This is a genomic window from Polaromonas sp. P1_F2 (assembly GCF_056405735.1).
In genome coordinates this window covers 113670-168523 of record NZ_JBFUBN010000012.1, presented here as the reverse complement: position 1 = coordinate 168523, position 54854 = coordinate 113670, and the positions used below count along the sequence as shown (strand labels likewise).

Annotated in this window: 54 protein-coding genes and 1 pseudogene (2 of these 55 cut by a window edge); 20 read left to right on the top strand and 35 right to left on the bottom strand. The window is 65.5% G+C overall.

The window, feature by feature from the left end; translation table 11 throughout:
- Together AC1D0O_RS21065 and AC1D0O_RS21060 are read left to right on the top strand one after the other, a co-directional pair.
- Positions 1-180: the 3' portion of an aspartate aminotransferase family protein gene (locus AC1D0O_RS21065; protein WP_477655441.1), read on the top strand. The gene continues 1164 nt to the left of window position 1, outside the view; the window shows 180 of its 1344 coding nt (coding positions 1165-1344); its start codon lies off the left edge, out of view; it ends in the stop codon at positions 178-180.
- 32 nt (positions 181-212) lie between these two features.
- Complete coding sequence (locus tag AC1D0O_RS21060; protein ID WP_477655440.1) at positions 213-713, top strand: Lrp/AsnC family transcriptional regulator; 501 nt, start codon at positions 213-215, stop codon at positions 711-713.
- 12 nt (positions 714-725) lie between these two features.
- Here AC1D0O_RS21060 and AC1D0O_RS21055 read toward each other — a convergent pair whose 3' ends face one another.
- The 7 genes from AC1D0O_RS21055 to AC1D0O_RS21025 all read right to left on the bottom strand — a co-directional run bounded on the left by AC1D0O_RS21055 (position 726) and on the right by AC1D0O_RS21025 (position 7231).
- Positions 726-1844: an MFS transporter gene (locus AC1D0O_RS21055; protein ID WP_477655439.1), complete on the bottom strand. Its 1119-nt coding sequence runs from the start codon at positions 1842-1844 to the stop codon at positions 726-728.
- 44 nt (positions 1845-1888) lie between these two features.
- Positions 1889-3166 (bottom strand): NAD(P)/FAD-dependent oxidoreductase, encoded by a 1278-nt coding sequence (locus AC1D0O_RS21050; RefSeq protein ID WP_477655438.1) that lies wholly within the window; start codon positions 3164-3166, stop codon positions 1889-1891.
- Between the two features lie 34 nt (positions 3167-3200).
- Positions 3201-4085, bottom strand: a complete 885-nt coding sequence (locus tag AC1D0O_RS21045; protein WP_477655437.1) for a GNAT family N-acetyltransferase — start codon at positions 4083-4085, stop codon at positions 3201-3203.
- Between the two features lie 20 nt (positions 4086-4105).
- Positions 4106-4462 carry a cupin domain-containing protein gene (locus tag AC1D0O_RS21040; protein WP_457306422.1) on the bottom strand — a complete coding sequence of 119 codons (357 nt, stop codon included), beginning with the start codon at positions 4460-4462 and terminating at the stop codon, positions 4106-4108.
- A gap of 14 nt (positions 4463-4476) precedes the next feature.
- Entirely contained in the window at positions 4477-6078 is a 1602-nt protein-coding gene (locus AC1D0O_RS21035) for an ABC transporter substrate-binding protein (protein WP_477655436.1), read from the bottom strand.
- Positions 6079-6132: 54 nt separating this feature from the next.
- Positions 6133-6492 carry a cupin domain-containing protein gene (locus AC1D0O_RS21030; RefSeq protein ID WP_477655435.1) on the bottom strand — a complete coding sequence of 120 codons (360 nt, stop codon included), beginning with the start codon at positions 6490-6492 and terminating at the stop codon, positions 6133-6135.
- Positions 6493-6562: 70 nt separating this feature from the next.
- Positions 6563-7231, bottom strand: coding sequence for a haloacid dehalogenase type II (locus tag AC1D0O_RS21025; protein WP_477655434.1), 669 nt, complete (start codon positions 7229-7231; stop codon positions 6563-6565).
- Between the two features lie 333 nt (positions 7232-7564).
- On the opposite strand from AC1D0O_RS21025, the gene AC1D0O_RS21020 reads away from it, so the two are divergent.
- The 6 genes from AC1D0O_RS21020 to AC1D0O_RS20995 all read left to right on the top strand — a co-directional run bounded on the left by AC1D0O_RS21020 (position 7565) and on the right by AC1D0O_RS20995 (position 13128).
- Complete coding sequence (locus AC1D0O_RS21020; protein ID WP_477655433.1) at positions 7565-8464, top strand: GNAT family N-acetyltransferase; 900 nt, start codon at positions 7565-7567, stop codon at positions 8462-8464.
- A gap of 2 nt (positions 8465-8466) precedes the next feature.
- Positions 8467-9393: a 2-hydroxyacid dehydrogenase gene (locus tag AC1D0O_RS21015; RefSeq protein ID WP_477655432.1), complete on the top strand. Its 927-nt coding sequence runs from the start codon at positions 8467-8469 to the stop codon at positions 9391-9393.
- Between the two features lie 135 nt (positions 9394-9528).
- Complete coding sequence (locus AC1D0O_RS21010; protein WP_477655431.1) at positions 9529-10926, top strand: aminotransferase class III-fold pyridoxal phosphate-dependent enzyme; 1398 nt, start codon at positions 9529-9531, stop codon at positions 10924-10926.
- Between the two features lie 43 nt (positions 10927-10969).
- Positions 10970-11473, top strand: coding sequence for an Lrp/AsnC family transcriptional regulator (locus tag AC1D0O_RS21005; protein ID WP_477655430.1), 504 nt, complete (start codon positions 10970-10972; stop codon positions 11471-11473).
- Positions 11474-11584: 111 nt separating this feature from the next.
- Entirely contained in the window at positions 11585-11956 is a 372-nt protein-coding gene (locus AC1D0O_RS21000; protein WP_477655429.1) for a helix-turn-helix domain-containing protein, read from the top strand.
- The gene (locus tag AC1D0O_RS20995) at positions 11950-13128 is read left to right on the top strand and encodes a M20 aminoacylase family protein (protein ID WP_477655428.1); all 1179 of its coding nucleotides are present in this window, start codon (positions 11950-11952) and stop codon (positions 13126-13128) included. The genes AC1D0O_RS21000 and AC1D0O_RS20995 overlap by 7 nt, the downstream gene beginning before the upstream one ends.
- Positions 13129-13135: 7 nt before the next feature.
- Here AC1D0O_RS20995 and AC1D0O_RS20990 read toward each other — a convergent pair whose 3' ends face one another.
- The 5 genes from AC1D0O_RS20990 to AC1D0O_RS20970 are packed head-to-tail and all read right to left on the bottom strand — an operon-like array spanning position 13136 to position 18452.
- Entirely contained in the window at positions 13136-14491 is a 1356-nt protein-coding gene (locus tag AC1D0O_RS20990; RefSeq protein WP_477655427.1) for a class-II fumarase/aspartase family protein, read from the bottom strand.
- A gap of 34 nt (positions 14492-14525) precedes the next feature.
- Entirely contained in the window at positions 14526-15377 is an 852-nt protein-coding gene (locus tag AC1D0O_RS20985; protein WP_477655426.1) for an HpcH/HpaI aldolase/citrate lyase family protein, read from the bottom strand.
- Entirely contained in the window at positions 15374-16555 is a 1182-nt protein-coding gene (locus tag AC1D0O_RS20980) for a CaiB/BaiF CoA transferase family protein (protein ID WP_477655425.1), read from the bottom strand. Before AC1D0O_RS20980 ends, AC1D0O_RS20985 begins: the two co-directional genes overlap by 4 nt.
- A 9-nt stretch (positions 16556-16564) precedes the next feature.
- A complete protein-coding gene (locus tag AC1D0O_RS20975) occupies positions 16565-17422 on the bottom strand; it encodes an HTD2 family dehydratase (RefSeq protein ID WP_477655424.1) in 858 nt (285 codons plus the stop codon).
- 34 nt (positions 17423-17456) lie between these two features.
- Entirely contained in the window at positions 17457-18452 is a 996-nt protein-coding gene (locus tag AC1D0O_RS20970) for a Bug family tripartite tricarboxylate transporter substrate binding protein (RefSeq protein WP_477655423.1), read from the bottom strand.
- An 85-nt stretch (positions 18453-18537) separates the two neighbouring features.
- Here AC1D0O_RS20970 and AC1D0O_RS20965 point away from each other — a divergent pair, with 85 nt between their 5' ends.
- Positions 18538-19440, top strand: coding sequence for a LysR substrate-binding domain-containing protein (locus AC1D0O_RS20965; RefSeq protein ID WP_477655422.1), 903 nt, complete (start codon positions 18538-18540; stop codon positions 19438-19440).
- A 97-nt stretch (positions 19441-19537) separates the two neighbouring features.
- Here the strand turns inward: AC1D0O_RS20965 and AC1D0O_RS20960 are convergent, their stop codons facing one another.
- From AC1D0O_RS20960 to AC1D0O_RS20900, 13 genes and pseudogenes are all read right to left on the bottom strand, one after another.
- A complete protein-coding gene (locus tag AC1D0O_RS20960; protein ID WP_477655421.1) occupies positions 19538-20689 on the bottom strand; it encodes an ABC transporter substrate-binding protein in 1152 nt (383 codons plus the stop codon).
- 183 nt (positions 20690-20872) lie between these two features.
- Positions 20873-21586 (bottom strand): ABC transporter ATP-binding protein, encoded by a 714-nt coding sequence (locus AC1D0O_RS20955; protein ID WP_477655420.1) that lies wholly within the window; start codon positions 21584-21586, stop codon positions 20873-20875.
- A gap of 19 nt (positions 21587-21605) precedes the next feature.
- The gene (locus tag AC1D0O_RS20950) at positions 21606-21743 is read right to left on the bottom strand and encodes an ABC transporter ATP-binding protein C-terminal domain-containing protein (protein WP_477655466.1); all 138 of its coding nucleotides are present in this window, start codon (positions 21741-21743) and stop codon (positions 21606-21608) included.
- Between the two features lie 99 nt (positions 21744-21842).
- Positions 21843-22289, bottom strand: a pseudogene (locus AC1D0O_RS20945) (ATP-binding cassette domain-containing protein); the annotation flags it as partial.
- Positions 22290-22357: 68 nt separating this feature from the next.
- Entirely contained in the window at positions 22358-23371 is a 1014-nt protein-coding gene (locus AC1D0O_RS20940) for a branched-chain amino acid ABC transporter permease (RefSeq protein ID WP_477655419.1), read from the bottom strand.
- Between the two features lie 4 nt (positions 23372-23375).
- The gene (locus AC1D0O_RS20935; protein WP_477655418.1) at positions 23376-24293 is read right to left on the bottom strand and encodes a branched-chain amino acid ABC transporter permease; all 918 of its coding nucleotides are present in this window, start codon (positions 24291-24293) and stop codon (positions 23376-23378) included.
- Positions 24294-24297: 4 nt separating this feature from the next.
- On the bottom strand, positions 24298-25494 hold the full coding sequence (locus tag AC1D0O_RS20930) for an ABC transporter substrate-binding protein (protein WP_477655417.1): 1197 nt from the start codon (positions 25492-25494) through the stop codon (positions 24298-24300).
- A gap of 79 nt (positions 25495-25573) precedes the next feature.
- Positions 25574-25894, bottom strand: coding sequence for a non-heme iron oxygenase ferredoxin subunit (locus AC1D0O_RS20925; RefSeq protein WP_477655416.1), 321 nt, complete (start codon positions 25892-25894; stop codon positions 25574-25576).
- A gap of 3 nt (positions 25895-25897) precedes the next feature.
- Complete coding sequence (locus AC1D0O_RS20920; RefSeq protein ID WP_477655415.1) at positions 25898-26386, bottom strand: aromatic-ring-hydroxylating dioxygenase subunit beta; 489 nt, start codon at positions 26384-26386, stop codon at positions 25898-25900.
- Positions 26383-27660 carry an aromatic ring-hydroxylating dioxygenase subunit alpha gene (locus tag AC1D0O_RS20915; protein WP_477655414.1) on the bottom strand — a complete coding sequence of 426 codons (1278 nt, stop codon included), beginning with the start codon at positions 27658-27660 and terminating at the stop codon, positions 26383-26385. Before AC1D0O_RS20915 ends, AC1D0O_RS20920 begins: the two co-directional genes overlap by 4 nt.
- Positions 27661-27699: 39 nt before the next feature.
- Positions 27700-28395: a fumarylacetoacetate hydrolase family protein gene (locus AC1D0O_RS20910; protein WP_477655413.1), complete on the bottom strand. Its 696-nt coding sequence runs from the start codon at positions 28393-28395 to the stop codon at positions 27700-27702.
- 41 nt (positions 28396-28436) lie between these two features.
- Complete coding sequence (gtdA, locus tag AC1D0O_RS20905) at positions 28437-29486, bottom strand: gentisate 1,2-dioxygenase (protein ID WP_477655412.1); 1050 nt, start codon at positions 29484-29486, stop codon at positions 28437-28439.
- A 28-nt stretch (positions 29487-29514) separates the two neighbouring features.
- Positions 29515-30498 (bottom strand): 2Fe-2S iron-sulfur cluster-binding protein, encoded by a 984-nt coding sequence (locus AC1D0O_RS20900; RefSeq protein ID WP_477655411.1) that lies wholly within the window; start codon positions 30496-30498, stop codon positions 29515-29517.
- 146 nt (positions 30499-30644) lie between these two features.
- Here AC1D0O_RS20900 and AC1D0O_RS20895 point away from each other — a divergent pair, with 146 nt between their 5' ends.
- Together AC1D0O_RS20895 and AC1D0O_RS20890 are read left to right on the top strand one after the other, a co-directional pair.
- A complete protein-coding gene (locus AC1D0O_RS20895) occupies positions 30645-31553 on the top strand; it encodes a LysR family transcriptional regulator (protein ID WP_477655410.1) in 909 nt (302 codons plus the stop codon).
- Between the two features lie 113 nt (positions 31554-31666).
- The gene (locus tag AC1D0O_RS20890; RefSeq protein WP_477655409.1) at positions 31667-32155 is read left to right on the top strand and encodes a hypothetical protein; all 489 of its coding nucleotides are present in this window, start codon (positions 31667-31669) and stop codon (positions 32153-32155) included.
- Between the two features lie 87 nt (positions 32156-32242).
- Here the strand turns inward: AC1D0O_RS20890 and AC1D0O_RS20885 are convergent, their stop codons facing one another.
- The 10 genes from AC1D0O_RS20885 to fdhA all read right to left on the bottom strand — a co-directional run bounded on the left by AC1D0O_RS20885 (position 32243) and on the right by fdhA (position 43719).
- The gene (locus tag AC1D0O_RS20885) at positions 32243-33121 is read right to left on the bottom strand and encodes a formyltetrahydrofolate deformylase (RefSeq protein ID WP_477655408.1); all 879 of its coding nucleotides are present in this window, start codon (positions 33119-33121) and stop codon (positions 32243-32245) included.
- Positions 33102-33560 carry a hypothetical protein gene (locus AC1D0O_RS20880; RefSeq protein WP_477655407.1) on the bottom strand — a complete coding sequence of 153 codons (459 nt, stop codon included), beginning with the start codon at positions 33558-33560 and terminating at the stop codon, positions 33102-33104. Before AC1D0O_RS20880 ends, AC1D0O_RS20885 begins: the two co-directional genes overlap by 20 nt.
- On the bottom strand, positions 33557-34159 hold the full coding sequence (locus tag AC1D0O_RS20875) for a sarcosine oxidase subunit gamma (RefSeq protein ID WP_477655406.1): 603 nt from the start codon (positions 34157-34159) through the stop codon (positions 33557-33559). Before AC1D0O_RS20875 ends, AC1D0O_RS20880 begins: the two co-directional genes overlap by 4 nt.
- Complete coding sequence (locus tag AC1D0O_RS20870; protein WP_477655405.1) at positions 34152-37142, bottom strand: sarcosine oxidase subunit alpha family protein; 2991 nt, start codon at positions 37140-37142, stop codon at positions 34152-34154. The genes AC1D0O_RS20875 and AC1D0O_RS20870 overlap by 8 nt, the downstream gene beginning before the upstream one ends.
- A complete protein-coding gene (locus AC1D0O_RS20865; protein ID WP_477655404.1) occupies positions 37139-37447 on the bottom strand; it encodes a sarcosine oxidase subunit delta in 309 nt (102 codons plus the stop codon). Before AC1D0O_RS20865 ends, AC1D0O_RS20870 begins: the two co-directional genes overlap by 4 nt.
- 12 nt (positions 37448-37459) lie before the next feature.
- Positions 37460-38704 carry a sarcosine oxidase subunit beta family protein gene (locus AC1D0O_RS20860; RefSeq protein ID WP_477655403.1) on the bottom strand — a complete coding sequence of 415 codons (1245 nt, stop codon included), beginning with the start codon at positions 38702-38704 and terminating at the stop codon, positions 37460-37462.
- 148 nt (positions 38705-38852) lie between these two features.
- Positions 38853-40229, bottom strand: coding sequence for an L-serine ammonia-lyase (locus AC1D0O_RS20855; RefSeq protein ID WP_477655402.1), 1377 nt, complete (start codon positions 40227-40229; stop codon positions 38853-38855).
- A gap of 16 nt (positions 40230-40245) precedes the next feature.
- Positions 40246-41505, bottom strand: a complete 1260-nt coding sequence (glyA, locus tag AC1D0O_RS20850; protein WP_477655401.1) for a serine hydroxymethyltransferase — start codon at positions 41503-41505, stop codon at positions 40246-40248.
- A gap of 149 nt (positions 41506-41654) precedes the next feature.
- Positions 41655-42431, bottom strand: coding sequence for a substrate-binding periplasmic protein (locus AC1D0O_RS20845; protein WP_477655400.1), 777 nt, complete (start codon positions 42429-42431; stop codon positions 41655-41657).
- Between the two features lie 88 nt (positions 42432-42519).
- Positions 42520-43719, bottom strand: coding sequence for a formaldehyde dehydrogenase, glutathione-independent (fdhA, locus tag AC1D0O_RS20840; protein ID WP_477655399.1), 1200 nt, complete (start codon positions 43717-43719; stop codon positions 42520-42522).
- A 486-nt stretch (positions 43720-44205) separates the two neighbouring features.
- Here fdhA and AC1D0O_RS20835 point away from each other — a divergent pair, with 486 nt between their 5' ends.
- The 9 genes from AC1D0O_RS20835 to AC1D0O_RS20795 form a co-directional block, all read left to right on the top strand.
- Entirely contained in the window at positions 44206-45177 is a 972-nt protein-coding gene (locus AC1D0O_RS20835; protein ID WP_477655398.1) for a dipeptidase, read from the top strand.
- An 88-nt stretch (positions 45178-45265) separates the two neighbouring features.
- Positions 45266-46135 carry a glycine betaine ABC transporter substrate-binding protein gene (locus tag AC1D0O_RS20830; protein ID WP_477655397.1) on the top strand — a complete coding sequence of 290 codons (870 nt, stop codon included), beginning with the start codon at positions 45266-45268 and terminating at the stop codon, positions 46133-46135.
- A gap of 37 nt (positions 46136-46172) precedes the next feature.
- Positions 46173-46706, top strand: a complete 534-nt coding sequence (locus AC1D0O_RS20825; protein WP_477655396.1) for a DUF5943 domain-containing protein — start codon at positions 46173-46175, stop codon at positions 46704-46706.
- A gap of 28 nt (positions 46707-46734) precedes the next feature.
- Positions 46735-48795 carry an oxidoreductase gene (locus tag AC1D0O_RS20820; RefSeq protein WP_477655395.1) on the top strand — a complete coding sequence of 687 codons (2061 nt, stop codon included), beginning with the start codon at positions 46735-46737 and terminating at the stop codon, positions 48793-48795.
- A gap of 1 nt (position 48796) precedes the next feature.
- Complete coding sequence (locus AC1D0O_RS20815) at positions 48797-50689, top strand: (Fe-S)-binding protein (RefSeq protein WP_477655394.1); 1893 nt, start codon at positions 48797-48799, stop codon at positions 50687-50689.
- Positions 50686-51807, top strand: a complete 1122-nt coding sequence (locus tag AC1D0O_RS20810) for an FAD-binding protein (RefSeq protein WP_477655393.1) — start codon at positions 50686-50688, stop codon at positions 51805-51807. Before AC1D0O_RS20815 ends, AC1D0O_RS20810 begins: the two co-directional genes overlap by 4 nt.
- Positions 51804-52568, top strand: a complete 765-nt coding sequence (locus tag AC1D0O_RS20805; protein WP_477655392.1) for an electron transfer flavoprotein subunit beta/FixA family protein — start codon at positions 51804-51806, stop codon at positions 52566-52568. The genes AC1D0O_RS20810 and AC1D0O_RS20805 overlap by 4 nt, the downstream gene beginning before the upstream one ends.
- 10 nt (positions 52569-52578) lie before the next feature.
- A complete protein-coding gene (locus tag AC1D0O_RS20800; protein ID WP_477655391.1) occupies positions 52579-53835 on the top strand; it encodes an aromatic ring-hydroxylating oxygenase subunit alpha in 1257 nt (418 codons plus the stop codon).
- Between the two features lie 31 nt (positions 53836-53866).
- Positions 53867-54854, top strand: partial view of an FAD-binding oxidoreductase gene (locus AC1D0O_RS20795; RefSeq protein WP_477655390.1) — the 5' portion only. Its footprint extends 143 nt past the window's final position; the window shows 988 of its 1131 coding nt (coding positions 1-988); it begins with the start codon at positions 53867-53869; the stop codon falls past the right edge of the window.

Here is a 54854-nt window from a genome sequence, read left to right as displayed (position 1 = left end):
GATCGCGAACTGACGAGCCAGGTGGTCAACCGGATGCGCGACAAGGGCGTGCTGATCAGCGCCTGCGCGATGGGGCACAACGTGCTCAAGATCCGTCCGCCTCTGGTGCTGTCGGCGGACCAGGCCGGCCTCGTCATCCGGGCGCTCGACGAATCCCTGGCCGAAGCGCGGGCGGCCTAGCTTCGATCAACATCCGGCGCTACCATCCGTCCATGACACCCGCCATGTCCCTGGACCGCTTCGACCTCAAGATCCTCGCGCACCTCGAGCGCGAGGGGCGCTGCTCGAACGTCGAGCTGGCCGACGCCGTCGGCCTGAGCCAGAGCCCGTGCCTGGTACGGACGAAGCGGCTGCAGGAGATCGGCGTGATTCGAGGTTATGGTGCCGACATCGCGCTGGAGAAGCTGGGCAACTGCGTGGTGGTTTTTTCGGAGGTGACGATCAGCAGCCACCGGCCTCCCGACTTCCGCAAGTTCGAACAGGCCGTGGACCGGCACGGCGAAATCGTGGAGTGGTACAACGTCAGCGGCGGTTACGACTACCTGCTGAAAATCGTGGCGCCTAACGTCGCCCATTTCCAGGCGCTGATGGAGAGCCTGCTAAAGGAAGACATAGGCATCGGGAAGTTTTCGAGCCGGATTGTCCTTCGCCAGTCATCGGGCAAACGCACCCATCCGCTCCATCTCATCGCGGCGCAGCTGGACCGGGGCTGAAAGCCGCGATCCTCAACGCGGCGGCCTGAGCCCGAACGCCAGCCTCACGCCCGCAGCCGCCATCAAACCCGCGGCCCAGAAGACACCCGCCGCGCCGATCAGCGAGCCCGCCGCGCCGGACAGCATGGGTATGCTCACGCTGGACGCGTTGATCACGATCACGCGCATGGCCACCGCTTCGCCGTAGCGATGCTGGGGCGCCAGCTGGTGCAGCAGGCTCATGACCATGGGCTGTACGCTACCCAGGGTGAAGCCCAGCAGCACGGAACACACGCCCATGGCCAGCGGCGCGTGCATCAGCGGATAGAGGCCGAACAGGAGGGCGGTGGCGGCCATCGCGCCGACGAGGATCGCCCATTCGCGCAGCTGTGCCGCCACCAGCGGCGTCAGCAGCCGGACGGCGGCGGCGGCAATGCCGAAGGCGCCCAGGATGCTGCCGATCACCGAAGCGGAGAAGCCGCGCTCGTGGCCGAGCACCGGCACCAGGAAGGTGTGCACGTCCCAGCACGATGACAGCAGACAGGTGACGATGAGGAGCCGGCGCAACCCCGGGTCGCGCCACAAGTCCCAGGCACCGCCTTTGCGGTAGGCCACGTCGGGCGGCATGGACACACGATCCGCCGCGCCGCGAACCGACAGCCAGCCCAGCAGCGGCAGCACGGCAATCGCCACGAAGGCTGCGCGAAACCCGGCGCTGTCGATCATGACGCCGGCCAGCACCGGGCCCAGGACATTGGACAAGGCCAGGCCAATTGCCAGCCATGAAAACGCCTTCCGGAGTGCGGCCGGGTCGGTCGCAATGCGCGCGGTGTGGCGCTGGACCGCGATGATGGCGACACCCCCCGCGCCGCCCGTGAGCACGGCGCTGGCGCACAGCACGGGGAACACCGGCCACGCGGCCGCCATCGCGCAACCGGCCACGGCCGCCAACACCGATCCCATGATCGGCCTCTTGAGCCCATGGCGTTCGCAGTAGCGGCCCGCGGGCAGCGCGAGGAAGACCTGGGCCAGCGCGAACAGCGCGATCAGGAACCCCACCGCCGTCTCGCCGTGGCCCAGGCGCAGCGCCTGCAGCGGCGCGGCCATACGTGTGCCGGTCACGCAGGCATTGAGGAAGAGCTGGGCCAGCACCAGCCGGGCCAGTTCACCGCCCGGGCCGGGGTGCGGGATGAACTTCAGGACAGCTTGTCCTTGAGGCGGTAGTAGGCGCCGACCAGCGGCAGGAACCAGGGAGGGCCGAAGTGGCCCGGGATGGCCGGCCAAGTGAAGTCTTTCCAGGGATTCAGGTCGGTGCGCCCGTCCATGACTTCCGCCATGATGCTTCCCATCAGTGTCGACATCTGGGTGCCGTGGCCGCTGTAACCCATGGAATAGTAGATTCCGTTGCGCTCGCCGGCGCGCGGCAGCCGGTCACGCGTCATGTCGACCATGCCGCCCCAGCAATAGTCGATGCGCGCATCGCGGAGTTCGGGAAACACCTCGTGCAATGCGGTGCGCAGGATGGCGCCGCTTTTTTCGTCCGACGCCGGGTCGGAGACGGCGAAGCGCGCGCGCCCGCCGAAGAGCAGCCGGTTGTCGGGTGTGGTGCGGAAATAGTTGACCAGGTTCTTCGTATCGACCGCCATCCTGCGTTTTGGCAGCAGCCGGTCCAGCGTCTCTATCGGCAGGGGTTCGGTGACGATCAGGAAGGCGCCGACCGGCACGATCCTGCGCCGTATCCAGCCCAACGGCCCAGTCTGTGAGGTGCCGCTCGCCAGGAATACCTGCTTGGCCTGGAGCCGGCCCGTCGGCGTTTCGACGATGTGGCCGCCGCCAGGCGCCGGCCGCAAGCCCGTCATCGGCGAGCGCTCGTGGATTTCGGCGCCGCGCCGCGCCGCCGCTTCCGCCAGGCCGCGCACGAAGCGCCCCACATGCATGCCGGCGCCCTTGCGGTAAATCAATCCGCCGTAATAGCGGTCCGAACCGACCTCGTTTGCCAGGTCCGCGCGGCTGACCATTTCCGTGTCGGGATCGACAGTGGCGGCCAGCAATTCCTGGCTGCGCAGCAGCTTCTCGTAGTGCTCGGGCTTGGCCGCCAGCTTGATCTTGCCGACGCGCGCGAAGCTGCAATCGATGTTCTCTTCGGCGACCAGGCGCTCGACCATGTCGACCCCGGCATCGAAAGCCCGGTAGAGCCGGTTCGCGACGTCCTTGCCGAGCTTGGCCGACATCATGCCGTAGTCCTGGGCGAAGCCGTTGTTGCACATGCCGCCGTTGCGGCCGGATGCCGCGTTGCCTATCGTGTCCGCTTCCAGCAGCACGACGCGAGCGCCCTTCTTGGCCAGCGCCAGGGCGGCCGAAGCACCGGTCAGGCCGCCACCGATCACCGCCACGTCGCAGCTGCCCTGCACCGGACCCGGGGTGGCGCTCTTGAAGGCTTGCGATGTGTCCAGCCAATAGGATGTCAATTTCATAGGGCCTCTTGAATCATTGTTGCCATTGTTGTGTTTAGTTGAAGGACTGGTTGGCGAGCGCGAACATGCGCGCCGGGCCGGGGGATGCAAGCGGTGTTCCGAGGACCATGGTCGTGGCCTTGTCGACCTGGCGCAGGCCGATGCGCGCTAGCCACGGCCCGAGCTGCAAGGCGGCGGAAGTATCGACCCGCACGAAGACGCTTCCGAGGCGCGAGAGCGCGGCCTCGATCAGGGCCTGCGCATCGCCCAGGTTTTCAGCGACCACGGGGCCAATGACATGGCCGCGGCCGAAGCGGCGGCAAATGGCATAGCCGCGCGGCGCGCCGTCGCGCAAAAGCACATCGGCATCGCCAAGCTCGATGAGCCGCCGCAGCGTCGCCGGCCTGGCCCAACCCGTCGCTTGCTGGTCGAGGTGCGCGACCGCTTCAAAATCCGATGCGGCCATCGCCCTGACGAGGCCGGGCGGCGGCGCCTCATGGCGCTCCGTGGGAATGCCCTGGTATTGCTCGATGACGCCGACGGGCACAAAGCCGCGGCGCTGGTAAAGCGCCTGGCCTTCGACCGTCGAGTTCAAGGTGATGGTGCGCGGGTGCGCCGCCGCCAGCAGCGCGTCCATCAGCCGGGCACCGTAACCACGGCCTTGGGCGGCCTTCGCGACGATGATCATCCCGGCGGAGGCATGGGTCTCGCCGTACGGCCACCAGGCCGCAGTGCCTATCACTTCGCCGGCTTCGTCCTGCAGCACGAAGCCCCGGCCCAGCTGGAGCGCGACCTCCCAGTCCTCGAGCCGGTAGGGCCAGGCCATCTCCTGCGACAGCTTGAGGGCGCCCTCCAGGTGGGCGTCGGCGAATGGAACAAGGTGCACACCGTCGTTCACTTGATGGCGGGCTTGGGGTGGTTGAGTCAAGGCGCTTGTCATGATGGCTCCGGTGCTATGGCTCAGGCCGTGACCCAGACCTTGCGCACGGTTTCAAGCGTGCGCCAGGTTCCGGTGTAGCCGGGCTTCATGATGAAACAATCGCCGGCCCGGTAGGTCACCGGGGCCTGTCCGTCCTCGGTGATCTCCGCCACCCCGGACAGGATCAGGCAGAACTCCCAGGTGTCGCCCTTGATGGAGCGATTGACCCCCGGGGTCGACTCGAACACGCCGGCGCGGACCTTGCCGTCCTTGGCGCTGTCGACGTCCCAGCTGCGGCACACGATGTCGCCTTCGATGACACGGTCGGCGGGCGGCCGGTATTCACGCGGCTCGCCCAGCTGGTCGAGCTTGAAGGTGACGAGGAGGTTGTTGGGCATGGCAAGCAGATCCTTCATGCGTCGAGCCAGACGTTTTCAGCGAAGTTATAGCCCATCAATCCGCCCAGCGGGATGGGTGACAGGCCCTTGAGTTTTTTCGTATGACCGTCGATGCTGGACATGAAGAAGGGGATGCCTATGCCTGAGTCTTCGTGGATCATGACCTGCATGTCGGCGTACATTTTGGCGCGCTTGGCCGTGTCGGGCTGCACCCGCGCGGCCAGCAGCAGCTGGTCGAATTTCGGGTTCTTCCAGCCTGCCTCGTTCCATGGCGCGTCAGACTTGAAGAACTGCGTGAACAGCAGGTCGGCCGACGGCCGGGGGTTGATGTTGCCGAAGCCCACCGGGTGCTTCATCCAGTGCTGCGACCAGTAGCCGTCCGCCGGCATGCGGCGCACGTCGAGGTTCAGGCCGATCTGGCGTGCGGCGTGCTGCATCACCAGCGCCATCTCCACCGAATAGGTCGCCGCAGGAGACACCACCACCGGGATGGCCGCGCTGCCAAGGTTGGCCTTCTGCACATGCCACTTTGCCTTCTCCGGGTCGTAGGGCCGCTGCTTGAGCCCCTTGAAGAAAAAGCGGTCGCTGGGGTGTATGGGCTGGTCGTTGGCGACCTCGCCGTAGCCCATCACGACGGACTTGACCATCTGCTCGCGGTTCACCAGGTGCTTCATCGCCAGCACGAAGTCCGGGTTGGCGCCGGGTGTGCTGTCACGGCGCATGACCAGGTCGGTGTAGAGGCCGGCCTTGGTCTCGAAGATCGCGTGCCTGGGGCTGCCCTGGATACGGTCCACCGAGCGCGGGTTGATGGCCATGGTCAGGTCGATCTCGCCGGTCAGCAGCGCGTTGACACGTGCCGCCTCGTCGCTGATGCCCACATACTCGATCTCGTCCAGGTAAGGGCGGCCGGGCTTCCAGTAGTTGTCGTTCCGCACGGCCAGCGAGCGCACGCCCGGCTTGAACTCCTTGAGCTTATAGGGGCCTGTGCCAATGCCCGCCATGTGCGCGTTCACGTCGGTGACGCCGTCGCGCAGGATATGGAAGTGCCAGGTACCCAGGATGGCCGGCAGGTCGGCGTTGGGTGCCACGAGGCGGATGGTCACTTCATGCGGGCCGGTGGCCTTCACCTCCTCGATCTGCTCGGCCAGCACCTTGGCCTTGGAACCGGTCGACGGGTCCTTGTGGCGCATGATGGAAAACACCACGTCGGCGGAGGTGAAGGGTTTGCCGTCGTGAAAGGTCACGCCCTGGCGCAGCTTGAAGACCCAGGTTTTGGCGTCCCTGGTGCTGAATTCCTCGGCCAGCGCGGGCTGCGGCGTCAGGCTGCCGTCAAGCGAGGTCAGCCCGTTGTAGAACATGCAGCTGCGGATGTAGTCGGTGTGGTTGGAGCACTTGGCCGGGTCCAGCGTGTCGCTGAGCGCGGCGGTCGCCCCGGCGACCTTGATGCGCCCGCCCTTGCGCGGGGCCGCCGCCTGCGCCGCAAACGCCGTCGAGGCCAGGCCGCCCGCCAGCATGGCCAGCACGTCGCGCCGGCTCGCGCCGTGCTGCAATTCGCCCATGATGCTGCGGCTTTCTTCGGGCCCGATCAGGCTGCTTGTCTGTTCTTGTTTTGTCATTGTGTTTATGTCTCCTCGGTGGAAAAAATCAGGCGAGCCTGGGCTTCACGGGACTCACGCGTTGCCGTAGATGATCCAGATCTTGCGGGTGGTCTCGATGCAGCGCCACTTGCCGACGTAGTCCGGCTTCATGACGAAGTTGTCGCCGGCCTGGATGCGGATGGGCTCCTTGCCGTCCTCGATCAGCTCCGACACGCCGGAGAGGATGTGGCAGTACTCCCAGACGCCGCCCTTGATCGAGCGGATGGTGCCGGGCGTGATTTCCCACACGCCGGTGCGCAGCTTGCCGTCGGCCGTCTGCTCCACGTCCCAGTTCGTGAAACGTGGATCGCCCTCGAGCAGGCGCTCGGGCAAGGGGCCGCTCTCGCGGCCGGGACCGAGGTTGTCGAGTTTGAAGAAAGTGAGGTTGCTCATGGGTAGCGGGTCCTGTTGCAATTGAACGAAGGCGGAAAGGCGGAAAGCGGGAAGGCGGGCGCGTGCCGGATTACAGGCCGACCAGCGCCGGCAGTCCGTTGATGTCACGGATCTCCACGTGGCTGTAGAACTCGCTGGGCTTGGGCTCGTGGCCGCGGTTGACGAACACCTTGTTCTTGATGCCCATGTCGTGGGCCGACATCAGGTCGTAGCGCGGGCTGGAGGACACGTGCAGGATGTCGTCCGGCGAACAGCCCAGCTGGTCGAACATGTACTCGAAGGCCTGCAGGCGCGGCTTGTAGGCGCCGGCGTCCTGCGCGGTGTACACCTTGTGGAAGGGCGCTTCGAGCTTGCGGACATTGGCGTCGATCTGCTCGTTCATGGCGTTGGACAGGATCACCAGCGGGATCTTGTTGCCCACGCGGGTAAGCGAGAACGGCACGTCGGTGTGCGGGCCCCAGGTGGGTACGGCGTCGTAGAACTTCTGCCCGTCCTCATCGCGGTAAGCGACCCCGTGGCGCTTGCAGGTGCGCGCCCACGCGGACTTGAGCACCTGGTCGTAAGGCTTCCAGTCGCCCATGGCCTCGTCCAGCCGCAGGGCGCTGAAGTCCTTGAGGAACTGCTGCATGCGCTCGGGCGGCAGTTGCTCTCCGACGATGCTGTGCGCCACCTCGTGCATGCGGAAGTAGATGAGCGTGCCGTAGCAATCGAAGGAGATGTACTTGGGTCGGAAAATCATGGTTTGCCTCGTGGGTGGTAGGGTGGAAAAAGGGTTCAGGCGACGGAGGGGAAACGGCCGGCAGGCACGGGGAGCGGGTGGCAGTCGACGGACATCGGTAAGCTTTATGTTGTACGCGGTGGTTCAATAGGAGCAATCCTAGGCAGCATTCGCCGCAGTTGTTGCGGTTCTGCGCGGCGCGAACGCAGCATTCATTCGCAGTACCGCGGGCTCCAGGCGCTTTGTGCCGTTCTTCCAGCGGCCGTGGCCGCCGCCAAGATCGTACAAGCCGCCGGCCCTTGCGCCGAGCATCATCTTCCCCAAACCGCCCTTGACGTTTTGAAGGAAAGCCCCATGCCCGACCACGTTTCCATTCCCCAGGCCGCACTTGAGGCGGTGGGCCGCCCGCTGCCCGACGGCGTGACGCTTCGCCGGCTGCAAGCGGACGATTTGGAAGCGGCGCAGGCGCTGTCGCGCGAGTTCCAGTGGCCGCATCGCCTGGAGGACTGGCAGTTCGGCCTCGCGCACGGCCAGGGCGTCGCCGCGGTGCGCGACGGCGCACTGGTCGGCACGGCGATGCATTGGGCCTGGGGGAAACAATACGCGTCGGTGGGCCTGGTGCTGGTATCCCCCCACATGCAGGGGCAGCGCGTGGGCCAGCACCTCATGCACGCGGTGATGGCGGGGCTGGAAGACCGCACCGTGATGCTGAACGCCACACCTGAAGGCCGCGGCTTGTACGAACGGATGGGCTTCGCCATCACGGGCGAGATCCGGCAGCACCAGAGCCTGGCGGCCCCGGCCCAGCTGGTGGCGCTGCCCCAGGGCCAGCGGCTGCGGCCGCTGGGACGCAACGACGCAAAAACGCTGGTCGCCCTTGATGCGCGATCGGCCGGCATGCCGCGCGAAGCCATGCTGCGCCAGCTGCTGGCCGAAGGCGAAACGGTGGTGCTGGCAAGCGGCGGCGAAGCCGTGGGATTCTCCGTCGTGCGGCGCTTCGGGCGCGGCCATGCCATCGGTCCGGTCGTGGCGCCGGACCTCACCAGCGCACAGGCGCTCGTCGGCCACTGGTGCAGCCGCTTTGCCGGCAAGTTCCTGCGCATCGATGTCGACGCCACCGGCGGGCTGCCCGAATGGCTGGAAGCGCAGGGCCTGCTGCGCGTGAGCACGGTCACGACCATGGTGCGCGGCGGGCCGCTGGAGCGGGGCCCGGCCGTGGGCGGCTGGGCGCTCGTTAATCAAGCGATGGGCTGACGATGGCGTTTTTGTACAAGGGCCCCGCGCAACGCGGGGCCGTGTGGGCCGAGCAATTCGCGCGCAGGATGCCGCAGATGCCGTTTCTGACCTGGCCCGAGATCGGGGATCCGGCGCAAGTGCGTTTCCTCGCGGCCTGGGAGCCTCCGCCGCGCATCACCGAAGCCCTTCCCAATCTGGAGCTGCTGTTCTCGGTGGGGGCCGGTGTGGACCAGTTCGACTTCTCGGCATTGCCACCCGGGCTCACCGTGGTCCGGATGGTGGAGCCGGGCCTGACGGCTTGCATGTGCGAATACGTCAGCTGGGCCGTGCTGTCGCTGCACCGGGAGATGCCGCAGTACCTGCATCAGCAAAGCCTGGGCCAATGGAAGGAGCGCCCGGTGCGGCCGGCCTCCACGCGGCGTGTGGGCGTGATGGGCATGGGCATGCTGGGGCGCGCGGCGCTCGCGCAGCTGCGGCTGCTGGGCTTTGACTGCGCGGGCTGGAACCGCTCGCGCCGCGACGAGCCGGGCGTGCGCTGCTACAGCGGCGAGGCGGAACTGGACGAATTCCTGGCGCGCACCGACATCCTGGCCTGCATGCTGCCGCTCACGCCCGAAACGCGCGGCATTCTCGGCCGGCGCGTGTTCGACGCGCTGCCGGAAGGCGCCGGCCTGGTCAACGCCGCGCGCGGCGGCCACCTGGTGGAAGCCGACCTGCTCGCCGCGCTGGAAAGCGGGCGGCTCTCGGCCGCGGTCCTGGATGTCTGCGAGCCGGAGCCGCCCGCGCAGGGCCACCCGTTCTGGAAGCATCCGCGTATCTGGCTCACGCCCCATATTGCCAGCGCGACCCAGGCAGAAACCGCGGGTGAAGCGCTGCTGGACAACCTGCGGCGATACGCGTTCGGCCTGCCGCTTGAGGGCGTGGTGGACCGCTTGCGCGGGTACTAGGAGTCTGGGCCCCGTCCACGGGCCCCGGGTCCGCAGAATCTTCTACCGTAGGCGCGCGAACAACAGCATGGTCGTGCGCGCGCAAGGGGGACAAGCCGCAGCACCCGCTGCGCACTCGCGCCTAAGCTTGTGCCCATGATGTCCACCAAAACCCTCTCCCTTGATTCACTTGTGGCGCTCGACCGCGCGCACCTGATCCATCCCGTGGCCAACTGGCGCGGCCATGAGCAACGCGGCGCCACGGTGCTGCGCTCCGGCAAGGGCGCCTGGCTGCGCGACGCCGACGGCCGCGAGCTGCTCGATGCCTTCGCCGGCCTGTGGTGCGTCAACATCGGCTACGGCCACGAAAGCGTCGTGGAAGCCGCCGCGCGCCAGATGCGCGAGCTGCCCTACGCGACGGGTTATTTCAGCTACGCCAGCGAACCGGCCATCCGCCTGGCCGCCAAGCTCGTGGAGATCGCGCCGCCCGGGCTGGAGCACGTCTACCTGACGCTGGGCGGCTCCGAGGCGATCGATGCGGCCGTGCGCCTCATCGTGCAGTATTACAACGCCACGGGCCGGCCGAGCAAGAAGCACTTCATCGCGCTGGAACGCGGCTACCACGGCTCTTCCTCCACCGGCGCCGGCCTGACGGCCCTGCCCGCCTTCCATCGCGGGTTCGACCTGCCGCGCCCCGAGCAGCACTACATCCCCTCGCCTTATCCCTACCGCAGCCCCGTGGGCGATGACCCGCAAGCGCTGATCGCGGCTTCGGTGGCCTCGCTGCGCGAGAAGGTCAACACGCTGGGCGCGGAGAACGTCGCCGCCTTTTTCTGCGAACCGATCCAGGGCTCGGGCGGCGTGATCGTGCCGCCGGCGGGCTGGCTTAAGGCCATGCACCAGGCCTGCCGCGAGCTGGACATCCTGTTCGTGGCTGACGAGGTGATCACCGGCTTCGGCCGCACCGGCCCGATGTTCGCCTGCGATGCCGAGGGCGTGTCGCCGGACCTGATGACCGTCGCCAAGGGGCTGACCTCCGGCTATGCGCCCATGGGCGCGCTGCTGATGTCCGAGCGCGTATACGCCGGCATCGCCGACGGCACGCCGGCCGGCGCGCTGGTAGGCCACGGCGCCACCTATTCCGCGCACCCGGTGAGCGCCGCCGTGGCGCTGGAAGTGATACGGCTTTACGAAGAGGGCGGCATTCTCGCCAACGGCCAGCGCGTCGCACCGCACTTCGAGGCCGGATTGCGGTCCATGCTGCGCCATCCGCTGGTGGGCGACGCACGCTCACGCGGGCTGCTGGGCGCGCTGGAGCTGGTGAGCGACAAATACACCAAGGCCGGTTTCGACCCCGCGCTGCAGCTGCCCGACCGCATCGCCAAAGCGGCTTATGAGAACGGCCTCATCTTCCGCGCTTTCGGCGACGGCATCCTGGGCTTCGCGCCGGCCCTGTGCTTCACGCCCTCGGAGTTCGAGCAGATGTTCGAGCGGCTGAACCGCACGCTGGACACCGTGCTGGATCAGCCCGAAGTGCGGCGCGCCCTGGCTTGACCTGATTGACTTGGGCGTGGAACTTGCTTAAATGGAGTTAACGATGAACACCTCCACCGGCAACCCCAAGCTTGACCGCCTCGACCTGCGAATCCTGTGCCACCTGCAGAAGAACGGGCGCGCCTCCAACGTGGAGATCGCCGACGCCGTCGGCCTGTCACCCAGCCCCTGCCTGGTGCGCGTGAAGCGGCTGGAGCAAGCCGGCTATATCGCCGGCTACGGCGCGCAGATACGGCTGGAGAAGCTGGGCGACACGCTGCTGGTGTTCACCGAGGTCACGCTGCAGGACCACAAACGCGAAGACTTCGTCAAGTTCGAGATGAGCATCCGGCCGATCGACGAGATCGTGGAATGCCACCTGGTCAGCGGCGGCTACGATTACCTGCTGAAGTTCGTCACACGCGGTGTGAACCACTACCAGGAGATCGTCGAAGGCCTGCTGGAGGCCAACATCGGCATCGAAAAGTACTTCAGCTACATCGTGATCAAGACGCCTTTCGTCAAGAACTTCTACCCGATAGAGCAGCTGATCCAGCCGCACGTTTAAGCGGGCCGCGGGCCGCAGCTTTTGCTGCAGCCCGGCCCGATTCGACATTTGCTGCTGCACCGGCGTCCGTTTCCGGTGCCATCTCCGGTGGGGCCGGCCTACGCTTGGAGCATGAACCCTCCTTCCCGCATCCCCGCGCCTGCCCGCTCGGCCGCAGCGATCCAGCGTGTGCAGCGGCACATCCACGAGAACCTCAACCAGGCGCTGTCACTGTCGGAGCTGGCCGATCTTGCCGGGCTCAGCATCTGGCGCTTCGCCACCGTGTTTCGCCAGCAGGTGGGCGTTTCCCCGCATCGCTACATCTGCCGGCTCCGCCTGGCACGCGCACAGGCCCTGATCCGGCAGGGGATGCCGGTCGCCAGCGCGGCCAGCGAGGCGGGCTTCTACGACCAAAGCCATCTCTCGCGGCACTTCAAGACCGTGTTCGGCATGACACCCGGGCAGTACCTGACGACCGCCGGCCAGCCGCGAACGGCATGCTGAGCCCCACCATGACGCAGGAAATCGCGGACCTGGTGCCCGACCTGGTCGCGCTGCGCCGCGACCTGCACGCGCACCCGGAGCTTGCCTTCAAGGAACACCGCACGGCCGGCATCGTCGCAGAGGCCCTGCGCGACCTGGGGCTGGAGGTGCATGAGGGCATAGGTGGCACTGGCGTTGTCGGCGTGCTGCGCGCCGGCAGCGGACAGTGCAGCGTGGGACTGCGCGCCGACATGGACGCGCTGCCCATTCTTGAGCAAGGCGAACGGCCTTACGTCAGCCGGTTCCCCGGCGTCCACCACGGCTGCGGGCACGACGGGCACACCGCCATGCTGCTGGGCGCGGCACGCCAGCTGGCGCGCACCCGCCGCTTCGACGGCACCGTCAACTTCATCTTCCAGCCGGCGGAGGAAGGCCGGGGCGGCGCGCGCGCGATGGTCCAGGAAGGGCTCTTCGAGCGCTTCCCCTGCGACGCGGTCTACGCCCTGCACAACTGGCCGGAGCTGCCCGCCGGCACGGCCCAGACGCGGCCGGGCGCCATCATGGCGGCCGCGGATCGCTTCGACATCGTGGTGCGGGGCCGGGGCGGCCACGCGGCCCAGCCGCACCGCACGCCCGACGCGGTGCTTGCCGCAAGCGAGCTGGTCACCCAGCTGCACACCATCACCTCGCGCCGCATCCCGCCCACCGAGAATGCGGTGCTTTCGGTCACGCGCATCAGCGGCGGCCAGTCGCACAACGTGCTGCCCTCCGCGGTCGAACTGACGGGCACGGTGCGCAGCTTCGATGCCGGTGTCCAGGACACCATCGAAACCGCCATCCGGCAGATCGCGCAAGGCGTGGCACAGGCCACGGGCACCTCGATCGAAGTGGAGTACGTGCGCTACTACCCGGCCACCGTGAACACGCCGCAACAAGCATCGCTGGCCCTGCGCGCCGCCGAGACCGCCGGCCTGCAAGCCTCGGTGGCGCCCTCCGCGGCGTTCACGTCCGAGGATTTTGCGTTCATGCTGAAGGCCAGGCCCGGCGCCTACCTCTGGCTGGGCCAGGGCGCCGGCCCGGGACGCGAAGCCACCCCGTCATTGCACCATCCCAGCTACGACTTCAATGACGAGGTATTGCCCTTGGGCGTGAGCTGGTTTGTTCAGGTGGCGAGTCTTGCGCTGGCGGGCTGACCCGCTGCTAGGCCGTTGACTTGATTGACCCCAGCACCCGGTCGACCATCACGCCCGCCTGGCCCAGGTTGTTCATCGGGTCGCAGAACGAGGCCAGCTGTTCGCGTGTCACGTGCTTCTTGATCTGCGGATGCTCCGCCAGCAGGTCGATCAGCGGGCGCTTTTGCTGGAGCGCTTCGCGGCAGATGTCATAGACCAGGTCGTGCGCATATTCGCGCCCGATGTAGGGGCCCAGGCCCATCATCACGGCCTCCGACATCACGAGGCCGTGGGTCATGTCGATGTTGCGGCGCATCTGCGCAGCATCGACTTCAAGGCCCGCGAGGATGAACTTGGTCTGCTTGAGCGCGCCCGAGATCAGGCAGAAAATCTCGGGCATCGCCACCCATTCGATTTCCCACGGGCCGGTGGAGCGCTCATGGTCGGCGACCATCGCGTCCATCAGCGATGCGGCCAGCTGGCGCACCACGGAGATGTTGGCGTGGATGTAGAGGCAGGAGATCGGGTTGCGCTTTTGCGGCATGGTCGACGAGGAGCCGCGGCCGGGCGCGAAAGGCTCGAACACTTCCGCGACTTCGGTCTGCATCAGCAGCTTCACGTCCATCGCGATCTTGCCGAGTGAGCCGCCAACAATGCCCAAGAAGGCGCCGACTTCGGCGAAGTTGTCGCGCACGGTGTGCCACGAAATCAGCGGCTGCCCGAGTCCGAGTTCCTTCATGAGGCCGGCCTGGGTTTCCATCGCACCTTTTTCGAGCGAGGACAGCGTGCCCGACGCGCCGCCGAACTCGCCGACCAGCACACGCGGCTTGAGCTGCGTGAGGCGCTCGCGGTGGCGCTCGATGCCGGCGAGGATGCTGGCCATCTTGTAGCCGAAGGTGATGGGCGTCGCCTGCTGCAGGTTGCTGCGGCCGATGATGGGCGTGTCGCGGTGGGCGCGCGCCAGTTTGGCGAGCGAAGCCGAGATGTCGGCGAGATCGGCCTCGACCAGCGCGAGGCCCTCGCGTATCTGCAGCACGGCAGCCGTGTCGGTGATGTCCTGCGTGGTGGCGCCCCAGTGGCAGTATTCGCCCAGGCCGTCCTTGCAATGCGCGTTGATCTGGTTGACCACGGCGATGATCGGGTAGCCGATCTGTTCGGTCTTGGCCTTGAGCTTGGCCCAGTCGATCTGGCTGGGCTCGCAGTTCTTCACGATCTCCTCGGCCGCCTCTTTGGGAATGATGCCGAGGGCGCCTTGGACCTTGGCGAGCGCGCGCTCGATGTCCAGGTATTTGGCGGTGCGGTTCTCGTCCGACCAGACATGCCGCATGGCGGCATCGCTGAACATGTCGCCGAAAATTTTTGAGTCGATGATGGTTGCGGACATAGCTTCTCCGTTGGGTTATGTTGGGTTAGTTGGGTTATGTATCTTGTGAAAAATCAGGGATGCGTTCGGCCAGGGCCAGGATGCGCTCGGCTTTGAGGACCACCGGGCGATCAACCATCTTCCCGTCGAGCTGGATGGCGCCGCCGCCGGCCGCGCGCGAGGCGTTCAGGATGCGTTGTGCCCAGGCTTGCTCTTCGGCGCCGGGCCGCAGCGCGCGATGCACCGCGGCAACTTGCGCGGGATGTATGCACATCTTGGCGCCGAAACCGAGGCGGCGTGCCTGCGCCATGTCGGCGGCAACACGGTCCGCGTCGATGTCGGGCGTGACGCCGGCCACGGGCGAAGGCAAACCCGCAGCGCGTGAAGCAACGGCAAGCTGGATCGCGGCGTGCTGCAGCGCCGGGCTGTCGGCGGGAATGTCGAGGTCGGCCATGTAGTCGAGCGAGCCGAAGGCCAGGCGCGCGATGCCCGGTGCGGTGGCAAGATCGAAGGCGGCCAGCAGGCCACGCGCTGTTTCGACCAGAGGCAACACGGTGGCGCCCGCAACGAGCGGAGCGAGAACGTCGGCAAGCTGCCGCCGGCTTTCGCACTTCGGAAGCATGACGCAGGCGGCCCGCACCTGCCGCAGGAGCTGCAGGTCGTCCGCGTACCAGGCCGTGCTCGCATCGTTGATGCGGATCAACACCTTACCGCGAATCTCTTCGTTGGCGGAGGACATCCACGCAGCGATGGCTTCGCGCGCGGCAGCCTTGCCGGAGGGCGAGACCGCGTCTTCCAGGTCGATGATGACGCGGTCGGCACCCGAGGCCAAGGCCTTGGCGAATCGCTCGGGCTGGTGGCCCGGCACGAACAGGTAGCTCAGCGGCACGGCGGTCGGCATGCTCATACGGCGCCTTCCGCGCGCAGCTGGGCGATCTGTTCGGTGCCATAGCCGAAGTGGTTCAGGATCGTGTCGGTGTGTTGGCCCAGTGCGGGCACGGCGTCCATGCGCGGGGCGCCGTGCTGCCAGGAACCGGGCGGCAGCATGGCGGGCACGGCGCCGGCCGGGGTATTGATTTCACGCCAGCGTGCGCGGGCTTCGAGCTGCGGATGCTTCCACAGCTCGCTCATGGTGTTGACCTGGGCGTTGGCGATGCCGGCGGCTTCCAGCCGCTCGACCACTTGCGCGGCGCTCAGGGTGCTGAAGGTTTCGACGATGAGTGACGAGAGTTCGCCCCGGGCGGCGCTGCGCTGTGCGTTGCCAGCAAAGCGCGGGTCGCTGGCAAGCGCGGGCTGCAGCAGCACCTTTTCGCAAAACACCTTCCATTCGCGTTCGTTCTGCAGGCCCATCATCACGGTCTTGCCGTCGCCGGCCAGGAACGGGCCGTAGGGGTAAATCGTCGCGTGGCTGGCGCCCGTGCGCTGGGGCGGCGCCGCGCCTTCGAAGGCGTAATAAAGCGGGTAGCTCATCCACTCCGACAGCGACTCAAGCATCGAGATGTCGATGCGCTGGCCTTCGCCGGTCTGCTGGCGGTGCATGAGCGCGCCCAGGATGTTGGTGTACGCATACATGCCGGCGGCGATGTCGGCGATCGACGGGCCGGCCTTGGACGGTGTGTCGGCCGTGCCGGTCACCGAGACGAAACCGGCCTCGCTCTGGATCAGCAGGTCATAGGCCTTTTTGTCGCGGTAAGGGCCGTCGTCGCCGTATCCCGAGATGTCGCACACGATGATGCCGGGCTTGCGTTTGGACAAGGCTTCGTACGACAGGCCGAGCCGCGCGGCGGCGCCCGGCGCGAGGTTTTGCACCACGACGTCTGCCTCTTCGAGGATCAGGCGCATGAGGATTTTCTGCGCCTCCTCGTGCTTGACGTCCAGCGTCAGGCTTTCCTTGGAGCGGTTGGTCCAGACGAAATGCGACGCCAGGCCCCGCACACGGCTGTCGTAGGCCCGCGCGAAATCGCCCACACCGGGGCGCTCGACCTTGATGACACGCGCGCCCATGTCGGCCAGTTGCCGTGTGGCGAAGGGCGCCGCGATGGCGTGTTCGAGCGTGACGACGGTGATGCCTTTGAGTGGTTGCATGGCGTTTCCTCAGCCGAGCGTGGCGGTGGCGTCCATCGTGAGCCAGCCTTCGTGGTCGCGCCCCCACAGGCGCACGCTCTTGCCGTCGGCCGAAGGCTGCCCGTGGATCGAGAACGGGTTGACGTCGAACGTAGGCCGGACCGCCTTGAACTCGAATTTGCGCACCGTGGCGTCGGGCATACGCCGGCGCAACAGGTCCATGAGCAGCGTGGCGATCAGCGGGCCGTGCACGATGAGTCCCGGGTAGCCCTCGACCTCGGTGACGTACTTGCGGTCGTAGTGAATGCGGTGCCCGTTGAAGGTGAGGGCCGAGTAGCGGAACAGCAGCACGTCGTCGGCGACGATGCGGCGCACCCAGGCGAATTCGGTGGGTGCGGCCTGCGGCGGCGGGGCCACGTCGTCGGGCGTCGGTGCCGCGCGGTAGACGATGTTGTGGTGCTCCGTCAACGCCACATCCGCGGAGCCGTTGCGGCGGATCTCGTGGCGGACCTTCACGAAAACCAGGTTTCCGCTGCGGCCCGATTTCTCGGTGATTCCGGCAATCGTGGACGTGCGCTGCAGCGCGTCTCCGACCCGCAAGGGCTCATGGAACTCGAAATCGCTGCCGGCCCACATGCGGCGCGGCAGCGATACGGGCGGCAGGAAGCCGCCACGTTTGGCGTGGCCGTCGGGCCCGATGTCCGATTGCGGGTGCAGAGGCAGAAAATACAGCCAATGCCACAGGTAAGGCAGCGGGGTGCCGGCTGCGGGCCGCTGTGGCCCGGCGGAAGCGGGCCAGTCCAGCGTGGCGGCCAGTGCCGCACAGGGCGTCGCGGTGACGAGGTCTTCCACCGTTTCGCTGCAGCCTGTCCAGTTTTGCAGATTCATGCGCATGCACTCCTTTCAGCAGATCTAGCGCCGCTCAATCAAGCTTGATTTTTGCAGCCGCCACAACGCCCTTCCAGCGCGTGACTTCCTTTTGCACCAGGGTTTTGAGCTGCGCGGGCGTGCTGGTTTCGACCTCGGCCCCCTGGTCTTCAATGAATTTCTGCACGGATTTTTCGGCCAGCACGCGGTTGATCTCCTGGTTCAGCCGGTCCACCACCGCCTTGGGGGTTTTGGCGGGAGCGAACATGGCATACCACTGAGACATGCTGACGTTGGGAATGCCCTGTTCGGCCAGCGTCGGGACGTCGGGCAAGATGGGCGATCGCTTGTCGCCGGCGATGCCCAGTGGCTTGAGCTTGCCGCCCTTGATTTGCGGGTAGGCGGTGAACAAGCTGGGAAACATGTACTGCGTGATGCCGGAGATGGTGCTCATCACGGCGGGCGCCGAGCCTTTGTGGGGAATGCCGATCACGTCCAGCCCGGCGGAGAGTTTGAACAGCTCGCCGGCGATATGCGGCGCGGTGCCGTTCCCCGCCGTCGCGAAACTGAAGCTGTCGGGTTTGGCCTTGATGAGCTGCACCAGTTCCTTGGCGGTCTTGGCCGGCACTTCCGGGTTGACGACCAGCACCGTCGGAGAAGCCGCCACCATGCCGATGGGCTCGAAATCGGTGACCGGGTTGTAGCGCAGTTTTTGCAGGGCCGGGTTGATGCCGTGGGTGGCGATATAGCCGAACATCAAGGTGTAGCCGTCCGGCGCGGCGCGGGCCACGAACTCGCTGGCAATTGCGCCGTTCGCGCCGGCCCGGTTGTCCACAATGACCGGCTTGCCGAGCCGGCTGCTGAGTCCCTGGGCCAGGACACGCGCCATTGCGTCGTTCGCGCCGCCGGCGGAGGTCGGCACCACGATGGTGATCGCTTTTTCAGGCCAGTTCTGGGACGTCGCCGGACTGGTCGCCGCCATGGAAGAACCGGCCGCCAGCGGCAGCAAGCTCAGCATCAGCAAAGTCCGGACGGGGTGTTTGGGCAGCATGGATGTCTCCTGTGGATGTTCTGGTTACCGGATCATCAGCGCGTGCAGGGAATCCGTGAAGTGCAACTTTTGCTAATATTGGTGCATGGCACGCATCAATTTCGATTTGCAGCAACTCGAAGCCTTCGTGTCGGTGGCCGAGCGCGGGAGCTTTCGCGCGGCAGCCGACCACATCCACCTTTCGCCACCCGCCTTAAGCCGGCGCATCGACAAGCTCGAGACCATCCTGGGCGCGCGGCTGTTCAACCGCACCACGCGTGAAGTCGAACTGACAGCCCTCGGCCAGGTTTTTCTGGATCGCGCGCGCGCAGCGATGGACGACCTCGAGTCCGCCATGCTCGGCATCACCGATATCGCCGGCAGCCGCACCGGCCGGGTCACGGTGGCCTGCGTGCCTTCCGCGGCCATCCATTTCCTGCCCTCGGTGGTGAGCTCATTCTCGGAGCGCTACCCGCTGATCCGCGTCCGTGTGATCGACGAAGCCGCCGGCGCGGTGATGGCCAGCGTGGTGTCGGGCGAGTCGGACTTCGGCATCAGCTTCATGGGCAACCAGGTGCCCGGCGTGGACTTCGAGCCTATCCACACCGACCCCTTCGTGGTGGCAATGCCGCGCCGCCATGCGCTCGCCGGGCGCAAGACGCTGTCATGGAAGAACCTGGAAACCGAGCGCCTGATCACGGTCGCGCGCACCAGCGGGAACCGGCAACTGCTGGACGATGCGCTGGCCAAGGCCGGCATCAACCCTTCCTACCGCCTCGAGGTGAGCCACATCGCGACGCTGCTCGGCATGGTCGAGGCGGGGCTCGGGCTTGCCGCCGTACCGCGCCTGGCCTTGCCGAAACGGCATCCGTCGATGGTCGGCGTGGCGCTGGTCGCGCCTGCAGTGTCGCGCGTATTAGGCCTCACCACCTTGCGTGGCACGACGCTTCGCGCGCCGGCGAAGATGTTCTACGACTACCTGCACACAGCGCTGAAAGAGCGTCGCTAAGTGGGGGTGCCAAAGGCCGGCATTGGTGCAAGCCGGGCACCAATTCGCGGCGGTATTTGCCTTCCGTCGCTTTGAACGGCGATCGCAATCTGCGAACCTACTTTTGAAGGTTGCCGCCGGAATTGATGATGGAGAGATCCACACCACCCCAGCCGGTCCGCTGGTTGGCGGTGTAGTTGACAAAGACACCTCCAAGGTTGTATTCGCCCAGACTGGACAGGGCTTGCAGCACGCCGGCGCGGGTCGGCGTCTTGCCCGCACGCCGGACGGCTTCCGCTGCGATCTTGGCGCCCATATAGCCTTCGAGGCTTGAGAAAGACAGGGCCTCGCCCGGCGCGTACTTCTTCATGTCAGCTTGATATTCGGTGATAACCGGCTTGGAAGGAACGAAGGGGAAAGGCACCGCCTGGCTCAACACGATGCCGCGCGCCTTGTCCTTGCCGGTGGCATTGACCAGGCCGTCGTGCAGCAGCACCGACAGGCCGTAGATCTGCACCGACCCCCCGGGGACCTCGCGGACAGCCTTGACGAATTCAAATGCGGGCTTTCCCGCGGCCAGCAAAATAATGCCCTTGGGTCGGGTCTCTGAGATGGCGGCGACGGCTGCGCGAACACTTGCATCCAGCTTTTCGGGCGCGGCGTCAAGCACCTGCTGCGTCACGATTTTGACGCCTTGTGGGCCGCTGAGCTGCGTCGTCAACTGCGCCAGGGGTGGGCCGAAGGCGACACTCATATTGACGATGGCCAGCGAGTCCTTGCCCCAGGTCTTGGCTTCCTTGAGCAGGCTGGCAACTTCATCCGCATAGCCGCTTCGCAGGGGAAACACATTGCTGGCGGAAATCACATTTTTGTCGCCCTGCAGCGGCGCAATCAGCGCGATGCCGTTCTTGCCCGCCAAGTCCTGTTTGGCGATTTCGGCGAGTCCGGCGCTGTTGAGAAAGCCCAACAGGCCCACCACCGCCGGATCGCCGATGAGTTGCTGGGTCAACTCAAGCATCTTTGGGGCCTGCAGGCCGTCATCCAGCGTGACCAGCTTGAGCTTGTTGCCCTGCAGGGTGTTGCTCGCATTGACTTTGTCGAAGTAGGCCTGGATACCCGCCGCCATGCCTTTGGCGTTCGCGGCCGATGTCGGATTGGTCTGTGAAGCGACCTGCCCGAAGACGAGGTCGACGGCGTGGCTGGACATCGGCAAGGCCAGGATCACAAGCGCAGCCACGGTGGTCTTGAGACCCGTGAAATTGAGAGCCATGTTGTCTCCTTTATTACTTCAGCCAGTACATCACCAAAGCAAAGTAATTCAAAGGGGTTAAACCCCGAGATGTCGTACTACCGTGAACCATTACGCAGGTATTTACTCTGGCCGAACACAACCCAGGTCCTCGCCCAATAAGTTCGAGCGCCGAACTTGCGGCAAGGGCCTTCACAGGTCGATTCAGACCCCCAGGTACTGGTGAACGATTTCAGGCTGCCCGCGCAATTCATCTGAGCTGCCTTGCCAGACCACGCAGCCTTTTTCAATCACAAAGTGCCTATCGGCCAGGCCCATCAGCGCTTTCACGTTTTTATCGATGACGATCTGCGACAGGCCCTCCTTCTTCAGCTCAGCAAGGGCGCGCCAGATTTCGTTTCGAATCACGGGGGCCAGGCCCTCTGTCGCTTCGTCGAGCACCAGCAGCCGCGGGTTGGTCATCAGCGCACGGCCGATGGCGAGCATCTGCTGCTCACCGCCCGACAGTTGCGATCCCAAATTGCCGCGGCGCTCTTTCAAGCGCGGGAAAAAGGCGTAAACACGGCCCAGGTCCCAGGTCTTTCCATGGCTCTTGTTGTCGTCGCGGGCTGTCGCCACCAGGTTTTCCTCGACCGTCAGATTCGGAAACACCTGCCGGCCTTCGGGCACCAGCGCCAGGCCCTGGCGCGCGATGCGGTGCGAAGGTAAATGGTCTACGCGGGCACCGGCAACCGACACGCTGCCGGAGGCTATGGGCAGCATGCCGAACAAACATTTGACCGTGGTGGAGCGGCCCATGCCGTTACGCCCCAGCAGGGTGACCACCTCACCCGGGCCAACGTCAAAGGAGATGTCAAACAGCACCTGTGCGTGGCCGTAAGAAGCCTGCAGGCCTTGGACCGATAAAAATGGCGTCATGGCTTTTTCCTTGTCCGCTTCATGCTTCAGCTTCTTCACCGAGGTACACCGCCCGCACTTCCGGGTGCTTGCGGATTTCCTCGGGTGTACCGGTGAACAAAATCCTGCCGTAGACCAGCACGCTGATGCGGTCTGCCAGCGCGAACACCGCATCCATGTCATGTTCGACCAGCAGGATGGTGTACAGCCGTTTAAGGCTTTTCAGCAGCGAGATGACGGCGGCGGATTCCTGGACACTCATGCCGGCCATGGGTTCGTCCAGCAGAAGGAATTTCGGCCCGGCGGCCAGGCTCATGGCCAGCTCCAGCTGCCTGCGTTCGCCGTACCCCAGGTCGGCCGCCGCAACATGAAGGCGATGCGTGAGGCCGGTGGCTTCAAGCGCTTCTTCGGCGAACTTGTATGCTTTCTTGTCCGCCAGCATCGGTGTCCAGAACTTGAAGGCATGCTGGCGTGAGCCAAGCGCCGCGAACGTGGCGTTCTCCAGCACGCTGAAGTCCTCGAAGATCGAGGTGATCTGGTAGGAGCGCAACAAACCACGCTTCGCGCGTTCATGGATGGGCAACGCGGACACATCCGCGCCCTTGAACCAGACGCGGCCGCTGTTCGGTGCGAGCTCGCCTGACAGCTGGTTGATCAGCGTGGTCTTGCCGGCGCCGTTGGGCCCGATGATGGCGTGCAGTTCGCCTTCGCGAATATCCAGAGACACCGCGTCGGTGACCAGCACCGCGCCGTAGCGTTTGGTGAGTGATTCAGTGCGAAGTATGCCGGCCATTACAGGGTTCCTTGCGCGGAAACTGTCGCCGCAACAACCGATGGAGTGGCTTTTGGGGCCGGCTTTTCGCGGGCATCAAAGCGCTGCAGCAGCCCGATGATGCCGCGGTTTCCCAGGAGCGTGACGATGACGATGAAGGGCCCGAAGATGACCATCCAGTGCTCGGTAAATCCTTTCAGGATTTCTTCCAGGCCAAGAAAAACCAGCGCCCCCATCAAGGGGCCGAACACTGTCCCCAGGCCGCCGATCACCACGATGACGATCAGCTCACCCGAGACCGCCCAGGCCAGCGTGCTGGGCGAGGCGAAGGCATTGAGGTTGGCCAGCAGCAGGCCGGCCACACCGCACAACATGCCCGACATCACATAGGCCAGCAGCTGGTAGCGCAGCACCGGGATGCCGGCGGCGTTGACGCGGCGTGTGTTCTGCCTGGCGCCGCGGATCACCATGCCGAAGGGCGCGACGCGCAGCCTGGCCAGCCACCAGATCGACAGGACCAGGACGACGAAGGCCACGACGTAGACGCTGGTCGCGGACGACAGGTCGAGCGGGCCGAAACGGCTGGGCTGGGCGATGGACATGCCGTCATCGCCGCCATAGTTCTTCAAGCTCACGAACAGGAAGTAGCCCATCTGCGCGAAGGCCAGCGTGATCATGATGAAGGCAATGCCGGTGGTGCGCAGGCTGATGGCGCCTGTGACCAGCGCGACCAGGCCGCACATGCCCAGGCACAGCGCCAGGTGCATCCAGCCGTTGCCGACGCCATGGAAAGAGGCCAGGCCGACGGCATACCCTCCCAGCCCGAGAAACAGCGAATGGCCGAAGCTCACCAGCCCGCCGTAACCCAGCGCCATGTTCAGCGCGCAGGCGGCAATCGCGTAGATGATGATGCGCGCGAAGAAGGCGACATAGAACGGCTGGCCGGTGGCCTGCGCGACGAAGGGCACGGTCGCCAGCAACAGCAAGACCAGCAAGGGAACCCAGGCGCTGGGGCGTGAAAGAAGTGGGGTCATGGTTTCACCTGTTGGCGGGAAAGAGACCTTGCGGGCGCCAGGCCAGAACCACCGCCATCAGCAGGTAGACCAGCATGGAGGCCAGTGCCGGGCCGGCCGCGTCGGCGAGCGAGCGCTCGGTGACCTGCCGCAGCAGGAAGGGTAAAAATGCGCGGCCCAGGGTGTCGACGATGCCGACGATCAGCGCGGCATAAAAGGCGCCCGTGACCGAGCCGATGCCGCCAATCACGATGACGACCAGTGTCGTGATGAGCACCGACTCGCCCATGCCGGACTGCACCGACAGGATGGGCCCGGCCATCGCGCCGGCAAGGCCCGCGAGCATGGCGCCGACCGCAAACAGCATGGCGTTGAGCAGGCGGATATTGACGCCGAGCGCGGCGACCATCGCGGGGTTCACCGCGCCGGCCCGGATCAGCATCCCCACGCGGGTCTTGTTGATCAGCAACCAGGAACCCACCGCAACCACCAGCCCGACGACGATGATGGCGAACCGGTAGGCCGGGTAGCTGAAGCCGGCGATAGGGATGGCGCCGCTCAGAAACTCCGGCACTTGCAAAAACACCGGCTGCGGGCCCCAGATGATGCGCACCAGCTCATTGAAGAACAGGACCAGGCCGAAGGTGGCCAGCACATGGTCAAGATGGTCGCGCCGGTAGAGGCGCGCGACCGCGACGAACTCCAGCGCCAGGCCCAACAGCAGCGAACCCAGCATGGCCGCCAGCAAAGCCAGCCCGAAGGAGCCGGTGTACTGGAAGGCCGTGGCCGCGAAGTACGCGCCCATCATGTACAGCGAGCCGTGTGCCAGGTTGACGAAGCTCATGATGCCGAAGACCAGCGTCAGGCCTGCCGCCAGCAAAAACAGCAGGACGCCGTACTGCAGGCCGTTGAGCAGCTGCGCAAAAACGATCGTGCCGTTCATGGCGTCACTTCAGCGCGCACTGCGCGTGGTAGGCATCGCTCTGCTTGGGCAAGGGGGTTGCGATGAGCTTTCCGACGACGTTGCCGCCGCTCTTGACGGTTTCAAACGCGTAGTAGTTCTGCACCGGCAGGTTGTTGTTGTTGAACGCGAATGGGCCGCGCACCGACTTGAACTCGCTGCCGGCCGCCTTGACAGCCGCGGCGAGCGCCTTGGCATCGCCGGCCTTGGCCTTGCCCAGGGCGATATTCAGGATATTGGCCGCGTCGTAGGCCGTCGCCGCGTACGCGCTGGGCGTGCGTTTGTACTTGCGTTCGAAGTCGGCAACGAACTTCTTGTTCTCGGGCGTGTCAAGCGCCGCGTCCCACATCGCGCCGCTGATGCTGCCAAGGGCCGCGTCGCGCAGGCCCGGCAGGGTCGTGCCATCGACGGTGAAGACGGAATACAGCGGCACTTTGGCCATCAGGCCGGCCTGGCTCATCTGCTTGATGAAGTTGACGCCCATGCCGCCCGGGTAGAACACAAACACCGCGTCGGGCGCGGCGGCCTGCAGCTGCGCGAGTTCGGCGGAATAGTCAGGCTGGTTCACCTGCGTGTAAACCTCGTCCACGACCTGGCCCTTGAAGTAGCGCTTGAAACCGGCCAGCATGTCTTTGCCGGCCTGGTAGTTGGGTGCCATCAGGTAGACTTTTTTCAGGCCCTTGTCCTGGGCAAGCTTGCCCATGGCTTCGGCGGCGCCGTCGTTCTGCCACGCAGCGGAAAACACATTGGCCTTGCAACTCGCGCCGGCCAGCGGCGACGGGCCGGCATTCGTGGCGATGGCGACGGTGCCCGACTCGGCGATGCGCGGCAGGCTGGCCATCAGCACATTGGAAAAGCTGAGGCCCACGATGGCATCGACCTTGTCCTTGTCGATGAACTTGCGCACGATCTGGCTGCCGATTTCAGGCTTGAGCTGGTCGTCTTCCTTCAGCACCGTGGCGGCCTGGCCGCCGAGCTTGCCGCCCAATAACTCGACCGCCAGCATGAAGCCGTCGACCTGGTCCTGGCCGACGATGGCCTGCGGGCCGGACAAGGGGGCCATGAAGCCGATGGTGGCGGCGGCGCTGAACTGGCTGGCGCCGGCCAGTGCAAGCCCGGCTGCGGCGATCAGTGCGCTGCGGTGAAAAGGTGTCTTGGAAGGTGTCCTGGATGTTGTGTTCATGGTGTGTTGTCTCCTCTGTAGGGGGTAATGAAAGGGGAAAGGGGCGAAAAGGGGCGAAAAGGGGTGAAGGGCTGCGGGTTCAGTCGGAAATCTGCACAAAGACACGCCCGCCCTCGATGCGCACGGGGTAGCTGCGAACGTCCTGCGTGATAGGCGCGCAGGTGCCGCGGCCATTGCGCACGTCGAACTTGCCCTGGTGCAGCGGGCATTCAATTTCGTAGCCGTCAAGAAAGCCGTCGCACAGGCGGGCATGGCCGTGGGTACAGATGTTGTCGGTGGCGAAGATGCTGCCCTCGACCTTGTAGAAAGCCACGTCGCGGCCGCCGACCTGCAGGCCGATCACGTCGTCCTCGGGCACACCGTCTTCTTCGGTGGCGTCAATCCAGTTGGAGTTGCTCATGATTCAGATGGGGTAGATGATGGAATTGGGGATCATTTCGCTGTCGTAGACGCAGTGCCGCGAAACGAACTTCAGGCCTTCGGGCGTGCGCACGATCACGTCGATGTAACGGCCGACATTGAAGACCGTCGACTCCTGTGACAGCTTGGTGCGGAAGACCGCGTAGTTGGCTTCCGACTCAAAGCGATCGCCGCCGGCCGCGCGAATCAGCGGCGCGCCGACGACGTGGCGCTGGTAGTAGGGGTCATGGAACAAGGTCTCGCGGATGCCATAGACACGGTCTTTCAGCATGCCCTTGCTTTCAAAAAGCAGGGTCGCCAGCGGAAAGCCGCGTTCATGGTTTTCCCGCGGGATCAGCTTGTAGAGGCAGTCCTCGGTGAAGAACTCGGGCCACAAATCCCAGTCGCCCGAATCAACCGCCTGGGCGTAGTCGGCATACAGCTGCGCGATTTGCAGATAGTCTTCGAAATTGACGGCGGCGGCGGTAGTCATGTGTCGACCTCCATCACTTCGCGCCAGTACTGGTACATGCCGCGTATCAAGGTCTCGGTGACCATGTGGTCGGTGTCTTCGACCGTGCGCCCGCCGAGTTCGGCCAGGGTGCGGTGGTAAGGCTTCTGCTCGAAGCCCTGCTGCGAGAACTCGATCACCTCGCCGTCGTCGGCCGACACAAAGCCGGCCGGGCCGAACAGGTTGGCCTGGCGCAGCCGGCGCTGCGTCATCTCTTGCGTGTCGTCCTCAAAGCCGAAGTGCGTCCAGACGAAGTCGAAGGAGCCGTGGCCGTCGGGCTGGATGTGGCGCGTTGACACGCTGTTGACCTGTTGCTGCAGGATGACGCTGGGGAACAGCGTCATCATCACCGCAGTCGGGCCGCCCCACCAGGGCTCGGGCACGATGTCGAGAAACCGTGGATCGTTGAGCTTCATGCTCTCTTTGAAGCTGGACACCTGGGTGACCTCGTCGGCCTTGCCCGACTGGCCGCGCGTGGAGATCATCGCGGCATGGCGGTGGCGCGCGTCCATCTTCAGCTCGCTCTTGTTGTCGGCGCGCCAGAGGCCGAAGGTGACGAACCAGGTGTGCAGCAGGCCTGGATGGTAGGGGTCCTTGATGTTCTCCTGCATCAGCTTCCAGTTGCCGGGGATGCGCTGCCGGTTGTAGCCCAGGATCTTCAGCTTGCGTCCGTCGAAGAGGCGGTCGAAATAGCCGAGGATGACCGGCCCAAGGAAGTCCTCGAGCGATTCGATGCCGTGGTCGAAGCTGGCAAACACCACGCCGCCGCGCGTTGCGACCTTCAGCTTGTTGAGGCCGTGGTCGGCGGTCTTGAAGTCCGCGGGCATACCGCCGTTGACCTTGCCGTCCTGCTTGACACCGCGGCGAAACGGCACGCCCTGCAGGTCACCCTTCAATGTGTAGCTCCACTGGTGATACGGGCACACAAACTCTTTTTTGTTGCCATGGCGTTCGCGGCAGAACTGCATGCCGCGGTGGGCGCAAACGTTTTCGACAACACTGACGCCGCCGTCGGTGTCGCGCACCATGATCACCGAACGCTCGCCGACCACCGTGCGCTTGAAGTCGCCGGCGTTGGGGATCTCGGCGTCAAGGCCGACGTAGTTCCAGTGTTTGTTGTAGAAAAAGCGCTCAAGCTCTTTCTTGTGCTGGTCCGGGTCGGTGTACGCCATGAAGGGAATCCGGCTTGTGCCTTCGGATTCCCAATGGATTTTGATGGGAAAGGTGCCGGTGGATGGGGCGGTCGATACAGTCATCGCTGTCTCCTTTTGCTTTGCTTATTCAGCGCCTGCGTTTCAGGCCGCCACCGTGACGGTGATGCCGGCCAGGCCCGCGATGTCCCCTTGCATCACGTCGCCCGCAAGCACGGCGTTCACGCCTTCTGGGGTGCCGGTCATGATGATGTCGCCGGGCTCCAGCGTTTCATATTCGGAAAGGTAGGCGATGCATTCCGGGACCGACCAGATCAGCTTGGCGATGTCTGACGATTGCCGGACGCCGCCATTGACGGTGACGCTGATGGCGCCTTGCGCGACGTGGCCGCCATCGGCCACGCGTGACAACGCGCCGACGGGTGCCGACAGCGAGAAAGACTTGCCGAATTCCCAGGGACGGCCCTTGTCGCGCGCATCGAGCTGCAGGTCGCGGCGTGTCATGTCCAGGCCCACGCCGTAGCCGTAGACATGGTCCAGCGCATCGGCCATGGCGATGTCGCGGCCGCCCTTGCCGATGGCGACGACGAGTTCAATTTCGTGATGAAAGTTCTTTGTCTTCGGCGGATAGGGAATGCTCACCGGCGACGACGCATCAACGGCCGCGTTGGCCGGCTTCATGAAAAAGAAGGGCGGGTCGCGATCGGGGTCCTTGCCCATCTCGCGCGCATGCGCGGCGTAGTTGCGGCCCACGCAGAAGATCCGGTTGACGGGAAAGCGTTCGCCGATGCCGGCCACGGCGAGCGTGGGGACGGTGGCGGGTTCGATGGCGTAGTTCATGTGATGGCGTTCTGTTGAAAAGTTGAAAGTGGGGATGAGTTTCAGGCGCGGTGTTCGCGCCACAAGCCGAGGGCCTGCTGCACCGGGCGGTCTGAATAGCTGAAGAGCACGGTATCGGGACCGGCGCGGAACTGGTGGCTGTGCCAGGACGGCACCACCATCACGTCGTTTTCATCGAGGCGAACGGTCTTGCCTTCGATGCTCGCTTCGGCGTTGCCGCTGAGGCACACGTACACCGTGCCGTCGGTGCAACGGTAAGGCCGCGTTTCGAAGCCTGCCGGCACCAGCTGCGAGAACGCCGCTATCGTCGGCATGGGCGAGCGGCCGGTGGCGGGGTTGACGTAGCGCTGTTTGTGGCCAAAGTGCGCATTGGGTTCACTGCCGGCGGCTACGGCTTTCAACGATGCCAGTGTGCGTTCCCAGGGATAGACAAACACCTTGGTCGGCTCAGCGGGCTGCTGGTAAAAATCGACCGGAACCATGTTGGCGCCGTAGCGCGCCAGCGCATCGCCTTCCGGCCGGACGACGGCCTGGTAGTTGCTGTCGCTTTTCTCGGCGAATCCGGCATCGAGGAAACGCACGATGGGAATGTCCAGGCCGTCGAGCCAGACCACCGGCTGGTCACCCGGGTTGCCGTGGTCGTGCCAGGTCCAGGCCGGTGTGATGATGAAGTCGCCGCGGCGCATGATCGTGCGTTCGCCATCGACCGCGGTGTAGGCGCCCTCCCCGTCCAGCACCAGCCGCAGCGCGGACTGGGTGTGGCGGTGCGCCGGTGCCACTTCGCCCGGCATGATGAGCTGCAGCCCGGCATACAGCGACTGCGTGATGCAGGATTGGCCGCGCAGCGCGGGGTTTTCCAGGATCAGCACGCGGCGTTCAGCCTCGGCCGCGCTGATCAGCCGGCCCGCTTCCATGACCCGTTCGCGCACGTCGGCGTACTTCCACAGGTGTGCGACAGCCGGCGACTTCGGCGAATGCGGCACCAGCGCGCCCAGCACTTCCCATAAGGGCGTCATGTTGTCCGCGCCGATGCGGTCGTAGTAGGCCTTGCGGCTCAGCTGGGATTCAAGGTCGGTATTTCTGCTGTTCATGGGGGTTCCTGTTGATCGGTCTGATCGCTCAAGTGCCGCTGGCATAAAACGCGTCGGCATAGATTTGTTCGGGCAGCACGCCCATCTGGCGCACCAGCAGGCTGGCGGCCTCGACCATGGGAGGCGCACCGCAGAGATAGGCACGGAAGCCGTCGAGGCCCGGCCAATCCTGGGCAATGGCTTCGGTGACCAGGCCGGTGCGGCAGCCGGGCGCCTGGCCGGACGCAAGCACGACGTGCACCTTCAGTTGCGGATGCCGGCGCTGGAGCTCCGCCAGCCATTCGCCGCCATAGATGTCGCGTTCGGAGCGAACGCCGAAATACAGATGGATGCTGTTGCGCATGCCTTCGGCAATGACGCCGCGGATGATGGACAGGATAGGCGCCAGGCCCGTGCCGCCGGCCACGCAGAGCATCGGCCCTTCATGCTTGCGGCGCAGGTAGGCCGAACCCAGCGGACCGCTGACGCGCACCGCGTCGCCGACCTTCAGGGTATTGGCGATGTAGCCGGTGACGCGGCCCTCGGCGACCAGGCGCACATGGAACTCCAGCTCGCCGTCGGCGCAGAGGCCGGCCATTGAATAGGGCCGGATGTGCTCGGGCGTGAACTGGAGCTGGGCGTACTGTCCCGGTGAAAACTCGATGGGCTTGGCCGGTTTCAGCCGGAGGCGCTTGATGTCGTGGGTCTGGTCTTCTACCGCCACGACGGTGGCCTTGACGATTTTTGCCGTATGGACAACAACCTCGTCGGGCTCGGAGATCTCAACAATGCAGGATTCCGTCAGAAAGGTCTGGCAGGCCAATACGTACTGGTCGCCCGCCGCCACCGGCCGCTGCGCTTCCCCGCCCGAGTCGAGCACCTGCCCTTCGACCAGCTTGCAGCGGCAGGTGCCGCAACGCCCGGCCAGGCAGCTGTAGGACACCGGCACGTCGTTGGCGCGCAGGGCGTCCAGCAAGTTCACCCCTGCGGTAACGCTCAGCGTGCGCTGGAGAGGGCGGACAAAAATTTCCATCGTGCTTGATCTGGTGTGTCTCGTGGGCAGCGGCAATCAGTGGCGTCAGCTGCGATGAGGGCATGATCAGAGACCCACCAAAATCAGTCAATACAATGGCGTCAATGTTCTATATCATTTGAATCAATACTCGTCAGGAGCCGCAAATGGAACTCAAGGACATAGACCTGAACCTGCTGGTGATCTTCAACCAGCTGCTGACCGAAAGAAAAGTCTCCAAGGTGGCGGAGAACCTGGGCCTGGGACAGCCCGCCGTCAGCAATGCCTTGGCGCGCCTGCGCAAGCTGTTTGGTGACGAACTTTTTCTGCGCACGTCGAGCGGCATGCAGCCCACGCCCTTTGCGGACCAGCTGGCCGAATCGATAGGTTATGCGCTGGGCATGATCCACGGCGCGATCAACGTCAAGAATTCATTCGACCCCGCCAGCAGCAAACGGAGCTTCACCGTCGGGATGACCGACATCGGCGAAATCTACTTCCTGCCTCTCTTGATGGAGCAGATCCAGAAAGTGGCGCCAGGGGTTTCCATCAGCACGGTGCGCAATACCACCGTCAACCTGAAAGATGCCATGGAGGCAGGCCATGTCGATCTGGCGATTGGACTGTTACCCCAGTTGAAGGCCGGATTCTTCCAGCAGCGCCTGTTCTCTCAACAATACGTTTGCGTGTTTCGCAAAAACCATGCACTGGACAAGCGAAAGATTTCCTCAGCTGATTTTTTTGCCAGCGATCACCTCGTGATTGCGTCCGCAGGAACCGGGCACGGAAAAGTCGACGAAATTCTGGACAGCGGTTCACAGAAAAGACGCATACGCCTCACGGTTCCCCATTTCGTCGCGATTGGCCATATTCTTCAATCCACCGACATGGCGGCCACAGTCCCCGAGCGCCTGGCGGAAAAAATGGCGACGCCGTTCAATCTCCGATACGTCAGCCATCCCGTGAAGCTGCCCCAAATCGCCATCAATCTTTTTTGGCACGCCAAGTACCATAAAGACCCGGCGAATCAGTGGCTCAGGTCGCTGATCTTCGATACGCATTCGGACCGTGCTTGAATCTGTCGGATTGCATTGAGGTCCGAACCAGTGTGCCGCGGACCTTGCGGTATAAATTGCGTTAGGCCCACTGAAAGACGCTATGGCACTACGAACCGTTACCATCCTCCCCGATGCATTACATGTTCTTTGACTTTCCATCGTTTGCGCTGTTGATGTTCGTCATTTTTCACGGCATTGCCTTTGGGGCTGGCGTTTACGAGCAGCGAGTTGTTGTTCCGCGTTGGATGGGAATTTCTCCCGACGGCGCGCGCTATCTTGATCCTGAGGCGATGCGGATCGACGATTCGGGGCGTCGTTTCTGGGGCTTTGTCAGCACTGGGCCCCTGAGCCTTTTGACGCTCCTCAATTGCTATTTTGCGTTCGCGAGTACGGGGCCGGCCCGCACCCTTTGGCTCGCTGCATGTGCGGTGACCCTGGTCGAGCGAATATTCACCTTCGCCTTCTTCATTCCCAAAGCAATAGGGCTCATGCGCGGTGATGGCTCGCCAACTGTGACAGCATTGCACACCGCAGAAAAATGGCGCTTGCTCAACTGGCTCCGCTTACTGCTTTCGCTTGTAGGTTGGCTGCTTGCCCTTCTTGCGTACGGCGCTCGCTGATGCCAAGCTAATACAAATATCGCCACTGCACCCATAGTTTCCAGCGCCTGCAGCTGGATGCAATCCGTTTTCGGCCTCGTCAGTTCGTCACCTCAGCACCACCGTGCGCAGGCCATTGATGAAGACCCGGTGTTCCAGCACATAGCGCAAGGCCCGCCCCAGGGCAAGGCATTCGACGTTGCGACCGGTGCTCAGCAGTTGCTCCGGGCTGAAGGCGTGGTCGACGCGCTCGAGTGCCTGCTCGATGATGGGGCCCTCGTCGAGGTCGCTGGTGGCGAAGTGGGCGGTGGCGCCGATCATCTTGACACCGCGCGCATGCGCCTGCTCGTAGGGCCGGGCACCTTTGAAGCCAGGCAGGAAGGAATGGTGGATGTTGATGATGCGCCCGGCCAGCGTGTTGCACAGCGCTTCGGACAGCACCTGCATGTAGCGGGCCAGGACGATTAGTTCGGCGCCGGATTCCGCAATGCAGCGCAGCAGCGCGGCTTCCTGCTGCGGCTTGGTTGTTGGCGTGATCGGCAGGTGATGGAAAGGCAGGCCTTCGGACTCGACAATCGGCCCGAGATCCGCGTGGTTGGACACGACCGCGACGATGTCCATATTCAGTTCACGGCGGCGCCACTGGGCCAGCAGGTCGCGCAGGCAATGGTCGGCCTTTGACACCATGATCATGACCTTGGCCGGCCGGCCCATCTCATGGACAGTGCCTTCGGCCGCGTCGAAGCCTGCGATCAGGCCGCTGAAAGCCTGCCGCAGCGCGTCGATCTCGCCGCTTCTTCTGGCATCAAGACGAAACACGATCCGCATGTAAAACCGCGACACGATCACGTCGTCAAATACGGAAAACTCCTCGATGTAGGCGTCGTGCCGCTCCAACAGCGCCGTGAGGGCCGCCACCTGGCCCCTGGCGCTGGCGACGGCGAGCGTCAGCACATAGCGGACGGACTCAGGGTGTTGTGGATGCATAGGATGCCCTGTCATGGTGGATGGCGTCGCCGCTGCGCCGTTTTGCGCCGGCCTCGGCGTCGAGTTGCTGCGCATGAAATTCGGCGCGCGTCACGCGGCGCTCCATGCCGACCGCCCAGGCCTGCCGGCTCATGCGCTGCTTGTACATCCCGACCCACACGTCCGTCACGCGCTCATCGAGGGAGAAGACAAAAGCGAACAGCTGGTTCATCCGCGTTTCGAGCAAGGGGGTGTGCGGCGTGGCGGGCCACACCTGTGTCAGCCAATGGCACAGCGGCGCATAGTCCAGGCACTGGCCGAGCGAACCCGGTGATGCGCTGGTGCAGGCGCTGGCCTTGAGGCTGACCCATAGCGGTTGCGCCAGCAACTCATCGTCATAGACGCCCACCGGGAGCTGGATCTCCAGGCGCTCTATGCTGACGGTCCAGGTGGTGTTCATTGAAAGCGCCGGATCACCAGCCCGCATTCCTGCGTGGCCCGCTCCAGCATCAGCCAGACGTAGCCCCTGAAGCTGCTGCGCACCAGCACTTCGTAGACAGGCGCCTCGTCGGTTTGCCACAGCCAGACCGAGGCCTTGAAGAACAGCGAGCCGGCGCTAGAGCCCGGGCCGAAGACACGCGGGTGCAGGTCCAGCGGGCAACCCTGCGCCAGCACATCGCGCGCCGGGACGCCGCTCAAGTGCAGCACGGTGTAGCCTCCGCTCACATCGGTCACCGCGTAATGCTGCCCCGCCAGGGCCTGGCGCAGCTTTGCCTCGATCAGGGCTGCCTCGCCCTTGGGACCGACGACGAACCAGTCGTCCGGCCCGACCCACACCAGCCTGAGCCCGGCGTTGGCCGTACTCGTGCAGGGTTGGACCGGCAGTTCAAGGCCAAGCGCGCGGGAGACCGCCTCACGGAACGCTGGGTCTTCGGCATTGCCGCGCAGGTTGACGATGGACAGGCCGGTGCGCCAGCCGGCCAGAAGGGCCTGGTCCGACAGGGACCGCGCCGACGGGACACGCGCGGCCGGAGAGAAGCGTTGGGGGGATTCAAGCATTTTGGCGCTCCGCTTTGGGGTCGAGAAAGACCGGGTTGGCGATGGTGGCGGCGGCGATCCTGCCCCCTTGCATCGAAACAAACACGCGCTCGCCCATGCGGCTTGCGCCACCCTTGACCAGGGCCATGGCGATGGAGCGCTCCAGCGTCGGGCTCATGTAGCTCGAAGTGACGTGGCCCACCATGGGCGCGGTCTCCGCGGTGGGCTGCTCGTTCAGGATTTGCGCGCCTTCGGGCAGCACAAAACCCGGGTCGTCGGGCAACAGACCGACCAGTTGCTTGCGGTCCGGCCGCACGGTGTCTTCGCGCGCGAGCGAACGCTTGCCCAGGCAGTCCTTGGTCTTGGTGACCAGCCCGCCCATGCCGAGGTCCAGCGGTGTCACGGAACCATCGGTGTCCTGGCCGATGATGATGTAGCCCTTCTCGGCGCGTAGCACGTGCATGGTCTCGGTTCCGTAGGGCGTGATGCCGTACTCGGCGCCGGCAGCGTGGATGGCTTCCCAGAGGCGCAAACCGTCGCCGGACGGCACGTTGACCTCATAGCAGCGCTCGCCCGAAAAACTGATGCGCATGATGCGCGCCTTGATGCCGGCGACCGTGCCTTCCCGGTAGGACATGAAGGGGAAGGCCGCGTCGTCGAAGTCCACGTCCTGGCAGATCTTCTTCAGCACGTGGCGGCTCTTGGGGCCGGCGACGATGGACGTCGACCAGTGGTCTGTGGCGCTGGTGAGGTAGATCTTCAGGTGCGGCCATTCGGTCTGCAGCCAGCGTTCCATCCAGGCCAGCACGCGCGCCGCGCCGCCGGAGGTGGTGTGCATCAGGTAGTGGTTCTCGGCTAGCCGCACGGTCACGCCGTCGTCGAACACCATGCCGTTTTCATCGAGCATCAGCCCGTAGCGGCACTTGCCGATCTCCAGCTTGGACCAGGCATTGCTGTAGATCCAGTTGAGCAGAATGCTGGCGTCCGGGCCCTGGATGTCAATCTTGCCCAGGGTGGAACCGTCGAGCGTGCCGACACCGTTGCGCACGGCCAGCACCTCGCGCCGGACGGCGGCGTGCAGGTCTTCGCCGTTCTGGGGGTAGTACCAGGGACGCTTCCACTGCCCGACGTCCTCGAACAGCGCGCCGCGCTTCACATGCCACTCATGCATGGCGGTGGTCCGGATCGGGTCGAAGGCGTCGCCCAGCTCCAGCCCCGCCACCGCGCCGAAAGTCACCGGCGTGTAGTTTGGGCGGAAGGTGGTGGTGCCGACCTGGGGAATGGTCTTGCCCAGCGCCAGCGCGGCGATGCCCATGCCGTTGATGTTGCCGGTCTTGCCCTGGTCGGTGCCAAAACCCATGGCGGTGTAGCGCTTGACGTGCTCGATCGACTCGAAGCCTTCGCGGACGGCCAGGTGGATGTCCGAGGCCGCCACGTCGTTCTGCAGGTCGACAAACTGTTTGGGTGCGCGGCTCACACCACGCGGGTGCGGCACCAGCCACAGCGCGCGCAGCTCGCCGCTGTCATTCGCGGCCACTTCGGGGGCCTGGGCGTCGACTGTAAAGCCCAGTGCCCACACCGCGTCCATGCCCGCGGTTAGGCCGTCCTGCGCACATTGCCGCAGCGACAGCATGCCGCCGCAAGCGCCGGCCGAGCGTTCGGACTGCACCGGCGTGCCCGGCAGGAAAGCCGCCCTGGCGTCGTCCCAGACCGCCTTGCTGCCGGCCTGACATTGCAGGTGGATCACCGGGCTGAAGCCGCCCGACAGGGCCAGCAGGTCGCAGGCCAGCGTGCGCGGCGTTCCCAGCAGGCGGCCTTCGGCGTCGATGGGCTGCACCACCGCGCCGCTGACGCGTTTGCCGCCGCGCGCTTCTGTGACCACATGGCCGCTCAGGATGGTGATGCCGGCGCCGCCGGCGCGCTGGCTCAGGGAGCCACTGGGCGCCGGGCGCGCATCGACCACCAGGACCGCCGCGCCGGCCTCCTTCAGGGCGAGTGCCGCGTCATAGCCGGCATCGTTGTTGGTGAACACGACGGCCTGGCGTCCCGGCAGGACGGCGTAGCGGCGCACGTAGGTGGAAACAGCGCCCGCCAGCATCACGCCAGGCAAATCGTTGTTGCCGAAGACCAGGGGGCGCTCGTGGGCGCCGGTGGCCAGCACCACCTGTTTTGCCCGGATGCGCCACAGCCGCTCGCGGAACACCGGCGCCTGCTCCGGCGCCAGGTGGTCACCACGGCGTTCGGCCAGTGTCAGCAGGTCATGGTCCTGGTAGCCGAAGGCTGTCGTGCGCGGCAGCACCGTGACTTCGGGCATCGCAGCCAGCTCGGCGAGCGCGCGCCCCACCCATTGCGCGGCCGGCACCTGGTCAACCAGCTCGTCGCTGGACAGCAGCCAGCCGCCCGGCTCGGACTGCTCGTCGCACACCATGACGCGCGCGCCGGAGCGGCCCGCGGCAAGCGCCGCCGTCAAGCCCGCGATGCCCATGCCGACGACCAGCACATCGCAGTGCGCGTAGCGCTTCTCGTAGCGGTCCGGGTCGCCCTCGGCGGGCGAGCTGCCCAGGCCGCTCGAGGCGCGGATGCGCTTCTCGAAGAAATGCCAGGCGGCCTGGGACGCCATGAAGGTCTTGTAATAGAAGCCGGCCGGGATCAGGCGCGAGAACCAGCCATTGACCACGCCGGTGTCGAATTCGATGCTCGGGCTGGCGTGGATGGAGCGGGCGCTCAGGCCCTCGACCAGCGCCACTTCGGTCATGCGCGCATTGGGCACGGTGCGGGCACCGTCAAACAGCTGGACCAGGGCGTTGGGTTCCTCGACACCGGCGGACAGGATGCCGCGCGGGCGGTGGTATTTCCAGCTGCGCGCCACCAGGGACACGCCGTTGGCCAGCAGCGCCGACGCCAGGGTGTCGCCTGCTAAGCCCTGGTAGGCGCGGCCGTTGAAGCTGAAGTTGATGGCGCGCCGGCGATCGATCCGGCCGCCGGTTGGCAAACGGGCGCTCATTGGGCACCTCCCGGCTTCGCGGCGGCGGGCATGGCCGCGGGCGGCGCCTCGCCTATCTTCCAGGTGGCTTCAAAGCGGTAGCTCACCGTGTGGCGCAAGGCATTGAACCAGCGGCCGCAGCCGCTCGAGTGGCGCCATTGCTCGTGGTGCAGGCCCTTGGGATTTTTTCGCATAAAAACATAGTCGCCCCACTGGGCGTCGGTCATGGTTTCCGTGGTGAGGGGACGGACGATCCCGCCCTCCCCGCCGCAGGTGAATTCAGGCTCGGCGCGCTCGCCGCACCAGGGGCAGTTGATTTGCAACATGGGCTTGTTTCCTCAGTGGGCGACGCCAGCCGCGCCGTGTTCGTCGATCAGGTGGCCGTTGTGGAAGCGGTCCAGCGACAGCGCTTCATTGAGCGCATGCGGCCGGTCCTGGGCGATGGTGTAGGCCATGGCCCAGCCCGAGCCCGGCGTCGCCTTGAAGCCGCCGGTTCCCCAGCCGCAGTTGATGTACAGGCCCTTGACCGGCGTCAGGCCGATGATGGGGCAGGCGTCGGGCGAGACGTCGACAATGCCGCCCCATTGCCGGTTCATGCGCACGCGCGAGAACAGCGGGAACATCTCGACGATGGCCTGCAGGGTGTGCTCCACCGTGTGGTAGCTGCCGCGCTGGCCGTAACCGTTGTACTGGTCGACCCCCGCGCCGATCACCAGGTCGCCCTTGTCGGACTGGCTGATGTAGGCGTGGATGGCGTTGCTCATCACGACGTTCGGGAAGATCGGCTTGAGCGGCTCCGAGACCAGCGCCTGCAGCGGCTTGCTTTCGATGGGCAGCCGGATGTCGGCCATGCCGGCGACGACGCTGGAATGCCCCGCCGCCACGATAGCGACTTTTTTCGCCTTGATGAAACCCCGGGCCGTGTCGACGCCGGTGACGGTGCCGCCTTCGCGGCGGATGCCGGTGACCTCGCAGTTCTGGATCAGGTCGACGCCCAGCGCGTCGGCGGCACGCGCATAGCCCCAGGCCACCGCATCGTGGCGGGCCACGCCGCCGCGCCGCTGCAGCGACGCGCCCAGCACCGGATAGCGCGTGTTCAGGTTGATGAAGGGAATCATTTCCTTGATCTGCGCGGGCGTGACCACCTCGCCGTCCACGCCGTTGAGCCGGTTGGCGTTGACGCGCCGCTCGATGTCGCGCATGTCCTGCAGGCTGTGGCCCAGGTTCAGCACCCCGCGCTGGCTGAACATCACGTTGTAGTTGATGTCCTGCGAAAGGCCTTCCCAGAGCTTCATGGACTTTTCATACAGCGCCGTGGATTCGTCCCACAGGTAGTTGGAGCGCACGATGGTGGTGTTGCGCGCCGTGTTGCCGCCGCCCAGGTAGCCGCGTTCGACCACCGCGATATTGCGCACGCCGTGTTCCTTGGCCAGGTAGTAGGCCGTGGCCAGGCCATGCCCCCCACCGCCGATGATCACCACCTCGTATTCGCGCCGGGGTTCGGGCGAGCGCCACTGCTTCTCCCAGCCCTCGTGGTAGGACATGCTGTTGCGCAGCAGCGACCAGATTGAAAATTTCTGCATAGCGGGTTCCTTCTCTCTTCTCTCGATCTATTCAGCGGTCACGGCCCCGGAGCGGTCCAGTCAAGGGCACCGCCGGGCCGGCTTTGCCGGACGGCCAGTGCCGCCCCCCTCGAGGGGGGTGACGCGAAGCGGCGCAGGGGGTGTTCATTCAGCATTCAACGATGTTCACGGCCAGGCCCCCGCGCGAGGTTTCCTTGTATTTCGTCATCATGTCGGCGCCGGTTTCCCGCATGGTCTTGATGACTTTGTCGAGGCTGACGAAATGGGTGCCGTCGCCGCGCAAGGCCATGCGCGCGGCGTTGACGGCCTTGACCGAGGCGATGGCATTGCGTTCGATGCAGGGGATCTGCACCAGCCCGCCTATCGGGTCGCAGGTGAGCCCCAGGTGGTGCTCCATGCCGATCTCGGCCGCGTTCTCGACCTGTTCCGGCGTGCCGCCCATGACCTGGGCCAGCGCTCCCGCGGCCATCGAGCAGGCCACACCGACCTCGCCCTGGCAGCCGACTTCGGCGCCGGAGATCGAGGCGTTTTCCTTGTAGAGGATGCCGATGGCCGCCGCGGTCAGCAGGAAGTCGATGACGCCCTGGTCGCCGGCGCCGGGAACAAACCTGACGTAGTAATGGAGCACGGCCGGCACGATGCCCGCCGCGCCGTTGGTCGGCGCCGTGACGACCCGGCCGCCCGCCGCGTTTTCTTCATTGACGGCCAGCGCATACAGGTTGATCCAGTCCATCACCTGCAAGGGGTCCCTCAGCGCCGCTTCGGGGTGCACCGTCAAGGCCCGGTGAAGTTCGAAGGCCCGCCGCTTCACCTTGAAGCCGCCCGGAAGCACCCCTTCGGTGGCGACACCGCGGCGCACGCAGGCCTGCATCACGCTCCAGATCCGCAGCAGGCCGGACCGCACGGCGTCGGCATCCCGCCAGGCCAGCTCGTTGTGCCACATCACCTGGGCAATGCTCAGGCCGCTCTCGCTGCAGCGCTGCAGCAGTTCTATCCCGGTGGTAAAGGGATAAGGCAGGATCTTGCGGTCGGGCACCAGCGCGGGCTGGCCGTCCTCGGCCTGGCTGATCACAAAACCGCCGCCTATGGAGTAATAGGTTTTCTCGAGCAGGCTGTCGCCCTTTGCATCGAAGGCGTACAGGCGCATGCCGTTGGGATGGAAGGGCAAGGCCTTGCGCAGGAACTTCAGGCCTTCGCGCTCATTGAAGGCGATGGGGTGGGTCCCCGCCAGCTTCAGCGTTTGTGTCTCGCGCAGGGCCTGCAGCCGGGGCGCGATGGCGTCGGGGTCGATCAGATCGGGCGCCTCGCCCTCCAGTCCCAGCATGACGGCCTTGTCGCTGCCATGCCCTTTGCCGGTGGCCCCGAGGGAGCCGTAGAGTTCGCAGCGAACGGCGTGCACCGCGTCAAGCAGGCCGCCGTCGCGCAGCGCGTCCGCGAACAGCCGCGCCGCGCGCATGGGCCCCACGGTGTGCGAGCTGCTGGGCCCGATGCCGATCTTGAACAGGTCGAAGGTGCTGAGTGACATGGCGGTTTCCGGGGGCTCAGCCGTAGACCGGGAAGGCGGCGGTCAGCTGGGCCACGGCGGCGCGTACCCGGGCAACCTGGGCTTCGTCGTCCGGATGGTCCAGCAGGTCGGCGATCAGATGGCCGACCTGGCGCGCTTCGGCCTCCTTGAAGCCGCGCGTGGTCATCGCCGGCGAGCCCAGGCGCACGCCGCTGGTCACCATGGGCTTCTCGGGATCATTCGGGATGGCATTCTTGTTGACCGTGATGTGCGCGCGGCCCAGCAGGGCTTCGGCGGCTTTGCCTGTCATGCCCTTGGCGCGCAGGTCGACCAGCATCACGTGGCTCTCGGTGCGGCCGGAGACGATGCGCAGGCCGCGCTGCACCAAGGTTTCGGCCAGTGCCGCAGCGTTCTTCACCACCTGTTGCTGGTAGGTCCTGAACTCAGGCTCCAGCGCCTCCTTGAACGCCACCGCCTTGGCGGCGATCACGTGCATCAGCGGCCCGCCCTGCAAACCCGGGAAGATGGCGCTGTTGATCGCCTTCTCATGCTCCGGGCGCATCAGGATGATGCCGCCGCGCGGTCCGCGCAGGCTTTTGTGCGTCGTGCTCGTCACGATGTCGGCATGGGGAATCGGGCTGGGGTATTCGCCCGCGGCGATCAGGCCGGCATAGTGGGCCATGTCCACCATCAGCAGCGCGCCCACGTCCTTGGCGACTTTGGCGAAGCGCTCGAAATCGATGCGCAAGGCATAAGCCGATGCGCCGGCAATGATGATCTTGGGGCGGCTCTCATGGGCCTTGCGCTCCATCGCGTCGTAGTCGATCTCTTCCTTGTCGTTCAGGCCGTAGGACACCACGTTGAACCACTTGCCACTCATGTTCAGCGCCATGCCGTGCGACAGGTGCCCGCCTTCGGCCAGGTTCATGCCCATAAAGGTGTCGCCGGGCTTGAGGAAGGCCATGAACACGGCCTCGTTGGCCTGCGCGCCCGAATGCGCCTGCACATTGGCGGCCCAGCCGTGTTTGTCCGCGCCGAAAAGCTGCTTGACGCGGTCAATGGCAAGCTGCTCGGCCTGGTCGACAAACTCGCAGCCGCCGTAATAGCGCCGGCCGGGGTAGCCCTCGGCATACTTGTTCGTGAGCTGGCTGCCTTGCGCGGTCATCACCGCGGGCGAGGTGTAGTTTTCGCTGGCGATCAGCTCGATGTGCTGTTCCTGGCGCTGGTGTTCCTGCTGGACGATGGCCCAGAGATCGGGATCGGTGGCCTGGAGGGACTGCTTGCTGTAGCTGAACATGGGGTAGCTCCTGTGTGGATCGGAGGATTCGCGATGGGGCAATCTTCGTTTCCAAGTGCAAGCGACACAGTGCCAATTACGTCACCCAATATGCAAATTGCGACAACATGCCCTTCTCGGCCTTCTCGCCCTTTTCGGCGAAGCCGGGGCTAAGGCTTGCGGGCAGCGCCGGTAAAGGTCTGGAAGTACTCTGTTTCCAGCATCGCGGGATCGTTGCTCTTGAGCGCCAGGTCAAAAGCATCGCGCATGGCCAGTGCCGCCGGGTTTCGCTTGAAGCAGACATGCAGCGGTAGCAGGCCTATGGGGCGCGAACTGACCTGCACCTGGGGTGCGCCGCCCATGCGCATCAGGGTGTAGGCGAGCACGTTCTTGTCGATCACGATGCCGCGTATCTTGCCGTCCAGCAGTTTGCGCAGGTTCAAGGCGTCGCTGGCCACGGCTTCCACCGGCTGGCTTTTGTCCTTGACGGCCGCGTCAAACTCCGCGCCATTGGCATAGCCCTCGACCACGCCGAGACGGTAGGTGGTCAGCTCGGACAGCTGGGTCCAGTTGATGGGCGCGCTTTTGAGCGTGGCCAGCCCCAGGAAGCTGCTGCCTATGGGCTGGGACAGATGGCAGTTCTTGTCGCGCTGGCTGCTGTAGTACACCGGAAAGTAGCCGTCGTAGCTGGGGTCCTTCTCGCCTTTGTCCACCGTTTCCGCCCAGGCGAAGGAAGCCGACAGCAGGCGGTAGCCGGCCGCCTTGGCCAGCACCGAGGTCACGCGCGTGGACAAACCATCCTGCGGCAGCAGCAAGCCGGTGTAGGGCGGCCACTCCAGCGTGGCCAGCCGCATGAATCTGGGCGCTACCTGGGCCTGCGTCTGGGCCTGGCTGGGTAGCAGCGCCTGGGCCAGCAGCAGGGTGGCGGCCAATAACATCCGTTTCATCGCATACTCCAAAAAAATTGACAGCCTGTTGACCCGGTCCGGCCCGAGGCCAGGGGGCTTTGGCCTTACGGCCTCAAGCCCCCCTTCCTCAAGCCGCCTGCAGCAGGCGATGGGGATCGATGACGAATTTCTTGGGCGCGCCGGCGTCGAACTGGGCGTAGCCTGAAGGCGCATCGTCCAGCGTGATCACCTGCACGCCCACGATCTCGGCGATCTTGATACGGTCCCACAGGATGGCTTGCATCAGCTGGCGGTTGTATTTCATGACCGGTGTCTGGCCGGTGACGAAACTGTGCGACTTGGCCCAGCCCAGGCCGAGTCGGATGCTCAGGCTGCCGCGCCTGGCGGCGCTGTCGGCCGCGCCCGGATCATCGGTCACATAGAGGCCGGGCACACCGATGCGACCCGCCGCGCGCGTGATCTCCATCAGCGAATTGAGCACCGTGGCCGGCGCCTCTTCGCGCGAGCCGTCATGGCCGTGGCCGCGCGCTTCAAAACCGACGCAATCGATGGCGCAGTCGACCTCCGCCTCGCCCAGGATGGCCGCGATCTGCTCCGCCAGCGTGGCGTCCTGGGACAGGTCCACCGTCTCGAAGCCGACCTGGCGCGCATGCACCAGGCGCGCCGGATTGACGTCGCCGACGATGATCACGGCCGCGCCCAGCAGCCGTGCCGACGCGGCCGCGGCCAGGCCGACCGGACCCGCGCCCGCGACGTAGACCGTGGCGCCCGGCCCCACGCCGGCGGACACGGCGCCGTGGTAGCCGGTGGGCAGGATGTCGGACAGGCAGGTCAGGTCGCGTATCTTGGCCATGGCGCGGTCCTTGTCGGGAAAGCGCAGCAGGTTGAAATCGGCATAGGGCACCATGACGTACTCGGCCTGGCCGCCTATCCAGCCGCCCATGTCCACATAACCATAGGCGCCGCCCGCGCGCGCGGGATTGACGCTGAGGCAGACGCCGGTGTGCTGCTCCTTGCAGGTGCGGCAGCGGCCGCAGGCGACGTTGAAAGGAACCGAGACCAGGTCGCCCTTCTTGAGGGTCTCCACATCGGTGCCGACCTCGATCACCTCGCCGGTGATTTCATGGCCCAGCACCAGGCCGGCCTGCGCGGTGGTGCGGCCCCTGACCATGTGCTGGTCCGAGCCGCAGATATTGGTCGAAAGGACTTTCAGGATCACGCCATGGCCGATCTTTTTGCCGTTGGGGTTTTCCAGTTTGGGAAAGGGAATGGACCGCACTTCGACCCTTCCCTGTTCGACGTAAACGACGCCGCGGTTTCCTTGCATATGTGTCTCCGGTGTTGTTGGGGATGCGCAGGCCCCGCTGCGCGTGCATCGCGAGCCGGGTCTGCCTGCGCAGTGTTGTGGCTTGGCGGGCCCGGCACTTGCGGCCTCGCGACACGCTTGCGCTGAAATGCGCCATGGCCCCTGGCGGGGCTCTTGCCGCGGGCGGCCCTTCCGAAAAGCATTCGACATGCACTGACTACGGGAAAACCCACCCTTTCGGCGCACCGTGTTGGCGCGCAAACCGCGCGGGGCAAGCCCTTGCGGTGCGTATGTCGCATTTGGACAAGTCCGCGTCCGGGTAACACAAGGTAAGGCAGCGACGATGCAAAACAATCCGGCAAACCAAGCCCCTCACGATCGATTCATGCACAGCCACCCGCACCCTTTCGCAAGCCTGAGCGAGCGCCGCGCCGCCGGCGGGCATCCCCGCGTGCATCCACATCCCGACTTCACGGTTTCCCTCTTCTATCCTCGAAGGATTTCTCTATGAGCGCCCTGCACCAAGACTCCCTCATCATCGACGGCCTGATCATCTCCAAATGGAGCCGCTCGGTGTTCGAGGACATGAAAAAGGGCGGCCTGAGCGCCGCCAACTGCACGGTCTCGGTCTGGGACGATTTCAAAAGCACCGTCCACAACATCGCCGAGATGAAGAACCAGATCCGTGCCAACAGCGACCTGCTGTCGCTGGTTCGCACCACGGCCGATATCGAGCAGGCCAAGAAGGACGGCAAGACCGGCATCATCCTGGGGTTCCAGAACGCGCATGCCTTTGAAGACCAGCTCGGCTACGTCGAGGCCTTTGCCGACATGGGTGTGCGTGTCGTGCAGCTCTGCTACAACACGCAGAACCTGATCGGCACCGGCTGCTATGAACGCGACGGCGGCCTGTCGGGCTACGGCCGTGAAGTCATCGGCGAGATGAACCGTGTCGGCATCATGGTGGACCTCTCGCATGTGGGGGCCAAGACCTCCGAGGAGGCCATTCTCGAATCGAAAAAGCCGGTCACCTACAGCCACTGCCTGCCTGCCGGCCTGAAGGAGCACCCGCGCAACAAGAGCGACGAGCAGCTCAAGTTCATCGCCGACCGCGGCGGCTTCATCGGCGTGACCATGTTCCCCCCTTTCCTCAAGCGCGGCGTCGATGCCACGGTGGACGACTATGTGGAAGCGCTGGACTATGTGATCAACCTGGTGGGCGAAGACTGCGTGGGGGTGGGCACCGACCACACCCAGGGCTATGGCCAGGAGTTCTTCGAAATGCTCACCCACGACAAGGGGCGGTTCCGCCGCCTCACCAATTTCGGCACCGTGCAGAACCCGCTGGGTATCCGCACCATCGGCGAGATGCCCAATCTCACCGCCGCCATGGAACGCGCAGGCTGGCCCGCGGGCAAGATCATCAAGGTCATGGGCCGTAACTGGCTGCGCGTATTCGGCGAAGTCTGGAACGTCTAAGCCCCACCCTCCACTCACACCCAACCCATCCCTGCCACCCCTGCCACCCCTGTCTTTCCGTCCGTTCCTTCAACCTGGAGTATTTTCGATGACCGTCAACACCACCCCACGCCGCCAGTTTTTGGCCCAGACCCTGAGCCTGTCGGCCATCGCCCTCGCCGGCACCGGCGCCCTGGCGCAAGCCAAACCCACCATCAAGATCGGCTTTGTCGACGGCTGGTCGGACAGCGTTGCGACCACCAACCTGGCGGCCGCCATCATCCGCGGCAAGCTGGGCATGAACGTGGAGCTGGTGCCGCTGGCCGCCGGCATCATGTGGCAGGGCGTGGCGCGCGGTGACATCGATGCCACGCTGTCGGCCTGGCTGCCGGTCACGCACGAGGCCTACCTGGCCAACTTCAAGGACAAGGTGCAAATCGTCGGCTCGAACTACCCCGGCGCCAAGATCGGCCTGATCGTGCCGGACTACGTCAAGGCCACCAGCCTGGCCGACCTGAACACCTACCGTGCCGACTTCGACAACCGCATCGTCGGCATCGACGCCGGTGCCGGCGTCATGAAGAAGACCGAGGAAGCCATCAAAGCCTATGGCCTGGACATGCGCCTGCAGCCGAGCTCCGGCCCGGCCATGGCCGCCGAACTGGACCGCGCCTACCGCGCCAACAAGGCCATCGCCGTCACCGGATGGATTCCGCACTGGATGTTCGCCAAGTACAAGCTGCGCTTCCTGGCCGACCCGAAGAACATCTACGGCCTCGAAGAGCATGTGGACAGCGTGATCAACCCCAACCTCAATGCCAAGGCGCCGACGGTGGTGGCTTTCCTGAAGAAGCTGTCCTGGAAGCCGGAAGAAATCGGCGCCGTGATGCTGGCAGTCGAGGGCGGTTCCAAGCCCGCCGATGCCGCCGAAAAATGGGTCAACGACAACCCCGCCCGCGTGGCGAGCTGGCTTGCCTGAGTTTTCTTCAGACAAGACAAAACCAGGAACAGCACAGATGCAACCCCAGCTCCCCATTGACGTCAACGCCGGCACCGGCGTCTGGACCACCGACGGCTTGCCGATGATTTACGTGCCCCGGCACTTCTTCGTCAACAACCATGTCGAAACCGAAGCCGTGGTGGGGCGCGAGGTGTATGCACCTGCGCTGTACAAGGCAGGCTACCGCTCCGCGTACTTCTGGTGCCAGCAGGAAGCGGCCACGCACGGCCTGGCCGGCATGGCGGTGTACGAGCACTACCTCAAGCGCCTGTCGCAACGCGGCTGGGGTTTGTTCAAGTTCATCAGCGCCGATGCCGCCTCCGGCCATGCGCGCATCCAGCTGGACCATTCGGTCTTCGTGCTGGCGCAGGGCATCGCCGGTGTGCCGGTGGACCGCAGCAAGGTCTGCTACCTGTTCGCGGGCTGGTTCTCGGGCGCCATGGACTGGGTGATGGAGACCGCAGGCTCGGCGGTGCGCACCACCAGCAGCGAGAGCCAGTGCGCCGCCGAAGGCCACGGCCACTGCGTGTTCACCGTCAGCCCCCTTTAAGAGACAAAGAGAAAAACCGAGCCCCACCATGCGCTACCCGCATTTGTTTGAACCGATACGCCTGAACCAGGTGCTGCTGCGCAACCGCATCGTCAGCACCGCGCACGCCGAGGTGTACGCCGAGGGCGGCAACCCGAACGAGCGCTACGTCCGTTATTACGAAGAAAAAGCCAAGGGCGGCGTCGGCCTGGCGATCTGCGGCGGCTCCAGCCCGGTCTCGCGGGACAGCCCCTGGTCATGGTGGAGTTCCATCAACCTGGCCAAGGGCTCGGTGATCGAGCCCCTGAGCCGGCTGGCCGAAACCATGCACAAGCATGGCGCGAAGATCATGATCCAGGCCACCCACATGGGCCGGCGCAATGCCTGGCACGGCTTTGACTGGCCGCACCTGGTCAGCCCCTCGGGCATCCGCGAGCCGGTGCACCGCGGCAACGCCAAGACCATCGAGATCGAAGAAATCCGCCGCATCGTGGCCGACTACGGCCGCGCCGCCAAACGCGTGAAAGACGCCGGCCTGGACGGCATCGAAGTCTCCGCCGCGCACCAGCAGCTGATCGACCAGTTCTGGAGCCCGCGCGTCAACCACCGCACCGACGAATATGGCGGCAGCCTGGAAAACCGCCTGCGCTTCGGCATGGAAGTTCTGCAGGCCATCCGCGAGCAGGTCGGCGCCGATTTTTGCGTCGGCATGCGCATGTGCGGCGACGAATTCCATGAAGACGGCATCAGCCACGAGATGGCCAAGGAGATTGCCCAGTCCATGTCGGAAAGCGGCTTGATCGACTTCCTGAGCGTGGTCGGCTCCGGTGCGGATACCCACAACACGCTGGTCAATTGCATGCCGCCGATGGCGCTGCCGCCCGAGCCCTTTGTGCATCTGGCCGCTGGCATCAAGTCGGTCTCCAGGGTGCCGGTCATGCACGCGCAAAGCATTCGCGACGCCTCGCAGGCCGAGCGCATCCTGGCCACCGGCATGGTGGACATGGTGGGCATGACCCGCGCGCAGATCGCCGACCCGCACATGGTCATCAAGATCCGCGACGGACGCGAGGACCAGATCAAGCAATGCGTCGGTGCCAACTACTGCATCGACCGCCAGTACAACGGCCTGGATGTGCTGTGCATCCAGAACGCCGCCACCAGCCGCGAAGAGACCATGCCGCACGTGATCGAAAAAACCACGGGCGCCCGGCGCAAGGTGGTGGTGGTCGGCGCCGGCCCGGCGGGCCTGGAAGCCGCCCGCGTGGCGCGCGAGCGCGGCCACGACGTGGTGCTGTTCGAAAAGAATTCCGTGGTAGGCGGCCAGGTGAACCTCGCCGCCAAGCCGCCCAAGCGCGAACAGATGGCCGGCATCATCCGCTGGTTCGACATGGAGACCCAGCGCGTGGGTGTGCAACGCCGCCTGGGCGTGGCGGCCACGCAGGAAATGATCCTGGCCGAGAAACCCGACATCGTGGTGCTGGCCACGGGCGGCGTTCCGCACACCGGCCAGACGCCGGCCTGGGGCGCGGCCGAGGGCCTGTGCGTGAGCGGCTGGGACATCCTCTCCGGCGCGGTGGCGCCGGGCGAAAACGTGCTGGTCTACGACAGCATCAGCACCCATGCCGGCACCGGCGTGGCCGACTTCATTGCCGCGCGCGGCAAGCTGGTGGAGATCGTCACGCCCGACGTCAAGGTGGCCGACGACGTGGGCGGCACCACCTTCCCTATTTTTTACCGCCAGCTCTATGCCAATGGCGTGATCCAGACGCCAAATTTCTGGCTGGAACGCGTCTACCGCGAAGGCGACAAGCTGATTGCCGTGCTGAAGAACGAATACACCGAAGCGCTGGAAGAACGCGCGGTGGACCAGGTCGTGGTCGAGAACGGCATCCTGCCCAACGACGGCCTCTACTGGCAGCTCAAGCCCCTGTCCTTGAACAAGGGCCAGACCGATATCGACGCCCTGTACGACGCGCTGCCCCAGCCGGGCCTGAGCCAGGCCACCGGCAACGGCGACTTCCTGCTCTACCGCGTGGGTGACTGCGTCTCCATGCACAACATCCACGCCGCGATCTACGACTCGCTGCGCCTGTGCAAGGATTTTTGAGATGTTGCAGCAACTGGTGAGCACGCTGTTCTGGCTGGCAGTCCTGGGTTTGACCTGGGGCATGGCCCGTCGAGCACTTATATGGAAAACCGGCCGCTCACGCAGCGTGGACCTGGGCGGGCTGCTACAAATACCGAAGCGTTACTTCGTCGACCTGCACGACGTGGTAGCACGCGAGCCGTTTGTCGCTCGGGCCCACGTCGGCGTCGCCGGCGGTGCCATCCTGGCGCTGGCACTGGTGGCGCTGAACTATGGCTTGGGCCTGTACTGGCGCAGCCTGGACGCCGTGCTGCTGCTGGCCGGACTGATGATGCTGACCGGCTCCATCGCCATGGCCTCGCGCCGCCGGAATGCGCCGACGCGCCTATCGAAAGGCCCGTGGAGCCGTCTGCCCTATTCGCTGATGCTGTTTGCACTGGCCGTGGCCCTGGTCGGAGCTGTGGCCCTCACCGGCACCGCGCTGGCGCCTTGGCTGGCCGGCCTGATCAGCCTGGCATTTGCTGCAGGTGCCGCTGAACTGGCATTCGGCATCGGTCTGGGCGGACCAATGAAGCACGCGGTTGCCGGCCTGCTGCACCTCGGCCTGCATCCACGGCCCGAGCGTTTTGGCAGCGCTAGCGAAAAGCGCTGCGCCACCGCGCTCAAACCCTTGACGCTCACCGCCGACGACATGGGCGTGGGCAAGCCCGCCGACTTCGCCTGGAACAAGCTGCTGTCCTTCGATGCCTGCGTGCAGTGCGGCAAGTGCGAAGCCGCCTGCCCGGCCTTTGCCGCCGGCCAGCCGCTGAACCCCAAGAAGCTGATCCAGGACCTGGTGGTGGGCATGAGCGCCAGGAGCGACGCAAATTACGCCGGCAGCCCCTACCCCGGCCAGCCGGTGGGCCGGCATGCCGGTGCGCCGCAGTTGCCCATCGTCGACGGCCTGATCGACAGCAACACGCTCTGGGCCTGCACCACCTGCCGCGCCTGCGTGCAGGAATGCCCCATGCTGATCGAGCACGTGGACGCCATCGTCGACATGCGCCGCCACATGACGCTGGTCGGCGGCGTGGTGCCCAACAAGGGCATGGAGGCCCTGGAGCAGCTCCGCGACACCGATACCGTCGGCGGCTTTCCGCTGGCCGCCCGCCATCACTGGGCCGCCGACCTGAACGTGCCGGTGCTCGACAGCGGCGCCGAGACCGACTGGCTGGTGCTGGTGGGTGAAGGCGCTTTCGACATGCGCTACCAGCGCACGCTGCGCGCCTTCATCAAGACATTGCAAAAGGCCGGACTGAAGATCGCGATGCTGGGCGCGGCGGAGATCGATTGCGGCGACCTGGCGCGCCGCCTCGGTGATGAAGCCGGCTTCCAGCGCCTGGCCGGGCAGCTGATCGCCACGCTGAAGGCGCGCAAGTTTGCCCACATCGTCACGCCCGATCCGCATATCTTCCATTCGCTGAAGAACGAGTACCCCGCGCTCGGCGGCAGTTTTGACGTGTGGCACCACACGCAGCTGATGGCCGACCTGCTGGCCAAAGGCCGGCTCACGCCGACCCGCGCCGGCAGCCTGGAAACCGTGACTTACCACGACCCCTGCTACCTGGGCCGCTACGGCCGCGAGGTGGATGCCCCGCGCGCGGTGCTCAAGGGCATCGGCATCAAGGTGGTGGAGATGGAGCGCAGCCGTGAGCGCGGCCGCTGCTGCGGCGGCGGCGGCGGCGCGCCGTTCACCGACATACCCGGCAGCACCCGCATTCCGGACATCCGCATCGGCGACGCGAAAAACACGGGCGCCGGCATCGTGGCCGTGGCCTGCCCCAACTGCACCGCCATGCTGGAAGGCGTGGTCGGCCCGCGCCCCGAGGTGCTGGACGTGGCCGAGCTGATGGCCCATGCACTGGAGCTCGCATGAACGCCCCCGCGCATTTCCACATGGATGCCCCCGTCAAGCGGATCGACCCGCGCCGCCCGGCCGTCATCACGCCCCTCGGCCTGCGCCGCATCGTGCTGGGCAGCAGCGAGGGTGAACGCCTGGCCGGCGCCCGCTCGTCCCATGACAGCGCGCCAAAACCCGTGCGCAGCCAGGGCCCGTTCAGCCAGGTCAGCCTGGTGGTGAGCCATGCCGAACGCGGCGCGCTGACCGACGGCGCCCGCCAGGCGATTGCCGCCGCCGCCATCCTCGCATCGCCCCACGTGGAAGTGGTGGTGGCCGTGCTGGGCGCCTGCAAGGACGATACCGCCGCACTGGGCGCGGACCGCCTGCTGGTGCAGGACGATTTCGACAGCAGCCGCTACCAGCCGGGCGCCACGGTGGCCTGGCTGCGGGAGCTGCAGGCGGCGCTCAAGCCCGCCCGTTGGTGGTTTGCCGACAGCGGCGCCGACGGCCAGCTGGGCCGCCGCTTCGCGCTGGGCGCCGGCCTGGGCCTGGCCTGCGGTGTGGCCGAGCTGGGCGCCGAGCAGCTGCGTGTGCCGGCCACAAGCCATGAAGACTGGATGCGGCCACACGCTTCAGTGATGCTGCTGGCCAGGAACGTGGCCAGCACCAAGCTGCCGTTTGTCGGCCTGGGATTGAGGGAAGCGGCGCCGCGGCTGCCAGCGGCGACGGACCCGGGCATCGAAGACCTGGGCGTGCAGGCGGGCGACCCGCAGACCCTGGCGCTTGAAGAAGCCGATTTCATCCTGGCCGCCGGCAACGGCGTCACCGAATTGCCGCTGTTCCATTCGCTGGCACGCGCGCTGGGCGCCGCCGTGGGCGCCTCGCGGGTCGCGGTGGACGACGGCCGCTTCACACGCGCCCAGCAAGTCGGGGCCACCGGCAAGACGGTGTCGGCCTCGGCCTACCTGGCCCTGGGCATTTCCGGTGCGGTCCAGCACCTGCAAGGCATCAAGGACTGCCGCCATGTGATCGCGGTGAACCTGGACGCTTCGGCGCCCATTGCCCGCCGCGCCGACCTCACGGTGGTGGAAGACAGTGCCGCACTGATGACAGCCCTGCTGGACCTGGTGCGCCAACAGAAGGTGGATGCATGAGCGATATCACTGTATTGGTCGCCGCGCAGGCGCACGCCGTCAGCGGCCGGCCCGCCCGCAGCCGCGCCGATGCCACGGCCGTGGCACTGGCACTGGCAGTGGGCCTGCCCGGCGACGTCCGCTTGCTGAGCGCCGGCACCATGCCCGACGCCGTCGCCCGCGACTACCTGGCGCTGGGCGCCCCCCTGATCGACGTGCTGGAGTCGGGCACCGACGGCGACGTGGCAGGCATGCTGCTGCCTTCGCTGCGCGGCACGCGCTGGATCCTGACCGGAACCCGCGGCGAATCCGGGCCGGGCAGCGGCGTACTGCCGTTTGCCCTGGGCGCCGCGCTCGGCCGCCCGGTGGTCACCGACGTGGTGGCCGTGCAAGCTGATGGGAGCAGCTGGATCGTGACGCAGGCACTGCCCAAGGGCGCGCGCCGCCGGCTGCGCGTCAGCGCGCCCGCCGTGCTGGCCGTCAGCGCCGCGGCGCCGGTGGTGCTGCGCCATTCGCTGGCCGATGCGATGGCGGGGACCATTACGCGTACCGCCATGCCCTCCACGGCCCCGGCGGATCCTTCCGCCATGGGCCAGCGGGTGCCGCGCGGCAAGCGCCGCAAGCTGCTCGAAGCCCGCATCGTGCAGAGCGGCCATGCCCGCATGCTGGGCGCCATCGAATCCCCCTCCACCGGCGGAGCCGTGCTGCAAACGGGCACCCCCCAAGCCAAGGCGCAGGCCGTGCTGGACTACCTGCAAGCCCATTCACTCGTGCAATTCTGAAAACCACCCCATGACCAAAACCATCTCCGCGCAGTCCCTGCTCACCCGCGAGTTGCTGGCACGCCGCCGCCCCGGCTACAGCCTGGAGGCGCCGTTCTACCTGAGCGACACGGTTCTCAAGGCCGACATGGAGCACATCTTCGGCAAGCATTGGATCTTCGTCGCGGTGGAGCCGCAGGTTCCCGAAGCCGGGGACTACATCACCGTGGACTTCGGCACCAACTCGATCCTGATCGTGCGCGACGACGACAACCAGGTGCAGGCTTTCCACAATGTCTGCCGGCACCGCGGTTCGCGCCTCTGCGCCAGCCAGCAGGGCGTGGTCGGCAACATCGTCTGCCCCTACCACCAGTGGACGTACGACCTGACCGGCAAGCTGATCCATGCCAAGCACATGGGCGACGACTTCGACCCCAGCCTCCACAGCCTCAAAAAAGTGCATGTGCGCAACATGGCCGGATTGATCTTCATCTGCCTGGCCGAGAACCCGCCTGAAGACTTCGAACAGATGGCGGCGGACATGACGCCCTACATCGCACCGCACCAGCTCAGCCAGTGCAAGGTGGCGGCCCAGGTCGACATCGTGGAAGACTGCAACTGGAAGCTGACGATGGAGAACAACCGCGAGTGCTACCACTGCGTGAGCAACCATCCCGAGCTGACCATCTCGCTGTATGAATACGGCTTCGGCTACCAGCCGGACGAGCACAACAAGGAAGGCCTGCAGCGCTTCCAGGAGATCATGGCCGCCAGCCACAAGCGATGGGAAGCCATGGGCCTGCCCTCGCGTGAGATCGACACCCTGGACGACCGCGTCACCGGGTTTCGCACCCAACGCCTGCCCATAGACCGCTCGGGCCAGTCGCAGACGCTGAACGCCGAGGTGGCCTCCAAAAAGCTGCTGGCCGACTTTGTGGATCCGGCATTGGGCGGCCTTTCCTTCTGGACCCAGCCCAACTCCTGGCACCACTTCATGAGCGACCACATCATCAGCTTCACCGTGCTGCCGATCTCCGCCACCAAGACCCTGGTGCGCACCACCTGGTGCGTGCACAAGGATGCCGTCGAAGGCAAGGACTACACCAAGGAGAACCTGACAGCGGTCTGGAACGCCACCAACGACCAGGACCGCCGCCTGGTGGAAGAGTCCCAGATCGGCATCGCCACCGGCGCCTACGAACCCGGCCCGTATTCGCCTTTCACCGAAGGCCTGGTCGAGAAATTCTGCAGCTGGTACGTGAAGCGGCTCAGCGCGCTCATCGCCTGAGGCTGGGCGGCAACCGTTTTTTCCATTTCCCATGGCCACCTCTTTCTCCGTCCCCGCGCACTCGCCCGATTTTTCCGGCGCGGCGTCGCCATCCTGGTCCTCGGACACCGATGAATTCCTGCGTTGCGTTCACGTTCGCCAGGAGACGCATGACGTCAAGACCTTTGTGCTGGCGGCGGATGCGCCGCGCAGCTTCCGCTACCTGCCCGGCCAGTTCATCACGCTGGAGCTGGAGATCGGCGGCGAAAAAATCAACCGCTGCTACACCCTGTCGAGCACACCGACGCGCCCGGACCTGGTCAGTATCACGGTCAAGCGCGTGCCCGGCGGCGTGGTCTCGAACTGGCTGCATGACAACCTTCAGCCCGGCATGGCATTGGGCGCGATGGGACCCTCAGGCGAATTCAGCTGCTTCAGGGAACCGGCGCAGCGCTACCTGTTCATCTCCGGCGGGAGCGGCACCACGCCGCTGATGTCGATGACGCGCGCGCTGCACGACCTGGGCAGCGACGCCGACATTGTGTTCGCGCACTGCGCACGCACGCCGGCCGACCTGCTGTTTCCCGAAGAGCTCACGCTGATGGCGCGCAACATGGCCCACCTGCGGCTGGCCATGGTCTGCGACCAGCACACCCCCGGCAGCGCCTACGCCGGCCACCTGGGCCGGATGGACGCAGCGCGCCTGGCGCATATCGCACCCGACTTCCTGACGCGCGATGTCTATACCTGCGGCCCGGCTCCCTTCATGGGCGTGGTGCGGGCGCTGATGGCCGGCGCCGGCTATGCGATGGAACGCTACCGCGAAGAGAGCTTTTCCTTTGAGTCGCTTCCCGCCCAGGTGCTGCAGGAAATTCCCGGGCCCCAGGACAACCCGGAGCTGTTTCCGGCGGCCGCCGCGCCCACCTTCCAGATCAGCCTGGAGAAAATGGGCACCTCATTTCCCTGCCAGGGCGGCCAGACCATTTTGCAGGCCGCAGCGGCGGCCGGGGTGCGGCTTCCGTCGTCCTGCAGCAGCGGCG

What these genes read in the sequence shown, in the direction of transcription:
- AC1D0O_RS20915 (WP_477655414.1), bottom strand. Translation starts at nt 27,660, where the DNA reads ATGACTGTATCGACCGCCCCATCCACCGGCACCTTTCCCATCAAAATC.
- AC1D0O_RS20805 (WP_477655392.1), top strand. Translation starts at nt 51,804, where the DNA reads ATGAGCGATATCACTGTATTGGTCGCCGCGCAGGCGCACGCCGTCAGC.
- AC1D0O_RS20935 (WP_477655418.1), bottom strand. Translation starts at nt 24,293, where the DNA reads ATGAACGGCACGATCGTTTTTGCGCAGCTGCTCAACGGCCTGCAGTAC.
- AC1D0O_RS21025 (WP_477655434.1), bottom strand. Translation starts at nt 7,231, where the DNA reads ATGATTTTCCGACCCAAGTACATCTCCTTCGATTGCTACGGCACGCTC.
- AC1D0O_RS21030 (WP_477655435.1), bottom strand. Translation starts at nt 6,492, where the DNA reads ATGAGCAACCTCACTTTCTTCAAACTCGACAACCTCGGTCCCGGCCGC.
- AC1D0O_RS20880 (WP_477655407.1), bottom strand. Translation starts at nt 33,560, where the DNA reads ATGAACACCACCTGGACCGTCAGCATAGAGCGCCTGGAGATCCAGCTC.
- AC1D0O_RS20860 (WP_477655403.1), bottom strand. Translation starts at nt 38,704, where the DNA reads ATGCAGAAATTTTCAATCTGGTCGCTGCTGCGCAACAGCATGTCCTAC.
- AC1D0O_RS20955 (WP_477655420.1), bottom strand. Translation starts at nt 21,586, where the DNA reads ATGACGCCATTTTTATCGGTCCAAGGCCTGCAGGCTTCTTACGGCCAC.
- AC1D0O_RS20950 (WP_477655466.1), bottom strand. Translation starts at nt 21,743, where the DNA reads ATGGATGCGGTGTTCGCGCTGGCAGACCGCATCAGCGTGCTGGTCTAC.
- AC1D0O_RS20825 (WP_477655396.1), top strand. Translation starts at nt 46,173, where the DNA reads ATGCAACCCCAGCTCCCCATTGACGTCAACGCCGGCACCGGCGTCTGG.
- AC1D0O_RS21035 (WP_477655436.1), bottom strand. Translation starts at nt 6,078, where the DNA reads ATGACAAAACAAGAACAGACAAGCAGCCTGATCGGGCCCGAAGAAAGC.
- AC1D0O_RS20965 (WP_477655422.1), top strand. Translation starts at nt 18,538, where the DNA reads ATGGCACGCATCAATTTCGATTTGCAGCAACTCGAAGCCTTCGTGTCG.
- AC1D0O_RS21050 (WP_477655438.1), bottom strand. Translation starts at nt 3,166, where the DNA reads ATGAAATTGACATCCTATTGGCTGGACACATCGCAAGCCTTCAAGAGC.
- AC1D0O_RS20910 (WP_477655413.1), bottom strand. Translation starts at nt 28,395, where the DNA reads ATGAACTACGCCATCGAACCCGCCACCGTCCCCACGCTCGCCGTGGCC.
- AC1D0O_RS20855 (WP_477655402.1), bottom strand. Translation starts at nt 40,229, where the DNA reads ATGTCACTCAGCACCTTCGACCTGTTCAAGATCGGCATCGGGCCCAGC.
- AC1D0O_RS20835 (WP_477655398.1), top strand. Translation starts at nt 44,206, where the DNA reads ATGAGCGCCCTGCACCAAGACTCCCTCATCATCGACGGCCTGATCATC.
- AC1D0O_RS20895 (WP_477655410.1), top strand. Translation starts at nt 30,645, where the DNA reads ATGGAACTCAAGGACATAGACCTGAACCTGCTGGTGATCTTCAACCAG.
- AC1D0O_RS20810 (WP_477655393.1), top strand. Translation starts at nt 50,686, where the DNA reads ATGAACGCCCCCGCGCATTTCCACATGGATGCCCCCGTCAAGCGGATC.
- AC1D0O_RS20890 (WP_477655409.1), top strand. Translation starts at nt 31,667, where the DNA reads ATGCATTACATGTTCTTTGACTTTCCATCGTTTGCGCTGTTGATGTTC.
- gtdA (WP_477655412.1), bottom strand. Translation starts at nt 29,486, where the DNA reads ATGAACAGCAGAAATACCGACCTTGAATCCCAGCTGAGCCGCAAGGCC.
- AC1D0O_RS20845 (WP_477655400.1), bottom strand. Translation starts at nt 42,431, where the DNA reads ATGAAACGGATGTTATTGGCCGCCACCCTGCTGCTGGCCCAGGCGCTG.
- AC1D0O_RS20990 (WP_477655427.1), bottom strand. Translation starts at nt 14,491, where the DNA reads ATGTCCGCAACCATCATCGACTCAAAAATTTTCGGCGACATGTTCAGC.
- AC1D0O_RS20865 (WP_477655404.1), bottom strand. Translation starts at nt 37,447, where the DNA reads ATGTTGCAAATCAACTGCCCCTGGTGCGGCGAGCGCGCCGAGCCTGAA.
- fdhA (WP_477655399.1), bottom strand. Translation starts at nt 43,719, where the DNA reads ATGCAAGGAAACCGCGGCGTCGTTTACGTCGAACAGGGAAGGGTCGAA.
- AC1D0O_RS20930 (WP_477655417.1), bottom strand. Translation starts at nt 25,494, where the DNA reads ATGAACACAACATCCAGGACACCTTCCAAGACACCTTTTCACCGCAGC.
- AC1D0O_RS20920 (WP_477655415.1), bottom strand. Translation starts at nt 26,386, where the DNA reads ATGACTACCGCCGCCGCCGTCAATTTCGAAGACTATCTGCAAATCGCG.
- glyA (WP_477655401.1), bottom strand. Translation starts at nt 41,505, where the DNA reads ATGTTCAGCTACAGCAAGCAGTCCCTCCAGGCCACCGATCCCGATCTC.
- AC1D0O_RS20975 (WP_477655424.1), bottom strand. Translation starts at nt 17,422, where the DNA reads ATGAATCTGCAAAACTGGACAGGCTGCAGCGAAACGGTGGAAGACCTC.
- AC1D0O_RS20980 (WP_477655425.1), bottom strand. Translation starts at nt 16,555, where the DNA reads ATGCAACCACTCAAAGGCATCACCGTCGTCACGCTCGAACACGCCATC.
- AC1D0O_RS20940 (WP_477655419.1), bottom strand. Translation starts at nt 23,371, where the DNA reads ATGACCCCACTTCTTTCACGCCCCAGCGCCTGGGTTCCCTTGCTGGTC.
- AC1D0O_RS20995 (WP_477655428.1), top strand. Translation starts at nt 11,950, where the DNA reads ATGCTGAGCCCCACCATGACGCAGGAAATCGCGGACCTGGTGCCCGAC.
- AC1D0O_RS20985 (WP_477655426.1), bottom strand. Translation starts at nt 15,377, where the DNA reads ATGAGCATGCCGACCGCCGTGCCGCTGAGCTACCTGTTCGTGCCGGGC.
- AC1D0O_RS21015 (WP_477655432.1), top strand. Translation starts at nt 8,467, where the DNA reads ATGGCGTTTTTGTACAAGGGCCCCGCGCAACGCGGGGCCGTGTGGGCC.
- AC1D0O_RS21045 (WP_477655437.1), bottom strand. Translation starts at nt 4,085, where the DNA reads ATGACAAGCGCCTTGACTCAACCACCCCAAGCCCGCCATCAAGTGAAC.
- AC1D0O_RS20820 (WP_477655395.1), top strand. Translation starts at nt 46,735, where the DNA reads ATGCGCTACCCGCATTTGTTTGAACCGATACGCCTGAACCAGGTGCTG.
- AC1D0O_RS21000 (WP_477655429.1), top strand. Translation starts at nt 11,585, where the DNA reads ATGAACCCTCCTTCCCGCATCCCCGCGCCTGCCCGCTCGGCCGCAGCG.
- AC1D0O_RS20800 (WP_477655391.1), top strand. Translation starts at nt 52,579, where the DNA reads ATGACCAAAACCATCTCCGCGCAGTCCCTGCTCACCCGCGAGTTGCTG.
- AC1D0O_RS20875 (WP_477655406.1), bottom strand. Translation starts at nt 34,159, where the DNA reads ATGCTTGAATCCCCCCAACGCTTCTCTCCGGCCGCGCGTGTCCCGTCG.
- AC1D0O_RS20925 (WP_477655416.1), bottom strand. Translation starts at nt 25,894, where the DNA reads ATGAGCAACTCCAACTGGATTGACGCCACCGAAGAAGACGGTGTGCCC.
- AC1D0O_RS20870 (WP_477655405.1), bottom strand. Translation starts at nt 37,142, where the DNA reads ATGAGCGCCCGTTTGCCAACCGGCGGCCGGATCGATCGCCGGCGCGCC.
- AC1D0O_RS21040 (WP_457306422.1), bottom strand. Translation starts at nt 4,462, where the DNA reads ATGCCCAACAACCTCCTCGTCACCTTCAAGCTCGACCAGCTGGGCGAG.
- AC1D0O_RS20900 (WP_477655411.1), bottom strand. Translation starts at nt 30,498, where the DNA reads ATGGAAATTTTTGTCCGCCCTCTCCAGCGCACGCTGAGCGTTACCGCA.
- AC1D0O_RS20815 (WP_477655394.1), top strand. Translation starts at nt 48,797, where the DNA reads ATGTTGCAGCAACTGGTGAGCACGCTGTTCTGGCTGGCAGTCCTGGGT.
- AC1D0O_RS21060 (WP_477655440.1), top strand. Translation starts at nt 213, where the DNA reads ATGACACCCGCCATGTCCCTGGACCGCTTCGACCTCAAGATCCTCGCG.
- AC1D0O_RS20830 (WP_477655397.1), top strand. Translation starts at nt 45,266, where the DNA reads ATGACCGTCAACACCACCCCACGCCGCCAGTTTTTGGCCCAGACCCTG.
- AC1D0O_RS21020 (WP_477655433.1), top strand. Translation starts at nt 7,565, where the DNA reads ATGCCCGACCACGTTTCCATTCCCCAGGCCGCACTTGAGGCGGTGGGC.
- AC1D0O_RS20885 (WP_477655408.1), bottom strand. Translation starts at nt 33,121, where the DNA reads ATGCATCCACAACACCCTGAGTCCGTCCGCTATGTGCTGACGCTCGCC.
- AC1D0O_RS21010 (WP_477655431.1), top strand. Translation starts at nt 9,529, where the DNA reads ATGATGTCCACCAAAACCCTCTCCCTTGATTCACTTGTGGCGCTCGAC.
- AC1D0O_RS21005 (WP_477655430.1), top strand. Translation starts at nt 10,970, where the DNA reads ATGAACACCTCCACCGGCAACCCCAAGCTTGACCGCCTCGACCTGCGA.
- AC1D0O_RS20960 (WP_477655421.1), bottom strand. Translation starts at nt 20,689, where the DNA reads ATGGCTCTCAATTTCACGGGTCTCAAGACCACCGTGGCTGCGCTTGTG.
- AC1D0O_RS20970 (WP_477655423.1), bottom strand. Translation starts at nt 18,452, where the DNA reads ATGCTGCCCAAACACCCCGTCCGGACTTTGCTGATGCTGAGCTTGCTG.